Consider the following 57454-nt stretch of genomic DNA (forward strand, 5'->3'; position numbering starts at 1 on the left):
GGCGTTGTCGTCGGCCGTGTCCACGACCGGTGCCGCCCGGCGCGCTGCCGCCCCGGCGCCGCTGTCGTCCACCACGTGACCGGCCTCATCGACCCGCACCACCCGCCCGGAGAAGTCCTCTCCCGCGCCGGGGCCGCACACGGTCACCTCGGGCCGCGTCTCACCGAGCACCAGCGCCACCCGCTCCCGGGGCCACGCCGTGTCCACCGGCACATACGTCCCGCCCGCCCGCCAGACCGCGAGGAGGGACACCACCCAGGCCGGGCCGCGGTCCATGACGACCGCCACTCTGCGTTCCGGTTCTACTCCCAGCGCCGCCAGCACCCCGGCCAGCGCGCCGGCGCGCTCCCACAGTTCCGCGTACGTCAGTTCGGTCTCCTCGCCGCCGACGAAACCGACGACGGCGGGCGCGTCAGGCGTCTCACGGGCCCACGCCTCCACGCGCCGCACCACGGAGCCGCGCCGCGTGCCGGGGTCGCCCGTGCCCCATCCGAGGACCCGCTCGGCCTGCGCGGGCTCTGCGGGCTGCAGCTTGGCCAGGGGCACGCCGGGGTCACGGGCCACGGCCTGGAGGGTGTGGAGCAGGGTGGCGTGGACCGACTGGGCCCAGGCGCGGTCGTACCGGCGCGTGTTCGGCTCCAGCTCCACCGACAGCCCCTGGCTGCCGGGCCGCGCGCCGACGAGCACGCTGAACTCCTCGACCCGCCGCAGCGATACGTCCTTGATGACGGCCGGGCTGTCGCCTAAGCGCAGCACCTCGCCGGACTGGACGATGTTGACGAACGGCCCGAAGTACCAGCGGTCGCCGTGAGGCCAGCCCAGGTCGGTGCGCAGCCGCTCGCCCCGGTAGCGCTGGTGGCGCATCAGACCGTCGACTTCGCGGGCGGCCTGCCGGACGAGGTCGGCGAAGCTCATGTCGCCGGACACCCGCAGCCGCAGCGGCAGCACGTTCGCCATCTGGAAGGGCGTGCGGCGCGCCAGCGAGGTGGTGCGGCTCGCGACGGGCAGGCTGAGCGTCACCTCGGGCGCAGCTGTCAGGTGGGACGTGAGCAGGGCCGCTCCGGCCACGATCAGCCGCGGCCAGCTCACGCCAATATCCCGGGCCAGCTGGAAGAGGGCGGTGACGTTCTCCGGCGGGAGGTGTCCCGCGCTGCGCAGGACCAGCGCGTTCTCACCGGTGGTGGCGGGCTGGCCGGGGGCGGCGACCAGTTCCGGGTGGTCGCCGAAGCGGTTGAGCCAGTACTGCCTGTCGGCCTCGTGGCGGCCCGAGCCGTGGTAGTCGCGCTCCTCGGCGAGCGCCTCGCGGAGGCTGCCGAACGCCTGGCGCGGCGCGGTCCCGCGCAGTGCCGCGGTGTAGTGCTCGGCGGTGCGCCGCGCCATCAGCGTGCAGCCGAAGCCGTCCATGATGAGGTGGTCGTAGCGCTGGTACCAGATCCAGCGCTGGTCCGCGAGGCGGAACAGTGCGAAGGAGAAGAGCGGTTCGTCGTCCCGTGTCCGCTCGCGGTCGAGGTCGGCGCGCATCCAGGCCTCCGCCGCGGCGAACGGTCCGTCCTCGCCGCGCAGGTCGAGCACGGGCAGGTCCCACTCGGCGGGGGCGTGGACCTGCCAGACCTCGTCTCCCGCTTCGACGAACCGGACGTGCAGGGCCTCCGCCTCCGCGACCGTCGCCCGCAGCGCCCGTTCGAAGGCCGCGGGGTCGACCCGGCCGGTGATGTCGAGGTACTGCGCGACCTTGTACTGCCGGCGGGTGCCTTCCACCCGCTGCGCCAGCCAGATGCCGGACTGAGATTCAGACAACGGTAGACGCCAGTTGGCCGTGCTGGTCATCTTTTCCCCCATGGTGGCCGGAAGTAGCGGTGAGGGCTGCTGTCAGCGGTCGGTGCCGTGGCGGGCGACGGGGACGATGCCGCCCTGCCGGGGCAGCCCGTCCGTTGCTCCGCCGGGATCGGGGCGGCGCGGTGTCCCCTCCCCGGCCGGCGGCTCCTGCGGGGCGAACTGCGTGCGGTACAGCTCGGCGTAGAGGCCGTCGTGGGCGAGGAGTTCCTCGTGGGTGCCGCGTTCGCGGACGGTTCCGCCGTCGATGACGAGGATCTGGTCGGCCTCGCGGATGGTGGAGAGCCGGTGCGCGATGACGACGGAGGTACGGCCGGCGAGCGCCGCGCTCAGCGCCTGCTGGATGGCCGCCTCGGACTCCGAGTCGAGGTGTGCGGTCGCCTCGTCGAGCACGACGACCGAGGGCTTCTTCAGCAGGAGCCGCGCGACGGCGAGGCGCTGCTTCTCGCCTCCGGAGAGGCGGAAGCCGCGGTCGCCGACGACGGTGTCGAGGCCGCTGGGGAGGGACTCGATCAGGTCCCAGATCTGGGCGGCCCGGCACGCTTCGATCAGCTCCTCGTCGCTCGCCTCCGGCCGGGCGTAGGTGAGGTTGCCGCGGATGGTGTCGTGGAAGAGGTGGGCGTCCTGGGTGACGACGCCGATGGTGCCGCGCAGCGACTCCAGGGTGACGTCGCGCAGGTCGTGGCCGTCGATGCGGACGCTGCCCGCCGTCGGGTCGTAGAGACGGGTGATGAGGTGGGTGATGGTGGTCTTGCCCGCGCCGGAGGGGCCGACGAGGGCGGTGAGCTTGCCGGCGGAGGCCAGGAAGCTGATGTCGGTGAGGACGTACGGGGGGTCCTGGGTGCGCTCGCCCGCGGCACGCTTGATGGCTTCCAGGGAGGGCAGCGACACGTCGCTCGGCTTCGGGTAGCGGAACGCCACGCCGTCGAACTCGATGGCGGGGGCGGAGCCGTCGGCTCGCGCGGGCAGCGGCACGGCATTGGGCTTTTCCTGGATGAGCGGCTTCAGGTCGAGAATCTCGAAGACGCGGTCGAAGCTGACCAGCGCGGTCAGCGCGTGCCCCTGCACGCTCGCGAGCTGCGTGATCGGGGCGTAGAGGCGGCCGAGCAAGGCAGCGAGAGCAACCAGCGTGCCGATCTGGAAGCTGTCGTCGATGACCATCGTGCCGCCCAGGCCGTAGACGAGAGCCGTGACCAGGGTGGCGAGCAGCGTCATCAGGATGAACAGCAGGCGGTTGTAGACCGCCCACCTGACGCCGATGTCCCGGACCCGGCCGGCGCCTCTGGCGAAGGTCTCGGCCTCCTCCCGCGGGCGGCCGAAGAGCTTGGCGAGGATGGCGCCGCCGACGTTGAAGCGCTCGTTGATGGTGCCGGCCAGTTCGGCGTTGACCTGCATCTGCTGGCGGGAGTAGCGCTGGACCCTGCGGCCGATGACCACGGACGGGATGGCGAGCAGCGGGAGGACCACGAGAGAGAGGGAACTGAGGACCCAGGAGAGATAGAACATCTCGGTCAGCACCAGCACCAGCGTGAAGACGCTGGACAAGGACATCAGCACGGTGCCGAGCGCCTGCTGCGCAGCCATCACGTCGGCGTTGAGCCGGCTGACGAGCGAGCCGGTCTGGGTGCGGGTGAAGAAGGCCAGCGGCTGCTTCTGGACGTGGGCGAACGCCTTCACCCTCAGGTCGTAGGTGAGTTCCTGGCCTATCCGGGCGGAGAAGTAGGCCTGCCCGAGCTGGGTGAGGCCATCGACCAAGGCCAGTCCCGCGACGAGGAGGGCCATCGAGACGACGAGCCCTTTGTCTCCCCGCATCACGCCGTCATCAATGATCTCCCTGAGAATGAGTGGTATGGCGACGACGACGAACGACCCGATGACGGTGGTGAAAAGGAGAAAGATAAGCAGGCGCCGGTGAGGCCGTGCGTAACGCAGCACCCGGCCGATCGTTCCCGGCGTGAGGCGCTGCTTTGTCAGGGAATTCTCGGGGGCCCCGATGACGCTCACCATGGGACCTGAGCCTTGCAAGCTCATGTCGCAGAAACCTCCCTGCTAGGGATTTCCCAGAGGTGCCGGCGGGGGCCCGCCACCCCCATTCTCAAGGCAGCACGCGCTCAGCCCACGACGTACGACGATACTCACGGAGCCGCCGTCAAACCAGGCACCCAAGCCGCGCTTCGAGCAAGCTTGACATGGCTTTTTCCTGGGATGCCGGCGGATGAATAGAAGCAAAAATACCCGGAAATGCGGCGGCCGGCCGGCTCTCGGGAGCCGGCCGGCCGCGGGGGCGGAGCCGCTGTCCGGTGCGCGCCGTCAGGGGCGGTCACCGCCCTCCGCGGCCCGCTGCCGCTCGACAGCCTCGTAGAGGGCCTTGATGTTGTTGCTGCCGAAGCTGCGGGCGCCTCTGCGGTCGATCAGCTCGTAGAAGAGGGTGCGGCGGGGGTGCCGGGAGCGCGTGAAGATCTGGAGCATGACGCCCCAGTAGTCGCGGTCGGCCAGGATGTGGAGTTCCCTGAGCGTGTCCAGGGGGACGCTGACCGGGCCGAGACGGCCGGGCAGGGCGTCGTAGTAGCTGGCCGGGGTGGTCAGGAAGCTGACGCCCCGATCGGTGCAGGTGCGCACGGCGGTGGCGATGTCCTCGGTAAGGAAGGCCAGGTGCTGCACGCCGGCGCCGCCGTGGCTGCTGATGAACTCGTCGATCTGGCCCGGGGCCCGGGTGGTGTCCGGCTCGATGATGGTGAGGGTGACGGCGCCCGACGCGCTCTGCACCACCTTGGAGTCCATGGCCTGCTCACCGACGATGATCTGCTCCTCGAAGGTCTCGGCGAAGCCGAAGACCTCCTGGTAGCGGCGGACGGTCTCGGTGAGCTCGCCGGGGGGCACGCACACCGCCAGGTGGTCGATGACGCGGAACAGCCCGGCGGAGCCGGCCGCCGGGGTGGTCTCCTCGATGAGACCGGGCGCGAAGCGGGTGCCGCGGCGCGAGACGAACCGGTTCTCCACGTCGCCGAAGGCCGTCACGGAGGCCATGGTGACGCGGGTGTCGCCGTCCTGCAGCACGCGCGGCGGCGAGACCGGCTCGGCGCCGCGCTCGACGGCCTCGGCGAACGCCGCTTCGGCGTCGTCGACGGTGACACCGATGGCGGCGACGCCGTCGCCGTGCCGCCGCACGTAGTCGGCCGCGCGGTGGCCGCCGGCGGGGGCGGAGGTGACCAGCAGGGTGATGTCGCGCTGCCGCAGCAGGAGGGACGTGGGAGGGGTGGTGCCCGTGGTGTCACCGGCGGCCGTGCCGCGGCCGTGGACCGCGAAGCCGAATGACTCACACAGGTACTTGGACGCTTCTTCCGCGTCCTCTACGTAGAGTTCGACGTGGTCGATGGTGCGGATTTCCATGGCATTACCTTCGCGTGCGCCGTGGTCGTCTCGTCCTGCGCCTCGTGCCGCGGGCTGCCGCCCTCCCCTTTTTCATGATCCGGTGTTTCGGGCGGGCGTTTCCTCGTCCAACCGGTGGAGACCAGCACTTGGACGGGGCGGATGGCCGTGGACCAAGGCCCAAGCGGCATAGGGGTTTTCTGTTCCGATGCTGGCACCAGCGCCGCTCCGGGTCGAGCCCGCCCAGGCGTCTTCCCCGGACAGGCGGGCGCCGGCGCCAGCATCGGCGGCCGCGCTACGCCAGATAGGCCATGTCAGCGGCGCGCAGTTCCGTTCGCGCCGCGAATTCGTTCCAGATTTCTGCGCATTCTCTCGCCAGCTGGGCGACGATACTGCTGCAGTGCGGCGGGACGTTGTCGATGATCTTGTCCCACTCCTCGGCCCGTATGGTCAGGACGTTGAGCAGCCGGAGCAGATGACGTCCGGTCTCGGAGAAGCGGAGCGCCGGATCGGCACGCAGGCGCTCGAGAACAGCCGCACGGTCCTGGGCCGACGCCTGCGCTGGCCCGGGACCGCCGCCTATCTCGGCCGGTCTGCCCGGCTGCGGGTGGTGGTCGGCCGCCTGGCTTCTCTTGCGTCTGCTCGGCAGGGGGTCCTCTCCCCGGCGCAGCCGGTTCCTGACGTCCCGTGCCGTCTCCGGCGAGATGCCGGCGGCCCGGGCGATCTGGCGCAGCGACAGGCTGGGGTCGGACGCGATCAGCTGCGAGGCCAGCAGGCGGCCGCGGGTGCCGTCGACGGGACGTGCCCTGCCGTCCTGGCCGATCCGCACGTTCCCGCTGTCCGATCCCCGGGTCACCCGCTGGCGTATCTCCGCCACCGTCGCCGCCGCGATGCCGGTCACCGAGGCGACCATGCGGTCGGACCACTCCGGGTGCGAGGCGACGATGCGCGCCGCCGCGTGCTTCCGGTCCGCCAGGGACAGCGGAAGTCCGTGCATGATGTTCGATTTGACCGCCAGCACGAAGGCGTTGGCCTCATCCCCGTCGAAGAACCTGACTGCGATCTTGTCCTGCCCCCGGAGCTGGGCGACTCGTAACCGGTGCAGGCCGTCGATCACGCGCATCGTCGCGCGATGCACGATGATGGGCGGAAGCTGGTTCTGCGCCGCGGCGAGTGCCTCCACGTGCTCCGAGTTTTCCCCGGAAATCCGAGGCGAGTCAGCGACCTTGAGCAATCTGACGTCGACCTCGCATACCGGTTCGTGCTCGATATCCCCTCGTCCAGGTTCCACTCCAGCTCCTCACGACTCAGGTATCAACCCATCCACGCTTCTTGGCGAAATCCAGCAGGCTGTGCCGGATCTCCACCAGCTGCCCCCCGGTCAGGCTGGGTACTGCCTCCAGGAGAAGTTCGGTGACCTCGCTCCTGAACTCGCCCTGAGACAAGACGTCACACATCCCCGTCTCCTCTGACGAAGCCGCTGCCGAATCGGCCGTGTCCGGCTCCCGGCGATGCACCGGAACGGGGACTTCCGCCTTGGTGGTTTCCTCGTCGAGCAGGTGCGCAGCGAATGCCTTCCTGCCTCGCCCTCCTGCCATGACCTGGAATTCGACGCGTGCGCCGGGCACCAGGTCACTGGGGTCACCGTCGAAGACCGAGGTGTGCAGGAACACGTCCTCACCGCCGTCATCGGCACCGATGAACCCGAAGCCGCGCATCTCGTCAAACTGCAGGATCCTGCCCGTAGCCAATGCCGCTCAACCTCTCCTTCAAACCGTCCACAGCCCGGCGAAACTAACGAATTGATCCTCGCCAGGCTGACCCATACCTTAGCCGCGACGAACCCCAGCGGGTAGAGGCAATGACACACCGATACGGAAGACAGCCAGGCATTCGGTTTACAATTCCACAAGGGGTGACCACGGCAGAAGTTGGACACCGGACCCGCGTCTTTAATTTCTCAATCACCGGAGGCAACAGCAGTCACACAAGCACCGCTGACACCTCATTAGCAGCTCTTTATTAACACGGAAGAATAATTCCACTCCGACAGGCTGGAATTTTACCTTTCATTGACCGCATTGGCCGCAGAAGTGGGTGCCGGAGAGGGAAGAAAGTATCGTCGCTGCCGCGCCTCAGCCGACTCCGGCTGGTTCCGCCGCCGGCGTCAGGCTGCGCCCCATCACCGGCGACAGGACCGCCGCGGCGCGGGCCACCTCGCGCAGGTCGGCATCGACCAGGGCCTGGTCACCGTCGCACAGCGCGGTCTCGGGGCTTGGGTGCACGTCGATCAGCACGCCGTCCGCGCCCGCCGCGATGGCCGCCCGCGTCAGCGGCAGCACGAGATCCCTGCGGCCGCCCGAGTGCGAGGGATCCACCACCACCGGCAGGTGCGACAGCCGCTGCGCCACCGGCACGGCGCTGATGTCGAGCGTGTTGCGCGTGGCGGTCTCGAACGTCCTGATGCCGCGCTCGCACAGCACGATGTTGAGGTTGCCGCGCTGCGCGATGTACTCGGCGGCCATCAGCCACTCCTCGACCGTGGCGCTGAAGCCGCGCTTGAGCAGCACCGGCCTGCCCGACTCGCCTACCGCCTGGAGCAGCGCGAAGTTCTGCATGTTGCGGGTGCCGACCTGCAGCATGTCGGCATAGGAGGCGACGAGGTCGACGCTGCCCGCGTCGAGCACCTCCGTCACCACCGGCAGCCCGGTCTCCTCGCGTACCTCCGCCAGAATCCGCAGGCCCGCCTCCCCCAGCCCCTGGAAGGCGTACGGCGACGTTCGCGGCTTGTAGGCGCCGCCCCGCAGCAGCGACGCCCCCGCGGACTTCGCCATCCGCGCAGCGGCCAGAGTCTGTTCGGGCGTCTCGACGGCGCACGGCCCGGCGATGACGGTCAGCGTGCCGGGACCGATCGGCACGTCACCGACCCGGATAACGGAGCGCGCCGGATGATGCTCCCGGCTGACCAGCTTGTACGGCACGGAGATCCGCACCACGTCCACGACGCCGCGGCGGCTGCGGAGGTTCAGCGCCCCGAACTCCTCCACGTTGCCGACGAGTCCCACGATCGTGTGGGAGACCCCCCGGCTGACGAACGCTCTGGCGCCGATGGTGCGCGCCAGGCTGACTATGTCCTCCACATCCTCGTCGGTGGCCTCCGGGGCCATCACCACAACCATGGGGTGCTCCTCCCGTGAGGGGGGCCGGGCTGTCCCGGTCCGGTGGATGAACGGCGGCACCGCCAAGCTCACAGGCGGTGACGACGAGAGCCGCGGTGGCCCGTGGGGAAGAGCGCGCGCGGGTACCCGGCGTCCCGTTCGTCCCGCCGTCCCCCCACCAGCCGCCGTGACCCCGCAGTGAACGGGCACCAGACCCAGACCGGCGCCCTTTCCTGATTGAACCCCTGTTGTCACTGGTCTTTCCACGTGAGGGGAAAAGCCAGCTTTGCGCTCTCATCGTAGGAGTGCCCCGAACCGCCGACAACCGCGTCCACCCGCGGCGTCCGCCCCCGTTTCCGCGGCCACGCCGGGGACCGTCCCGGAGCGCCGGGCAACAGCGCCCGGGCGGCCCGTCAAGTCCCGGCCGCCTTCCGCCGATGTGGTGGGACGACTGGACACGTGGAGAAGGACTCCCTCTCCTGCCCGGCAGACCGGAACCGTCTCGGAGGAGCCATGCCACGCTCACGCCCCCGCCCGCCCGCCGGCCCCGTCACCGTCCTCGCGGGCCCCGCATGCTGACCGAGCTGCTCCTGCTGCTCACGGCGGCGCTGCTCACCCTGGCGTGCGCCGTCTTCGTCGCCGCCGAGTTCTCGCTGACGGCCGTGGAGCGCGGGGAGCTCGAACGCGCCGCCGCGGCCGGCGAACCCGGTGCGCCGGCCGCGCTGCGGGCCGCCAGGTCGCTGACCTTCCAGCTCTCCGGTGCCCAGCTCGGCATCACCGTGACGTCCCTGGTGATCGGCATGCTCGCTGAGCCCTCGCTCGCCGCCCTGCTGCGCGGGCCGCTGCGCGCCGCCGGGCTGCCCGCGGGCGCCGCCGCCTCCCTCGCGCTCACCGTGGGCGTCGCCGTCTCGACGGTGATGCTGATGGTCGTCGGCGAACTGGTGCCGAAGAACTGGGCGATCACCCGGCCGCTGCGGGTGGCCCGCGCCATCGCCCGCCCGCACCAGGCGTTCACCGCGCTGTTCGGCCCGTTCATCCGCCACCTCAACGAGACCGCCAACCGGCTGGTGCGCTACCTCGGGTTCGAGCCCACCGAGGAGCTGGCGTCGGCCCGTTCCCCGCAGGAGCTGGTGGCCCTGGCGCGGCACTCGGCCGCCGAGGGCGTGCTGCCCTCCGACTCGGCCGAGCTGTTCGTGCGCACCCTCCACCTCGGCGAGCTGACCGCGCAGAGCATCATGACGCCCCGCGTCGACGTGCGCGCGCTGCCGCTGACCGCCACCGCCGCCGACGCGGCCCGCCTCACCCGCGAGACCGGGCTGTCCCGCTTCCCCGTCTGCGACGGCGGCCTCGACGACATCACCGGCATCGTGCACGTGCGCGACGTGCTGGCGATCGACGAGCCGCACCGCGCCGCCACCCCGATCGGCCGCCTCGCCACCGAACCGCTGCTCGTGCCGGCCACCCTCCCCGTCGACCAGCTGCTGGAACGGCTGCACGGGCGCCGCTCGATGGCGGTCGTCGTCGACGAGTACGGCGGCACCGCCGGGGTGGTCACGCTGGAAGACATCGTCGAGGAGGTCGTCGGCGAGGTCAGCGACGAGCACGACCCGGCCGAGCCGCCGGGCCTGGTCCGCACCGGGCCCGCCACCTGGGAGGCCGACGGGGCGGTGCGGACCGACCAGCTCGCCGGGCTCGGCATGGACGTGCCCGGCGGGCCCTACGAGACGCTGGCCGGTCTGATCGCCACGGTGCTCGCCCGGATCCCCGTTCCGGGCGACAGCGTGGAGATCGCGGGCTGGCGGCTGACCGTCCTGGTCACCGCCCGCCACCGGGCCGCGCGGGTGCGGCTGACGGCGCCGCCGGACGCCGGGCGGTGACGCCGGGTCCCGGCACCAGGGGTGCGCGCCGGGACAGCCGAGTGCCCCGGACGGGCGGCGGGTACCCGGGGCTCGTCCCCGACCAGCCGAAGGGAAGACGAGATCATGGGAAAGCCCAGCCCGATCGAGGTCCAGAAGGCGCTCAAGGGCGAGACATACCCGGCTGACCGCGAGTCCCTGACGAGGACCGCGAAGCGGAACGGCGCCAGCGACGAGATGGTGGACAAGATCAGCCATCTGAAGCAGAAGCGGTTCGACGGACCCAACGAGGTCGAGAAGGCGATATTCGACTAGGGCATTCGACTAGGGCATTCGACTAGGCGAGTCCGGCCAGGCGAGCAGCCAGCACGCCCGTACCCCCGGCCGGGCAGCACGAGGCCGCCCCGCCGCGCGCAGCGGCGGGGCGGCCTCGTGGTGCCGCGGGCAGGAGCCGGGGTCAGGCCGCGGCGACCGGCTCCGGCTCAGCCGGACGCGGGGCGGGCACGGCAGCCGCGGGCACGGCCACCGTGTCCGCGGCCGCACGGCTCATGCGGCGCGTACGGCGGGCCGCCACCAGGGCGCCGCCGCCGGCCGCGGCCACGATCAGCACGCCGCCGATCACCAGCGCGGCCCGGGCGCCGGCCACCTCCATCAGCGCGCCGATCACCGGCGGGCCGACGAGGCCCCAGCCGGTGCTCAGGCTCCGCCACACGCCCAGCACCCGGCCACGCATCCGCGGCGGCGGGTCCGTCTGCAGCACCGTCGTGCCGGCGGTGTCGGAGACCGACTCGACCACGGCCATCGGCACGACCAGCAGGACCAGCAGGACCAGCGACGGCGTCAGCCCCGCCAGGATCTGGAGCAGCGCGCCCGCGGCGGCCATGCCCGCGACCAGCCGGACGGACGGGCGCTGGAGCAGGCCCGCCAGGAGCGCGCCGGCGATGCCGCCGGCGGCCAGGGCCGTGGAGACCGTGCTGAACGCACCGGCGCCCGCGGCCAGCGGCCCGGTGACGAGCACGGCCAGCGTCAGGGCGTAGTTGCGGCCGAAGACCGCGCTGACCGCGGTGATGCCGGCCAGCGCCACCAGGGTGGGGCGGCCCAGGAAGAAGCGCAGCCCCTCGGCGGGCGAGGCGGCGCGCCGCTTCCCGGCGGTGTGCCCGCTGTCCCCGGCGGCACCGCCGCCGGCCTCGCTGGTCTCCCCGGTCGCGCCGGCCTCGTCAGAGCGGTCGATCAGCCGCAGGAACGGGATGACGGCCGCCACGAAGGCGAACGACAGGCCGTTGGCGAGGAACGCGGAGGCGGTGCCGAACAGCGCGACCGCGCCGCCGGCCAGCGCCGTGCCCGCCAGGCGGCCGATGCTGTGCACGGCCGAGCCCAGGGCGATCGCCGAGGGCACGTCCCTGGTCGGGACCAGGTCGTTGCCGAGCAGGGCGCAGGCGGGCGCGTCGACGGTGGCGATGGTGCCGGTGACGGCCGCGATGGCCAGCAGCGCCGGGACGCTGAGCAGGTCACAGGCGACCAGGACGGCCGTGGCGAAGGCGACCAGGCCCAGCGCCGCCTGGCTGAGCGCGGCGGTGGTCTTGCGCGGCCAGGAGTCGACGGCGGCGCCGCCGAGCAGACCGAGCAGCAGCCCGGGGCCCGCCTGGACCGCCAGCGACACGCCGGTCATGGCGGCCGAGCCGGTGACCTGGAGCACCAGGAGGTTCTGCACGGTCAGCTGCATCCAGGTGCCGGCGTTGGAGACCAGATTGGCCAGTGACCACCAGCGCATGCTGGGGTACCGCAGGGACCGCCAGGGCGAACGGCTGGCGCGGGCCGGGTCGCCGCCGGACGCCGGGGCGGGGCGGCGCGGGGTGAGAAGACTGAGCACAGACATGCCAGGGCGTGGGGGGTGGGGGGTGGGGTGAGTCGGCGCGCCGGTGCGCCGGACCAGCGCGGACCACCCTGGCATCCGCCTGCGCCGGGCGGGAAGACCAAGATCACCCAGCCCTGCCCCCGGCGGGCCCCTCACCGCGCTGCATCCCTTGTGCCGCCTGGCCTCCGGGCCTTCGGGTGCGGTTGCTCACACCCGCAGGCGCCGGCCCGCTCACGGGCACAGGACGATCTTGCCCGCGTCCTTGTGCTGGAACATCTCGTACGCCTGGGGTGCCTGGTCAAGCGGCAGGTGGTGGGTGGCGAAGTCAGCCGTGCCCAGCGGGTCGTCCTCGGTCAGCAGCGGCAGCAGCTCGGGGATCCAGCGCCGCACGTTGGCCTGGCCCATCCGCAGCTGGATCTGCTTGTCGAACAGCGTGAGCATCGGCAGCGGGTCGGCCATGCCGCCGTAGACGCCGCTGAGCGAGAGGGTGCCGCCGCGGCGGACGGCTTCGATGGCCAGGTACAGCGCGCTGAGGCGGTCGACCCCCGCCTTGCCGGCGATGCGCTGCGCGGCCTTGCGGGGCAGCATGCCGCCGAGATTCTGCGCGAGCTTGCCCGCGGTGCTGCCGTGGGCCTCCATGCCGACGGCGTCGATCACGGCGTCGGCGCCCCGCCCGTCGGTCCGGTCCCGGATCGCCTCGACGATGCCGTCGGGGCCGTCGTGCGCGACGAGGTCCAGCGCCGTCACGCCGCGCCCCCGGGCGCGCGCCAGCCGCTCGGGCACCAGGTCCACGCCGATGACCTGTCCGGCGCCCTGGTGGAGCGCGAGGCGGCAGGCCATGTCGCCGATGGGGCCAAGCCCCAGCACGGCGAGCGTGCCGCCCTTGGGCACGTCCGCGTAAGCGAGGGCCTGGTAGGCCGTGGGCAGCACGTCGGAGAGATACAGGTACCGGTCGTCCGGCACCTCGGGCGGGACCGGGACCGGGCCGTAGTGCGCCTGCGGCACACGCAGGTACTCGGCCTGCCCGCCGGGGACCGCGCCGTACAGGCGGGTGTAGCCGAAGAGGGCGGCACCCATGCCCTCGGACCTGACCTGCGTGGTCTCGCACTGGGTCTGCAGCCCCCGCTCGCACATGTAGCAGTGGCCGCAGGCGATCTGGAACGGCACGACCACCCGGTCCCCCGGCGCCAGGCCGGTGACCTCGCTGCCGGTCTCCTCGACGACGCCCATGGGCTCGTGGCCGAGGATGTCACCGGGCGTCATGAACGGTGACAGCACCTCGTACAGGTGCAGGTCGGAGCCGCACAGCCCGGTGGAGGTGACGCGGATGACCGCGTCCGTCGGCTCCTTGATCACCGGGTCCGGGACCCGCTCGACGCGGACGTCGCGCTTGCCATGCCACACCACAGCCTTCATCGGACGCTCCTTACCGCTGGCCGTCACGTTCGTGTCACGCCGTGTCACCCGTCGTGGTCACCACGGCGTGCCGCCGGGCGGGTACCCGCCGGGCCGCATTCGGCACGTGGCGGCCGCCGGCGGGCTCAGCCCTTGACGACGCCGAGCGGGACGAGCCGGGCGACCGTGCGGCACAGGCCCGCGCCCTGGCTGGCGGCCACGACCTCGTCGATGTCCTTGTAGGCGGCGGGCGCCTCCTCGGCGAGGCCCCGGCCGGTCCCGGCGCGGACGACGACCCCCGCCCTGGCCAGCTCACGGCGCAGGCGGCCGCCGTCGGTCTCACGCGCCGCCTGGTGGCGGCTGCGGACGCGGCCCGCGCCGTGGCAGGTGGAGTGCCAGGCGCCGCCGTCCGGGGTGCCGGTCAGCACGTAGGAGGCGGTGCCCATGGTGCCGGGGATGAGGACGGGCTGGCCGGTGTCCGCCAGGTCAGGCGGCAGGCCGGGGGCGCCCGGAGGCAGGGCGCGGGTGGCGCCCTTGCGGTGGACGCACAGGCGCCGGGGGACGCCGTCCACCTGGTGGGTCTCCATCGTCGCGAGGTTGTGGGAGACGTCGTAGACCAGGTCCAGGGCGGTGCCGGCGGTCGTCTCGAAGGCGCGCCGGGCGGCCTCGGCGAGCAGCTGGCGGTTGGCCCGGGCGTAGTTCGCGGCGGCGGCCATGGCAGCGGCGTAGTCGCGGCCCTCGGGCGAGTCGGCGGGGACGCTGGCGAGCTGCCGGTCGGGGACCGTGATGCCGTAGCGGCGCATGGCGGCGTCCATGGTGCGGACGTGGTCGGTGCAGATCTGGTGGCCCAGGCCGCGCGAGCCGCAGTGGAGCATGACGCAGACCTGGCGTTCCCGCAGCCCCATGGCGCGGGCGGCGGCGTCGTCGTAGACGGCGTCCACGGCCTGGACCTCCAGGAAGTGGTTGCCGGAGCCGAGGCTGCCGAGCTGGCCGAGGCCGCGTGCGCGGGCCCGGTCGCTCAGCTGCCCGGCGCCGGCGCCGGGCAGCATGCCCTCGTCCTCGCAGCGGGTGAGGTCGCGCGGCACGCCGTGGCCGCGTTCGACGGCGTAGCGGGCGCCGCCGGTGAGGACGTCGCCGAGCTGGGAGCGGCTCAGGTGCCAGACGGCGCCGCGCCCGGCGCCGCGCGGGATGGCGCGGCCCAGGGCGTCCATGAGGGGTTCCAGGTGCGGGGCGAGGTCGTCGCGGTCGCAGCGGGCCGCCAGCAGGCGCACCCCGCAGGAGATGTCGAAGCCGACGCCGCCGGGCGAGATCACGCCCCCGGTGTCCACGTCGGTGGCCGCGACGCCGCCGATGGGGAAGCCGTAGCCCCAGTGCACGTCCGGCATGGCGTACGAGGCGCCGGTGATGCCGGGGAGCTCGGCGACCGCGGCGACCTGGGCGAGCGCCTGGTCGCCGGCGGCTTCGGGCAGCAGCGACGGGCTGGCGAACACGATGCCGGGCACGCGCATCGCGCCGCGGCGCGGGATCCGGTAGCGGCAGGGCCCGTCCGGGATGATCTCTGCGGCGGTCTGGGTCACGGTGTGCCTCCGCTGTCGTGGCGGGTGTGCCGTCACACGTCGAGCGTCACCGCGCACGTCCAGCGCGCGCCGTCACAGCGCAGCGACAGGCCGTGCAGCGTCACCGCTTTGGGGACGGCGCCGGTCAGCGGCAGCCGGTCCGCCTCGGCCATGAAGAGGCGGGCGTGCACGCCGCCGGGGGCGGCGTCGATCCGGACGTCCACGGGGATCTCGCCGTCGGTGTCGAGCCGGTAGACGATCTCGTCCATGAGGGCGGCCAGCAGGTCGTCGTCGCTGCCGGCGGTCACGGTGGCCTGGCGGGTGCGGACCGGGCGGGCGGCCGAGGTGTCGGCGAACGACGCCACGACGCCGTGCACCGCCCGCGCCAGGCACTCCTCGCGGGTGGGTGCCCAGGCCTCGACCCGCAGGTCGGCGGTGTGCGGGACGGCGCGGTAGCCGCTCGCGGTCTGGGAGCCGCCGGTGTCGCTTGCCATCTCTTCCATGCTCGCGCGGGCCGGCGCGGCCCGCAGCCGCGCGGCGGGCGGCGCGGGCGGAGAATCGGGGCATGAGACTGTTCGCCGCGGTCGTCCCCCCGGCCGGTGCGCGCGGTGAGCTGGCGCGCGCCCTCGCACCGGTGCGGGCGCTGCCCGGCGCCGGCCGGCTGCGGTGGGCGGACCCGGCGGGGTGGCACGTGGCGCTGGCGTTCTACGGGGAGGTCGGCGAGGCCGTGGTGCCCGCACTGCGGGAGCGGCTGGCGCGCGCGGCGCGCCGCTGCCCGCCGCACCGGCTGCGGCTGGCGGGCGGCGGGCGGTTCGGGCAGCGCGTGCTGTGGGCCGGGGTGGAGGGCGAGACCGGGACGCTGGCACGCCTGGCGGGCGCGGCGGAGGCGGCCGGGCGCCGGTCGGGGGCCGGGGGCGGGGAGCGCCGCGGGTACCAGCCGCACCTGACGCTGGCGCGGGCCCGGCGGGACGGGGCGGACCTGGCGCCGTTCGCCACGGCGCTGTCCGGCTTCGCGGGCGGGGCGTGGACGGTGGCGGAGTTCCGCCTGCTGCACAGCGTCCCGCCGCCGGCGGACGCTCCCCCGGGGACGCGCCCCCGGTACGAGACGGCCGGGGTCTGGCCGCTGACGGGCTGAACGGACCCGCGGCTGTCTGGTCATCTTCTGGACGGACCCGGGCATCATCGGGCGCGCTGTCCTGCCGTGACGGGGCGCTGAGCACCGCCTTGCCTCACCCACGTGACGACGGCGCACCCCCGCGGTCACCGTTGCCTGGCGGCGCGGTCTTGCCGCCTCTCCGCCCGCGCTGCTTAGGTGGCGTGCACTGAAACGCCGCACAACGCTGCGATGCCGGCTTCCCGAGAGGACACCGATGTCTGCTGGGCCAGTGACCGGCCGGGCGCTGTCCCGGCGCGCGCTGCTGCGCCGCGCGGGCCTCGGCGGCGCGGCGGCCCTGACCGCCGCGGGCCTGCCCGGCTGCACCCTGGTGGCGCGTCAGGTCGGCGAGCGCTCCGGCGGCAGCCGCCGCGGCGGCAGGCTGCTGCTCGCCCAGGCCGAGGACGTGAACTTCGCGACGTTCCGTCAGCAGAACACCGTCAACGCCCTCTGGCAGCGGCTGGTGTTCAACACGCTGACGGTCTACGACCACGCCACGCTGCGCCCCCGCCCGTCCCTCGCCACCGGCTGGGAGGTGCGCGACGGCGGCCGGACCGTCGTCTTCCGGCTCCGTGACGACGTCCGCTTCCACTCCGGGCGCCCGTTCGGGCCCGAGGATGTGGTGGCGAACATCCGCTGGCAGGCCAGCGAGGAGGGCGCGCCCGGACAGCTGCGGTCCACGGCCGCCGCCGTCACCGACGCCGAAGCCACCGGGCCGCACGAGGTGACGCTGCGCCTGGCGCACGGCGTGAGCAATTTCTTCGACCTGTGCGAGATCATGTTCATCGCCGACCATGAGACGCTGGCCGAGCTGGAGACCGGCAGCGTCCTCAACGGCACCGGCCCGTTCGTCTTCACGGACTACAGCCCCGGCGTGTCGATGTCCTTCCGCCGCAACCCCCGCTACTGGAAGCCGGGCCGCCCCTACCTGGACGAGGCCGAGCTGCGGGTGGTCGGCGAGCAGCAGGCCATCGTGGCGGCGCTCCAGAGCGGCCAGACGCACCTGGGCTTCCAGCTCAACGGCAGCCACCTGCACAACGTGCGGGCCGACGAGCGCCTGACCGTGCACGAGCTGGACACCAGCGACTACGGCCACTACCTCGGCTGCAACCTGGCGGTCGAGCCACTGGACGACCGGCGGGTCCGCCAGGCCATCGCCTACGCCGTGGACCGCGACAAGATCCTGCGCATGGTCGTCGACGGCGTCGGCCGCACCGCCTCCAGCCCGTGGACGCCGTCCAACCCCGCCTACGACGAGGACGCCGCCCGCCACTACCGGCACGACCCCGCCCGTGCCCGCGCCCTGCTCCGCGAGGCCGGCGTCACCGGCGCCCGGCTGGAGCTGGCGGTCCGCTCCAGCGAACCGGGCGGCGACCGCTCCACCGCCGAGATCGTGCAGGACGGGCTGCGCGCGATCGGCCTTGACGTGGAGATCACGGTGTTCCAGCCCGCTGACTTCCAGAACCGGCTGAGCACCGCGAACCTGCCGGGCCTGTGGGTCGCCGGCCACGGCTTCGGCCAGCTCAACCCCGCCACGCTGCTGAACGGCGCGTTCCCCTTCAACGCCCATGCCAATGCCTCGAACTTCGTCAGCGAGCGGTACCGGCGCCTGGCGGACGAGGCGTGGAAAGCCACCGGCGAGGCCGAGGCCGCGCGGGCCTACCGCGAGGTGACGCAGCTGCTGCTGCGGGAGCAGTTCGTCATCGACCTGGTGAGCAGCGCCCAGTCGTTCGTCTTCTCGGACGCGCTGCGCGGCATCGGCTACACGATGTTCAACAACCTGGACCTGGACGACGCCTACCTGGCCGAGGAGTGAGGCGATGCTCCGGTACCTGCTGCGCAAGCTGCCCACCAGCCTCCTCGTGCTGCTGCTCGCGACGGTGCCGGTCTTCCTGGTGCTGCGGCTGGCCCCCGGCGATCCGGCCGCCACGCTGGCCGGACCCGACGCCTCGCCGGAGGCGGTGGCGGCGGCCCGCCACGAGCTGGGGCTGGACCGGCCGCTGGCCGAGCAGTACGGCGACTGGCTGGGCGGGGTGCTGCGCGGCGACCTGTCGACGTCGTTCGTCAACGGCGCGGAGGTCTCCGAGATCGTCGGCCGCGGCATCGGCAACACCGGCGTGCTGGCGGCGAGCGCCGTGGTGCTCGCGCTGCTGCTGGCGTTCCCGCTCGGCGTGGCGGCGGCCGTGGTGCGCGCCGGCTGGCTGCGCACGCTGCTGGCGGGAATCAACGTGCTGATGCTGGCGGTGCCGACGTATGTGACGGGCGTGGTGTTCGTGCTCGTCTTCGCGGTGGGGCTGCGGCTGCTGCCGTCCGGCGGGTACGTGTCGTTCTTCGACGACCCGGCCGCCAGCGTCCAGTTCCTGCTGCTGCCCAGCCTGTGCCTGGCGCTGCCCGCGGCGGCCGTGCTGGCGCGGTTCCTGACGGCCTCGTTGCAGCGCGCGATGGCCGAGGAGTACTACTTCGCGGCGCGGATGCGCGGGCTGCGCGGCGCCCGGCTGCTGGTGCGGCACGGCCTGCCCAACGCGGTCGGGCCGGTGGTGACGGTGCTCGGCATCCAGATCGGGAACCTGCTCGGCGGGGCGGTGATCGTCGAAGGCGTCTTCGCCTGGCCGGGGCTCGGCCAGGCCATGGTGCGGGCGGCGGAGGCCCGCGACTACCCGGTGGTGCAGGCGCTGCTGCTGCTGGCCGTGGCCGTGTTCATCACGCTCCAGCTGCTGAGCGACGTCGTCTGCGCCGCCATCGACCCGCGGGTGCGGGAGCAGACGTGACCAGCGGACCGGGCGCGGCGGGCGCACCCGCCCGGTGCGCCCCGGACAGGACCACCGACAGGAGGGGAGGGCAGCCATGACTCAGCCGCCACCCGGCGTCGCGGGAGGCGCCGCCGCCCAGCCGCCGGCCGTGCCGGGCGGCCGGGGCCGCGCCGCCTCGGCCGCCGCGCTGCTGCGGCGGCCCGCGATCGGCGTGAGCCTGGGCGTGCTGGTGCTGATCGCGCTGGCCGCGCTCGCCGTTCCGCCGCTGCTGCCCTACGGGCCGAACGAGCTGGCGTCCGACGAGGCGCTGGCCGCTCCCTCGGCGGCGCACCCGCTGGGCACCGACGAGCTCGGGCGCGATCTGCTGGCCCGGCTGCTGGCGGGGGTGCGGGTGAGCCTGCTCGTCATCGTCGCCTCGGTGCCGCTGTCGCTGCTGGCGGGCGGGCTGCTGGGGCTGTTCTCGACGGCGGGGCGCTGGACGGACACGCCGGTGCAGCGGTTCTTCGACGTGGTGCTGGCGTTCCCGGCGCTGATCCTGGGGCTGGCCGTCGCCGCCGTCATGGGCGTGGGGACCGGGGCCGTCATCGTGACGGCGGCGGTGGCGACGACGCCGGTGTTCGGCAGGGTGGTGCGCGGCGCCGTCCGCGCGCAGAGCGCGCGCGACTACGTGCTGTCCGAGCGGGTGCTGGGCGTGGGCACCGCGCGGCTGTACCTGCGGCACATCCTGCCCAACTGCTTCGACGTGCTGCTGGTGCAGACGGCGCTGGCCTGCTCGACCGCCGTGTTCCTCGAGGGCGGCCTGAGCTTCCTGGGGCTCGGCGTGCCGCCGCCGGACGCCTCGCTGGGCAGCCTGCTCAACGCCAGCCTGACGTTCCTGACGTCCTCGCCGTTCTACGCGGTGGGGCCGCTGGTCGTCATCAGCGCGCTGGTGCTGTGCTTCACGCTGCTCGCCGACGCCCTCAACCGGGAGCTTGCCGGACGATGAACGCGAGGAGACAGCCCGTGGCGGAAGGTGAGACGCTCATCGAGGTCCGTGACCTGCACGTCGGTTTCCGCACGGACGCCGGCCACGTCCGCGCGGTGCGCGGCGTGGACCTGGACGTGCGGGCCGGCGAGACCGTGGGGGTGGTGGGCGAGTCGGGCTCGGGCAAGACCGTCACCGCCCTGTCGCTGCTCGGCGAGGTCCGGCCGCCGGGCCGCGTCGAGGCGGGCACGGTCCAATACCGGGGCCGGGACCTGTTCGCGATGCCCGAGGCGGAACGGTCCGCGCTGCGCGGCTCGGTCATCTCGATGGTCTTCCAGGACCCGATGAATTCGCTGGACCCGGTGATGAAGACCGGCCGCCAGCTCGAGGAGGCGATACGGCTGCACCACCGGGGGTGGAGCCGCGGCAAGGTCCGCGCCCGCGCCCTGGAGCTGCTGCGCCTGGTCGGCATCCCCGACCCGGAACGCCGGTTCCACGACTACCCGTTCGCGTTCTCCGGCGGCATGCGGCAGCGCATCATGATCGCGCTGGCCATGAGCGGCGATCCCGAGGTGCTGGTGGCGGACGAGCCGACGACGGCGCTGGACGTGACGGTGCAGGCGCAGGTGCTGGACGTCTTCGCCCGGCTCAACCGCGAGCTGGGCACCGCCATCGTGCTGGTGACGCACAACTTCGGCGTGGTGGCGCGGCTGTGCGACCGCGTGGTCGTGATGTACGGCGGGCGCGTCGTCGAACGGGCCGCCGTGCCCGCGGTGTTCACGTCCGCGCGCCACCCCTACACCCGGGGTCTGATCGCGTGCGTGCCGCGCATGGGCACCCCGCGCGACCGGCGGCTGCCCGTCATCGGCGCGGCCCCCGGGGAGCCGGCGGAGCCGGACGGCGCGGAGGCGGGCGGTGCCCCGCCCGTGGGCCCGCCGCGCGCGCCGCGCCCCGCCGCCCGCGGCGGCCCCCAGCGGCCCGCGGTGCTGCGGGGCGTCGGCCTGAGGCGCCACCACCGGGTGCGCGGCGGCGTGCTGAGCCGCCGGTCCGGGCTGGTGCGCGCCGTCGACGGCGTGGACGTGGAGGTGCGGCCCGGTGAAACGCTCGGCATCGTCGGCGAGTCGGGCTGCGGCAAGTCGTCGCTGGCGCGGCTGCTGGTGCGGGCCGACGAGCCGACGGCGGGCCGGATCGAGGCGGACGGCACCGACGTGACCGGGCTGCGGGGCCGGCGGCTCGCCGCGTTCCGCCGCCGGGTGCAGATGATCTTCCAGGACCCGCTGGCCTCGCTCAACCCGCGGCTGACGGTCGGCGCGCTGCTCGCTGAGCCGCTGCTCGTCCACGGCCTGGCGCCGGACCGGGCGGCGCGGCGGGCGCGCTGCGAGGAGCTGCTGCGGGCGGTCGGTCTGCCGCCGGAGGTGCTGGACCGGCGGCCGGGGCAGTTCTCCGGCGGCCAGCTCCAGCGGATCGCCATCGCCCGTGCCCTGGCGGTCGGTCCGCAGGTGCTGGTCTGCGACGAGCCGGTGTCCTCACTCGACGTCTCGCTCCAGGCCCAGGTCATCAACCTGCTGGACGAGCTCCAGGCGGAGCGCGGCCTGTCGTACGTGTTCATCTCCCACGACGTGTCCCTGGTGCGGTACTTCACGGACCGGACGGGCGTGATGTACCTGGGCACGATGGTGGAGACCGGGCCGACGCTGCCGGTCATCGACACCCCGCTGCACCCGTACACGCGCAGCCTCATCGCGGCGGTGCCCGAGCCCAGCGCCGCCGCGGCCGGGCGGCGCGCGCAGGCCGCCCCGCCGCTGGCGGGCGAGCTGCCGAGTCCGCTGGCCCCGCCGCCCGGCTGCCGCTTCCACCCCCGCTGCCCCATCGGCCCTGCCTACCGTGACGGCCGTGACCGGTGCGCCACCGAGGCCCCGGCGCTGCGCGAGATCCGCCCGGGGCACCGCAGCGCCTGCCACTTCGCCGAGGAGCTGCTGGCCGACGGCTGACGTGCCCGGCCAGCGGGGCGTGCCGGGGCAGCGGCGGTTACCGCTCCCCTTCTGCTGAGTCCCCGGCGTCCCCGGCGTCCCCGGCTTGCTGGTGCGCCGCCCGCACGATCCGCTCGGCGAAGGGCTCGCGCTCCAGGGCCCGGATGGCGGCGGTGACCACCTCGTCCAGCGGGCATGGCAGTTCGGCGTCCAGCCGCGCCTGCGCCGCCGCCACCGCCTCCCACTCGGCCGCCAGCGCGGGCAGCAGGGCGCGGGCACCGCCGGTGAGGCTGACGAGCCGCTGCCGCGCGTCGCTGCCCGGCCGCAGCTCCACCAGGCCCCGCGCCCGCATCTGGGCCACGGTCTGCGAGGCCGCCGAGTGCGTCACGCCCAGGGCGCCGGCCAGGTCGCGGATCGGCAGCGGCCCCAGCGCGTGCAGGGCCCGGATGACGGGCGAGAACCGCGGCCGCGTCCCGGCGGGCAGCCCGAACTCCTCACCCGCGGCCGCGACGCCGCCCTCCAGCAGCTCCAGCAGGTGCCGCAGCCGGGTGCCGAGCCCGGAGAAACCGGCGGAATCGCCTGTCATGGCCGCCTAATATAACAGCGCTTATACATCTGCGCGGGCGGCGCCCGCCCTGCTGAGAGGACACACCCGATGAGCGGCCTGTACCCCGAGACCGAGCCGTACGCGACCGGCACGCTCGACGTGGGCGACGGCCACCGCCTGTACTGGGAGACGTGCGGTGCCCCGGACGGCAAACCCGTCGTGGTGCTGCACGGCGGCCCCGGCTCCGGCTGCACCTCCGGGATGCGGCGCTTCTTCGACCCCGCCGCCTACCGGATCGTCCTGTTCGACCAGCGCGGCTGCGGCCGCTCCACCCCGCACGCCAGCGAGCGAGCCGCCGACCTGTCCGCCAACACCACCGCCCACCTGCTCGCGGACCTCGAGCGGCTCAGGGAGCACCTGGGCATCGAGCGGTGGCAGGTCTTCGGCGGCTCGTGGGGCTGCGCCCTCGGCCTGCTCTATGCCGAGCGCCACCCGGACCGGGTGACCGAGCTGGTCCTGACGGGCGTGGCCACCGGGCGCCGCGCCGAGACCGACCTGCTGACCCGGGGCCTCGGCGCCTACTTCCCCGCCGCCTGGCGGCGCTTCCGCGACGGCGCCCCCGCCGACGGGCGCGACGGCGACCTCGCCGCGGCCTACGCGCGGCTGCTGGCCGACCCCGATCCGGCCGTTCACGAGCGCGCGGCCCGCGACTGGTGCGACTGGGAGGAGGCGATCGACGTGACCCGCGAAGGGCCAAGCCCTCGTTTCGCCTCCCCCCGGTTCCGGCTCGCCTTCGCCCGGCTGGTCACCCACTACTGGAGCCATGGCTCGTGGCTGGAGGAGGGGCAGGTGCTGCGCGAGGCGCCCGCGCTGGCGGGCATCCCTGGTGTGATGGTGCAGGGCAGCCTGGACCCGGGCAACCTGCTCGGCACCCCCTGGGAGCTGGCCCGGGCCTGGCCCGACGGCGAGCTGTGCCTCATCGACGAGGCCGGGCACAGCATCGGCGACGCGGGCATGGCCGAGGCGCTCGTCGCGGCCACCGACCGGTTCGCGCGGCGCGGCCGCTGAGCTGACGGCGCGTGGAACCGCGGCGCCTGAAGGGGACGTTGTGTCTGGTGACAGCGAAGGTCCTCATGAGAAGGAGAACGCCGGAATGGTGTTCAAGAAGCTGCTCGCCTCGCTCGGGGTGGGCGGCCCCTCGGTCGACACGGTGCTCGACGGCGGCTCCGTGCTCCCCGGCTCGGCGGTGAGCGGGCAGGTCATGATCCGCGGCGGCAACCAGGACGTCGAGATCCAGCACGTCACCCTCCACCTGGTCGCCCGGGTGGAGATCGAGACGGACGACGCGGAGTACAACGGCGAGGCGTCGTTCGGCCGTTTCGGCGTGAGCGGTGGGTTCGCGCTGGCCGCCGAGCAGCAGCTGGCCCTGCCGTTCACGCTGTCCCTGCCGTGGGAGACGCCGGTGACGGAGCTTTACGGCCGCCCGCTGGGCATCGCGCTCGGCGTGCGGACGGAGCTGGCGGTCGCCGGAGCGGTGGACAAGGGCGACCTTGACCCGCTGGCGATCCGTCCGCTGCCGGTGCAGCAGTCGGTGCTCGAGGCGCTGGGGCAGCTCGGCTTCACCTTCCGCTCGGCCGACCTGGAGCAGGGGCACATCCGCGGCACCGGCCAGACCCTGCCGTTCTACCAGGAGATCGAGCTGTCGCCCGGGCCGCAGTTCGCGCACGCCCTCAACCAGCTGGAGGTCACCTTCCTGACCTCCGAGTCGGGCGTGGAGGTCGTCCTCGAGGGTGACAAGCGGCGCGGGCTGCTGGGCAGCACCGACGTGCTGACCAAGTTCACCCTGGGGCACCACGAGGCCGGCCGCTCCGACATGACCGACCTGGTCGGGTCGTGGGTCAACCAGCTGGCCAGCCGCCGCTGACAGGAGAACGCCCTGGCACGGCGCGGCCGGCGGTGGCGGGTGCCGCCTGAGCGGCCCCGTCACCCCGGCCCCGTCCCCGGGTGCCGCGGCGGCATCAGACTGCGCCTGGCGGCGCCAGGCGTGTCAGGCAGTCAGCCGCGTCAGTCGAGGTAGCCCCAGATCCGGCACATCTCGCGGAGCTCCTCCGCGATCTCCTCGGGCTTGGGCAGGGCCCGGCCCGGCTGGATGGTGCCGGTCCTGATCTTCTCTTTCCAGTCGCCGATGCCCTTGACGAAGTCGCCGTGGTTCTTCTGCCCGTAGCTGATCATCCCGGGGTCCCACGGGATGCCGAGGAACTCGCAGATCCGGCGGGTCTGGACCTCCGGCTCGCTGGTCATGTCCTCGTAGCGCACGGTGAGACCGGGGAGGTTCTGGCGGGCCTCCTCCAGCGCCACCATGTACTTGAGGGTGTGCGGCACGGCCTTCTCCATGGGCCGCTTCTCGGGATCGCCCTCGTGCCAGGAGCGGGCGATGGACATCGGGTGGCGCATCAGGAAGATGAACCGGGCGTCCGGCCAGCAGGTGGCCAGCCGCTTCCACACGAAGACGTTGCTGGGCGTCTTCTCGACGACGGTCTCCTTGCCGCTGCGCACGAGTTCGCGGTGGAGGATCCGGTCCCACAGCATGTGCTCGATATCGGCGGTGTTATGGCCGAATCCCTCCATCGCGGCGACGACGGGGCGCGTCGTGAGGTTGACGGTCAGGCGCCGCACGTGCGTCTCGTGGGGCGCGTGCAGCTTGGGGTGGCTGTTGAGCACAACGCGCAGCAGCGTGGAACCCGAGCGGGGCGGCGAGAGGACGATCACCGGGGCCTTGAGCAGGCGGTCGGTCTCGGGGTCGGCCGGCGGGCGCGCGGACGCCGCGACCTTCCCGTAGCTGCTGTCCTTCGGCTTCGGCGCCGCCGGCGCCTCGGCGGTGGGGGAGGAAGCGGAGGCGGCCGGCTCCTTCGGCCCGGCTGGTCCCGTTTCACCGCCCGGAGCGCGGGAAACCCGCTTGCCGGTGGCTCGTTGAAGGGCGGCATTGGCTTTGCGCTTCCACTGCATGGCGCTGAGGCTAGCAAGCCCTCCCCCAACCGGCCCTGTGCGGTCACGAGTCCGGGGACGAGTATTAACCGAACTTTCCCCATACGATCTCCGCCGTTCCTCAGCCTCGTCACCACACGCTACGCTGTGTAGTGACGCCGGAACGGTGTATTGCTGGCGTGTGAACGGTTCTGATTCGACGTGCGTTGTTCTTCTTCCCCGATGGTGTTTAGCCTCAGAGGCCATGACTCTGCTACGTAAACTCAATGCTGCCCTCGGCTCCGTCACGGGGTTCGAGGTACGCCGGGCCCGCCCCAAGGGCTCCGCCGCTGCCCCCGCGGCCAAGAAGGCGCTGCCCAAGGCCAAGCGCACTGCCAAGCCCAAGTCGCAGCCGCTCTTCTACCGCGAGCCGGTCGACCCCGAGCGGGACCGGCTGCTGCGTCAGCCCGTCTTCATCATTGCCCCGGTCCGCTCCGGCTCAACCCTGCTGCGCCTGCTGCTCAACGCCCACTCCCAGCTGCACGCGCCGCATGAGCTGCACTTCCGCCGCCTGGAAGTGAAAGCCAGCACCTCGCTGGCCGTGCGCTCGATGGAGGCGCTGGATCTCAAGCAAAGCGACCTGGAACACCTCCTGTGGGACCGGGTGCTCCACCGCGAGCTGGAGAAATCGGGCAAGCGGTTCATCGTGGAAAAGACCCCGAGCAACGCCTTCGTCTACAAGCGCATCGCCGCCTGCTGGCCCGACGCCCGTTTCATCTTCCTGCTGCGACACCCCGTTTCCATCGCCACCTCCTGGCACGAGGCCGACCCCAAGAAGCGGAACGCCGAGGAGGCGGCGCTGGACGCCCTGCGCTACATGAACGCAGTTGAACGCGCCAGGAAGAACCTGCCCGGGCACCTGGTGCGGTATGAGGAGGTCACCAGCGACCCGACCAGCGCACTGAAGGGCATCTGCTCCTTCCTCGGCCTGGAGTTCGAACCGGAAATGCTGGACTACGGCAGCAAGGCCAACGGCGACTTCACCAAGGGCCTTGGCGACTGGAAAGACAAGATCAAGTCCGGGACCATCCAGCCAGGCCGCGAACTGCCCTCCAGCCCCGAGGACATCCCCGAGCCGCTGCGTGAGATCAGCGCCGCCTGGGGCTACATGGACGCCGCCAAGCTGACCGCCGACGGACGGGTGCCGTGAGCGGACACGCCGAGATCGCACAGGTCTGGCCGCGCGACGGGAGGATCCGGCTCGTCGGCGCCCTCCACGGGGAGCGGCCCGCCCCCGGCCCGGCCAAGGACTGGCGGCTGCTTGTGGTGCTGCGGGACGGGGACGCCACGGAACGGGAGTACCCGGCCCCGCTCGACGGCACGGACGGCGGGTTCGACGTGTCCTTCCCGGTGGCCGATCTCATCGCCGGCGGACTGCCGGTGCCCGCGGTGTGGGATCTGTACCTGGCGGGCGAGTCGGACTCCGGCCCCGCGCGGCTCCGTGCCGGACGCCAGCTGGACGACATCAAGAGAAAGAAGAACATCATGGTGTTCCCGGCCCAGCCGGTCGCCGCCTCGGGCACGAAGGCCCGAGTGAAGCCGTACTACACGATCAAGGACAACCTGTCCGTCGAATGCCTCCCCGACAAGGCGTGAGGTGCGGCTGCGCTGATGAAGATCCGCTACCTGATCATGCACGCCTACGGGACGGGCGGCACGATCCGCACCGTCTTCACCCAGGCCAGCACCATGGCTGCGGCCGGACACGACGTCGAGGTCGTCAGCGTGCTGCGCCGCTCGGACGAGCCCCGGTTCCCGCTCGACCCCCGGGTGAGGCTGTGGGCGCTCACCGACCAGCGCCCTCATGCGCCCGCCGAGGAGCTGCCCCGCGGGCCGCTCGCGCGCCGGCGCGCGCAGCACGCGGCCGCGCAGGCGGGCAAGCCGCCGCACCACATTCCTGAGGGAGAGTTCGGGCACAGCCACTTCGACAGGCGCATAGAGCTTGCCACGATCGACTACCTGCGGCAGCTCACGGACGGGATCCTGGTCACCACCCGCCCCGCGCTGAACATACTGGCCGCCCTGTTCGCCACCTCGGGCGTGGTCAAAGTGGCGCAGGAGCACATGAACCTCTCCACGCACCGTCCCGACGTGCGGGAGGCCATCGCCCGGCTGTACCCGGCGTTCGACGCCGTCGCCGTCCTCACGCACCGGGACCGCCAGGACTACGAGCAGTGGGCGCCGGGCACCCGCGTCGTCCGCGTGCCGAACGCGGTGCACTCGCTGAAGCAGAAGCCGTCGACCTGCTCCAGCAAGATCGCCGTGGCCGCGGGGAGGTTCCGCACGCAGAAGGGGTTCGACATGCTGATCCCCGCCTTCGCGCAGGCGGTGGAGGAGTTCCCCGACTGGCAGCTGCGTATCTTCGGCTCCGGCGAGAAGCAGGGCCAGCTGCGTCGCCTCATCGAGAAGCACCACATGTACAACCACATCTTCTTGATGGGGATGACCGACAAGCTGGACGACGAGCTGGCCAAGGCCTCGATGTATGTGCTGAGTTCGCGCTTCGAGGGACTGCCCATGGTCATGCTCGAGGCCATGTCCCACGCGCTTCCCGTGGTCAGCTTCGACTGCCCGACGGGCCCCGCCGACGTCATCACCGACGGCAAGGAGGGCCTGCTGGTGCCGCCGCGGGACGTGGACGGGCTGGCCCGGGCGATGAAGATCCTGATGGCGGACGAGGGGCTGCGGGCGGAGATGGGAGACGCCGCCCTGATGACCGTGCAGGACTACTCCCCCGAGTCCGTCCACGCCCAGTGGACTGAGCTGTTCGAGGAGCTGCTGGCGGAGAAGCGGCGCTGAGCCATGCCGGCGGCCGGGCGGGCCCCCGGCCGCCGGCCGTATCGGTCGCGGGTCCGTCACGGCTCCGCCACGGGACCCCCGTCCCGGCGTGCGCCGGCGCGTGCCGGGTGACTGTGAGGTGACTCTCGTAAAGCCTTCCCCAATTCATTTACCTGCGGTAAGCAAATTGTCTTAGGGTCACCTCATCGGTTGGTGTATGAGGGGAGACCAGTGACGCCGCGGACAACAACAGCACAGACGGCACAGACGGCCGGAGTCCCCGGCGCTACCTCCGGCCCGATGACGCATCCGCAGATCATGCGGGCGCTGTCCGGTCTGCTGCTGGGCATGTTCGCCGCGATCCTCTCCTCCACGATCGTCACCAACGCGCTGCCGCACATCGTGGGCGACCTCGGCGGCGGGCAGACCGCCTACACATGGGTCATCACGGCCACCCTGCTCGCCATGACCTCGTCCATGCCGCTGTGGGGAAAGCTCGCCGACCTGTTCAGCAAGAAGCTGCTGATCCAGCTGGCACTGCTCATCTACGTGGCCGGATCGCTGGTGGCCGGGCTGTCGCAGAACCCCGGCATGCTGATCGCCGTCCGGGTGGTGCAGGGCATCGGGGTCGGCGGCCTGGTCGGCCTGTCGCAGGTGATCATGGCCGCAATGATCGCTCCGCGCGAACGCGGCCGGTACAGCGGCTACCTGGGCGCGACGTTCGCGCTCGCCACCGTCTCCGGCCCGCTCATCGGCGGCGTGATCACCGACACCCCGGGGCTGGGCTGGCGCTGGTGCTTCTACATCGGCGTGCCGATCGCGCTCGCCGCGCTCGTCGTTCTCCAGCGCACGCTGCGGCTGCCGCTGGTGCGGCGCGAGGTCCGCATCGACTGGGCGGGCGCGCTGCTGATCAGCTCGTCGGCGAGCCTGCTGCTGGTCTGGGTGAGCCTGGCCGGCCAGCAGTACGACTGGGTGTCGTGGCAGACCGCGGCGCTGGTCGGCGGCGGAGCGGTGCTCGGCGTGGCGTTCGTGTTCGCCGAGCGGCGCGCCAGCGACCCGATCATCCCGCTGCGGCTGTTCCGCGACGCGACGATCGCGCTGACGACGGCGGCCTCGCTGTTCGTCGGCATCGCGATGTTCAGCGGGACGGTCTTCTTCAGCCAGTACTTCCAGCTCGCCCGCGGCCAGAGCGCGACCATGTCGGGCGTCATGACGATCCCGCTCATCGCCGGGCTGACCTTCTCCTCCACGCTCTCCGGCCAGCTGATCTCGCGCACCGGCCGCTGGAAGCGCTGGCTGGTGGCCGGCGGGGTGCTGGTCACCGCGGGCATGAGCCTGCTGGGCACCGCGCGGTACGACACCCCGTACTGGCGGGTGGCGGTCTTCATGGCGGTGATGGGCCTGGGCGTCGGCATGCTGCTGCAGAACCTGGTGCTGGCCGCCCAGAACCAGGTCGGACCGCGCGACCTGGGCGCCGCCAGCTCCCTGGTGGCGTTCTCGCGTTCGTTCGGCGGCGCCATCGGGGTCTCGGCGCTGGGCGCGGTGCTCGCCCAGCGGGTCAGCCACTACGCCGAGGACGGCATCGCGCGCCTGGGCGGCGGGCAGGCGGCTGAGGGGGCCTCCGCGCTGGAGGGCGGCAACATTCCCGACCTGGACCAGCTGCCGGGGCCGCTGCGCACGGTGGTCGAGAGCGCCTACGGGCACGGGATCGGGGACATCTTCCTGTACGCCGCGCCGAGCGCCTTGCTGACGCTGCTGATCAGCCTGTTCATCCGGGAATCGGTGCTGAAGACGAAGGCCCAGGCGGGCTGACCGCGGCGGCGCCGCCCGCCCCCCTGAGACGAGCGGGACAAAGCGGAGAAGCCCCCGAGAAGCAGCCGGCAAGCAGCTGTGAAGAACGAGAAGAAGCGGAGAAAAAAATTCCGCCGACGGACACGGTGCGTGATGGCCGTCGGCGGCATCGGAATCGGTGGCTGACGGGGACGGGACGTCCAGCGACGGGGCCGGTCAGGCGATGAGGAAGTCCGCCTCGCCCCGCTTGGCGCCGCGTATGAACGTCTCGATCTCCCGGTGGGTGTAGATCAGCGCGGGACCGTCCGGATCGGTGGACTGGCGCAGCGCCACCCGCCCGTCGGCCAGCTTCATCGCCTCGACGCAGTTGCCGCCGTTGGTGCCGCTCCAGGGCTTCTGCCAGCCCTCGGTGCCCAGGTCCTTGGCAGGCATGCCGTTGTAGACACGGCCGGTCTTGCCGCGTTCGTCGTGGCCCATGAGGTTCAGAGCTCCTTGCGAATCTCACCGAGGATGGCCCCGGTGTCCTGTACTCGTGCGGCCTGCGCGCTCATACGGTCGAGGACCTCGCGGTAGGCCGCCGTGTCCCGGGCGTCGTCCAGGTACACCGCGCCGGTGAGGCTCTCCGTGTAGACGATGTCCGGCAGTTCCGGGATCTCGAAACGGAAGAGCTGGAACGGCCCGAACATGCCCGGATGCGGGCCGGCCCGGAACGGCATGACCTGGAGGGTGACGTTCGGCAGCGCCGACGCCTCGACCAGGCGGTCGATCTGATCCCGCATCACCTGGGGATCGCCGACCCTGCGGCGCAGCACGTGCTCCTCGACCACCGCCCACAGCAGGGGTGCGCGGGGCCGGGTGAGCAGCTCCTGCCGCTGCATACGCAGCGCGACGCGGCGGTCGATCTCCTCCTCGGAGGCTCCGGGGAAGCCCGTCCGCAGCAGCACGCGCGCGTAATCCTCGGTCTGCAGCAGACCGGGGACGCAGTGGGGTTCGTAGGCCCGGATGACGCTCGCTTCGCTCTCCAGGCTGACGTAGAGACTGAACCAGTCGGGAAGAACGTCACGGAACCGGTGCCACCAGCCGGGGCGGTTGGCCTCCTCGACCAGGGCGAGGAAGCTCTCGATCTCCTCGTCCGGGACGCCGTACCGCTCCAGGAGCGCCTTGACGTACAGCGGCTTGAGGCCGACCTCCGCCTTCTCCATGCGGCGCACGGTGGTGGTGTTCACGCTCAGTGCCCTGGCCGCGTCCGCGAAGGAGCAGCCCGCGCGCTCGCGCAGGTCCCGCAGCCGCATGCCGAGGACGATCTGACCGACCGTCGGCCCCGAGCGTGCTTCGGCCACGGCGTTTCTCCCTCCTCGTCACCCCTGGCTGCTGGACGGCCCGCGCGTCCTCCCGCCGAACCTGGGCGTAAGTGTGCCACACACGTAGTGGCAGAGACAGAGATCCGGTCGCCTTCTGCGAATTGCAGAACTCCCCTTGCGCTATGCGCACGTGCGTGCGCATAGTAAGCACGTGACCCGGCTCACGATCGCTTCGGCACAGGGAAGGCGGATTCGCGCGTGTCTCCTCTCCACGGTCTGACGCCGCTGCCGCTGCCCAGGTCGCGGCCGCTCGGCGCCGACGCGGATCCGCCTGGCGAGCGCTTCATCCTCCCGCCCCGGTCCGAATCGGCCACGGCCGCCCGGCTGCTCGTCACCCACTGGCTCGGCCGCTGGGGCATGCCGGAGCAGGTCAGGGAGACGGCCCGGCTGCTGGTCTCCGAGCTGGTCGCCAATGCCGTGCTGCACACGGACAGCCGGCAGATCATCTGCCGCATCGAGGCCAGCGGCCCGTGCCTGCGGCTCGAGGTCGTCGACGAGGGGTCCGGGATCCCCGAGGCACCCTCCGACCCGGGCGCCGACGCCGAGTGCGGCCGCGGTCTGATGCTGCTGGACGCACTGGCCCACTCCTGGGGGGTGCTCCGCCCCGACCAGGGCGGGGGCTGCACCGTCTGGGCCGAGATCCGCCCCTAGCCCGGCGCCTCGCGGCGCAGCAGCAGCACGGCCACATCGTCCTCGGTGGGACCGTCGACGCCGCTGGTGTCGCACACCAGGTCCGCCAGCGACTCCAGATCCGCGGGGCCCGCTTGCATCGCCTGGGTGACGCGGGCGATGCCCTCGTCCATGTCGCCGCCGTGCCGCTCGACCAGTCCGTCGGTGCACATCAGCAGCGTCTCGCCAGGGCGGAGCACCGTGTCGGTCACCGGGTACTCCGCCGGCACCCCCATGACAGGCATGCCGAGGGGCAGGTCGCCGGGGACGGGCAGCGGCGCCGCGCCGCCGTCCGCGCGCAGCAGCAGCGGCTCCAGGTGCCCGGCCCGGACCAGCAGCAGGCGCCCGGTGGCCGGATCGAATTCGGCGTACAGGCAGGTGGCGAAACGCTCCGTCTCCAGATCGCCGAGGAAGCCTGCGGCCTGGGCCAGCACCCGGGTGGCCGGGTGCCCCTCGGAGGCATAGGCACGCACAACGGTCCGCAGCTGTCCCATGACGGCCGTCGCGTGCGGGTCGTGGCCCTGGACGTCACCGACGGCGGCGGCGAGCCGCCCGTCAGGCAGCGGGATCACGTCGTACCAGTCGCCGCCGATCTGCCGCCCCATCCCCGCCGAGCGGTAGCGGACGGCGATCCGCACGCCCGGCGCTTCGGGGATGCGGCGGGGCAGCATGGCGTGCTGGAGGTTCTCGGCGAGGTCGTGCTCCTGCTCCAGCAGCAGGGCGCGCTGGAGGCTCTGGGCCACGACGCCGCCGAGCGCGACGAAGAGGTTGCGTTCGGCGGGGGGGAAGGGACGGTCGTCGGGGAACATGATGCCGAGCCCGCCCAGCGGCCGGGCCTGGGCGACCAGCGGAAGGTAGACGCTGGCGCCGATCCGCAGCGAGCCGACGTAGGGCAGCAGGTCCGGGTAGCGGGTGACGAGCTCGTCGCGTGAGGACACGAAGACGGGCGTCTGAAGGCGCACGGCCTCAGACAGCGGCAGGTTGTCCTCGATCCTGGCGTGCTGCAGCGGTCTGATGTCGAGACCGCCCGGCGTCGCGGGCACGACGCGCAGGCGGCTGCCCTGGGCGACGCCGAGCAGCACGGTCACCGCCCGGAGGCGGCCCAGGCCCCGCGGGCTCGCCAGCACGTCGGTGACCTCACGCACGGTGCGCGCGGCCGCGAGGGCGCCGACCGCCTCCTCGACGACGCTCGCCCGGTGCTCCGGGGTGGTGCCGGGCGGCGGCTGGGCGGTGGTGCGGCCGAGTTCGGCGGAGGCGTCGCGGACGATGCCGATGATCCGGCGGGCGCGGCCCTCGCCGTCGCGGAGGATGCGGCCCTGGGTGTGGGTCCAGCGCAGCTCCCCGCCCTCGCTCTGGATGCGGAAGTAGGCGCCGTAGCCCTGCTCGCCCTGCCGGATGGCCCGGGTCACCAGTGCGTTGAGCCGGGCCCACTCGGCGTCGGGGATCCGCCGGCGGAGACTGTCCGGCCGTCCCTCGAAGTCCTCGGGGGCCATCCGGTAGAGGTCCAGGCCCGTGCGGTCCATGTGGAGCCGGTCGCGGTCGAGGTCCCAGTCGAAGCAGCCCATGCGGTTCATGGCCAGGCTGACCGAGGCCCCTACCGGCCAGTCGTCCGGCACCGGGGCGGCAGGCGGGGCCGCGGCCGCCTTACGTCTACGCATGTCCCATCCGCACAGCGAGGAGGCTGATGCCCTTTTTATGATGGTAAGACCTTATTCATCCACACCTTCACTCGTGCATTCACCCGAGCGAGGGGGTGACCCGACAGTGCCCACCCTGTGACCTTCTTTTGACGCATGCACCCAGCTCGGCCGGGTAGGCGCGGCCCTATCTGCCCTGAGAGCCCGCCCTGGCCCGGCGGCCTGGCGCGGGTGATGGGGGACACTCGGGAAGCGAAAAACAGAGAGAGATATGGATAGATGAAGAGCGTGTCGGGTGATAAAGACTCCCTCGCAGCGAGTAGCCCCACAGGCCCGCTGCTGGGGAAGCCAGTGACCGATCCGGTCGTCTTCGGCGTCGCCGCCGCGGTGACCCTGTTCTTCGTGCTGTGGGGCACGCTGGCCACGGACAACCTCGCCGAGGTCTCCAGCGATGTGCTGGGTGAGGTGATTCACAGCGGCGGCTGGGGCTTCGTGCTCGCGGCCTCCGGGTTCGTGCTCTTCGCCCTGTGGCTCGCGGCCAGCCGGTACGGCAGGATCACGCTCGGCCGGGAGGGCGAGGAGCCCGAGTTCCGCACCGTCTCGTGGGTCGCGATGATGTTCAGCGCCGGCATGGGCATCGGGCTGATGTTCTTCGGGGTGTACGAGCCGCTGAACCACTACACGTCCCCGCCGCCCGGCACCTCCCCCGAGGACTCGGGGGACAGCATGGCCACCTCGATGGCGACGACGCTCTTCCACTGGACCCTCCACCCCTGGGCCATCTACGCCGTCGTCGGCATGGCCATCGCCTACAGCGCCTTCCGGCGCGGCAGGCGGCAGACGATCAGCGCGGTCTTCACCCCGCTGATCGGCGAGCGGCAGGCCAACGGCACCCTCGGCCGCGTCATCGACATCCTCGCGATCGTCGCGACGCTCTTCGGCTCCGCGGCCTCCCTGGGCCTGGGCGCGCTGCAGATCGGCAGCGGCATCGAGGAGCTCGGCTGGATGGCGGACGTCGGCACCGGGATACTGGTGGTGGTCATCATCGTCCTGACGGCCGCGTTCGTGCTCTCGGCGGTGTCCGGCGTGGCCAAGGGCATCCAGTGGCTGTCCAACATCAACATGGTGCTGGCGGTCCTTCTGGTGGCCTTCGTCTTCGTGGTCGGGCCCACCGTCCTGATCCTGGACCTGCTGCCGACGTCCGTGGGCGCCTTCATCGGAGACCTGCCGGAGATGGCCGCGCGCACCGAGGCCAGCGCCGGTGAGGGCGTCGCCGAGTGGCTGAGCGGCTGGACCGTCTTCTACTGGGCCTGGTGGATCTCCTGGACGCCGTTCGTCGGCATGTTCATCGCGCGCATCAGCCGGGGGCGCACCATCCGGGAGTTCGTCGGAGGCGTGATCCTGGTGCCGAGCGCCGTCAGCCTGGTGTGGTTCGCGATCCTCGGCGGCAGCGCCATGCGCGAGGAGGAACAGGGGGCCAACCTGACGGCGGACTCCACGCAGGAGGGCCAGCTCTTCGGCCTGCTGCGGGAGTACCCGGTCTTCGGCCTGACCGCCGTCGTGGTCATGATCCTCGTCGGCATCTTCTTCGTCTCCGGCGCGGACGCGGCCTCGGTCGTGATGGGCACTCTGTCCCAGAAGGGCACGCTGGAGCCGTCGCGGCTCGTCGTCATCTTCTGGGGCGCGCTCACCGGCGCGGTCGCCGCGGTCCTGCTGCTCGTCGGCGACGGCGGCAGCACGGCGCTCGACGGCCTGCAGAACATGACGATCCTCGCGGCGCTGCCGTTCACCCTGGTGATGATCGGCTTGTGCGCGGCGCTGATGCGCGACCTGCGGCGCGACCCGCTGATCCTGCGCGGCGAGCAGGGCGAGGAGGCCGTGGAGCTGGCCGTGATCGCCGGACAGGAGAAGTACGGCGGCGACTTCGAGATCCGCATCGGCCCGGCCAAGAACAACGGGTCACCGGAGCCCGTGGGCAACGGCCGCGGCCCCCAGCGGGGTTCCGGCAGCTGACCCGCTGCGCTGACCCGTGCCTGGACGGCCCCGCCCCCGGATTCCCGGGCGCGGGGCCGCCGCATCCCGCCGCGCGGCCGGCGGGCCCGGTCCGGCGGCCGGTCACAGCGCCCGGGCGGCGGCGCGGCCCGCGGTGCGGCCAGTGAACAGGCAGCCGCCCAAAAACGTGCCCTCCAGGGACCGGTAGCCGTGCATGCCGCCGCCTCCGAATCCGGACGCCTCCCCGGCGGCGTACAGCCCCGGCACCGGGCGGCCGTCGGCGCCGAGCACCCGGCCCGTCAGGTCGGTCTCAATGCCGCCGAGCGTCTTGCGGGTAAGCACGCTCAGGCGCACGGCGATGAGCGGCCCGGCCGCCGGGTCGAGCAGGCGGTGCGGTGCGGCCACCCTGACCAGGCGGTCACCCGCGTAGCGGCGGGCCTGGCGGATCGCGGCGACCTGGAGGTCCTTGGTGAAGGGGTTGCGGATCTCCCGGTCCCTGGCCTCGATCTCGCGGCGCAGCACCCGTTCGTCGATGAGGCGCTCGCCGGTCAGCTCGTTCATGCCGCGCACGAGCGCCGCCAGGTCCCGCTCGACGACGAAGTCGGCGCCGTGCCGGAGGAAGGCGCGCACGGGCGCGGGCGCGCCGGAGCGCACCCGGGACAGGACCTGCCACACGTCCTTGCCGGTGAGGTCAGGGTTCTGCTCGGAGCCGGAGAGGGCGAACTCCTTCTCCACGATGCGGCGGGTGAGCACGAACCACGAGTGGTCGTGCCCGGTGCGGCGCAGGTGCGCGAGCGTGCCCAGGGTGTCGAAGCCGGGGAAGAGCGGCACCGGCAGCCGGCGGCCGGTGGCGTCGAGCCACAGCGAGGAGGGGCCGGGCAGGATGCGGATGCCGTGTCCGCTCCAGACCGGGTTCCAGTTGGCGATGCCCTCGGTGTAGTGCCACATCCGGTCGCGGTTGATCAGGCGGGCGCCCGCGCGCTCGGCGACGCCGAGCATCAGGCCGTCGACGTGCGCGGGGACGCCGGTGAGCAGGCGCGCCGGCGGTTCGCCCAGCCGTTCGGGCCAGCAGGCGCGCACCAGGTCGTGGTTGCCGCCGATGCCGCCGGAGGCGATGAGCACGGCCTGGGCGCGGAGTTCGAACGCGCCGATGACCTGCCGGTTGCTGGCGGCGCCGCGGCGCGCGGAGCTGGGGGCCAGGACCTCGCCGGTGACGGTGTCGACCGCTCCCCCGCTGCTCGCCAGTCCCGTGACGCGGTGGCGGTAGCGCGTCTCGGCCAGGCCGCGCTCCACCGCCTCGCGCAGCCGGCGGACGAACGGCGCGACGACGCCCGGGCCGGTGCCCCAGACGATGTGGAAGCGGGGCACGGAGTTGCCGTGGCCGGTGGCGTGGTAGCCGCCGCGCTCGGCCCAGCCGACGACGGGGAAGAAACGCACGCCCAGGCCACGCAGCCAGGCGCGCTTCTCCCCCGCGGCGAAGTCGACGTACGCCTCGGCCCAGCGGCGCGGCCAGTGGTCCTCGGGCCGGTCGAAGCCGGCGGAGCCCAGCCAGTCCTGCCAGGCGAGGTCGCGGCTGTCGCGCACGCCCAGCCGCCGCTGCTCGGGCGATCCGACGAGGAACAGGCCGCCGAACGACCAGTGCGCCTGCCCGCCGAGCGAGGCCGCGGGCTCCTGGTCCAGCAGGATGACGCGCCGTCCGGCGGCGGTCAGCTCGGCGGTGGCGGTCAGGCCGGCGAGCCCCGCGCCGATGACGATGACGTCCGCGTCGTATGCCATGGCGGTGATCCTGGGTGCAGGTGCCCTCCCGCGTCAACGCCCCGGACCGGCGGCCTTCGCACCGGGTAACTAGGCTGGTCGTCATGATCCGGAAGGCGCTGGCGGCCGTGCGGCTGTGGTTCTCCCCGCAGCTGGTGCGTGCGGAGGGGACCACGCCGGACTACCGGTTCTCGCTCGCGAACGAGCGGACGTTTCTCGCGTGGCTGCGGACCGCGCTGGCGCTGGTAGCCGGCGGCATCGCCGTGGACCAGTTCCTGACGGACCTGACGTGGGGCGTACGGACGGCGATCGCGCTGGTCCTGCTGGTGGCGGGAGGGCTGTGCGCGGTGCGGGCCGTGAACCACTGGGTGCACTCGGAGCGGGCGATGCGGCGCGGCGAGGACCTGCCGCTCAGCCGTTTTCCGGCGCTGCTGGCGCTGAGCACGGTGGCGGCGTCCCTGATAGTCATCGGCGCGGTGCTCTTCGACAGGACCGGCTGATGAGCGCGGCCCGTGACCACCGGGATCCCGGGGCGCAGCCCGAACGCACGCGGCTGGCGTGGCGGCGCACCACGCTGACGTTCACGCTGGTGATGGTGCTGGCGGTGCGCGCGCTGGTCGAGACCGGCGGCGCAGCGGGAGCGGCGGCCGTGGTGGCGGCGGCGCTGGGCGCGCTGCTGTGGGTGGCGTTCCTGGTGCTGGCGCACCGCAGGATCCGCGCGCTGACGGCCGCGCGGCCGGCGGTGGCGGGACGGGGCACGGTACTGGGATCGGCGGCGGCGGTGATGGGCACCGCCGCGCTGGCCGCGGTGATGCTGGCGGCCATGGCGTAGCAGGCCATGGCGCGAAGCCGCCCCGCACCGCGTTGGGCTGACGGTCCGGTCACCGCTGGTCGCCGAGGCGTTCGGCACGGCCCTCGCGCACGGCTGCCCGGACGCTGGCGCTGCTGCGCCGCTGGTGTTCTTCGCCGCTGCGGGCCAAGGGCGTGCGGAGGACCCTCAGCTACGGGGGAACGCGTCAGTTTCCCCGCGCCGCTGCCGCCCTCCGGCCCGCGGGTGCGGGCGGTGGCCGTGCCCGGGGAGGCGGCCGACGTGCCCGTTGGGGTGCCAGCTGGCGGCCGGAGTCACGGTCGAACGGGAGGGCGGCGCCACGCCGGTGTGCGCCGCTCAGAGGCTGACCCGCTCCTGCCTGTGGGGCCGCACGGCTGGGGCCGGCGGTCCCGGCCGTACGCGGCGGCGGGCGCCTGGCCAGGCGCGGCGGGCCGGGGCGGACGGACGACGGCGGCGTAGAGCTGGGGGTCGTTCATGGCCGCTCACGGTGTTACTTAACGTGTTCACATGCAAGCGGAGCGTATCTGAACGTGTGAACCGGCTCCCCGGAAGAGGGACGGGTGCCCACGATCGTGTGATGGCGAAGCAGACATCAGGCCGCGGCGGCGGGATCATGCCTCTGTGCGCCCTGCCATCGCGCCGGGTGCCGTGAGAACAAGGGACACATGACTCATCGGCGCGACCCGAACACCCGGCTGCGGTCCCTGCTCGCGGAGGCGGGCTGGACCCAGGAGGCACTGGCGCGCGAGGTGAATGCCCTCGGAGCCGAGATCGGGGCCGAACTGCGCTACGACCGCACGGCCGTGGCCCACTGGCTCAGCGGTACCCAGCCCCGGCCGCCCGTGCCGCGGCTGGCGGCCGAGGCGCTCACCCGGCGCCTGGGCCGGGAGATCACCCCGGGCGCAGCCGGCTTCGGCCCGGCGGACGGCGGGGACAGCGGCGGGGACAGCGGCGGGGACAGGGAGGGAGAGGGAGACGGCGGTACCGCGCCCGGGGAGCGCGACCAGCCGCACACCGACCCGGTGGCGGGGCTCGCCGCGCTGTGCCGCCGCGACGCGGACGACGCCCGGCGGCAGCGGCTGCACCAGCGCCCCTACCGCGTCGCCGACTCGGTCGTGCCGCCCCCGCCACGCGGGCATCTGCCGCCGCCCCGGCTGACGGGACGGGTGCCCGAGACGGCAGCGCTGCACGATGCGGTCTCGTTCTTCGCTGCCTCCATCGACGCCCACGGCGGCAGGCACGCCCGCAGCGCGCTGGCCGCGTACCTCGCCGACGACGTGGTGCCGCTGCTGCGGGCCCGTCACCCGGACCCGGTGCACCGGGAGATCCTCGTCGCCGCCTCCCGGCTGTCGTTCCTGCTGGCGCGGATGCACGAGGACGGGCAGCGGCACGGCGCGGCCCAGCGGTACTACGCCGCCGCTCACCGCCTGGCGGCGGAGGCGGGCGACCGGGTCTTGTGGTGCGTGGTGCTGCGGGCGATGAGCGCGCAGGCGCAGCGCCTGGGGCACCTGTCCGCCGCGCTTCAGCTGGCCGCTGCCTCGGCGCAGGGCTCGCGGGGCGCGCCCGCGCCGCACCAGGCGTACGTCCACGCCCAGCTGGCCGTGGTGCTCGGCCTCAGCGGCGACCGGCAGGGCACGCTCGCGGCGCTGGCCAAGGCCGAGAAGAAAGCGGGCCAGGAGGCGCCCGCGCCGGACCGCGGGGCGGCGCCGTTCGACCGGTATCCGCCGGCCGCCCTGCACTTCCAGACCTCGGCGGCCCTGGAGGCGCTGGGCGACCTGATGGGGGCGCTGGGCGCGCTGCGGCGGGCGTTAGGGGAACGCTCCCCGCAGGACGTGCGGGGCGGCGCGCTGACCCGGGCGCGGCTGGGACACCTGCTGCTGCGCGCCGGGAGGCTGGACGAGGCGTGCGCCGCCTGGGACGGCTTCCTGGCCGCCCAGCACCAGCTGCGGTCGGGGGAGGCGGAACGGGCCCTGCGCGACATGCGGCGGGCGCTGGCGCCGCACCGCCGCCGCCCGGGCGCGGCGGAGCTGCTGGCCCGCTCGGCCGCCAGGACCGGCGGCGGCTGACCTTGGCACAGACAGACCGCACCGGCGGGCTCGCGAGCCCGCCGGTGCGGTCAAAGGTGCGGGAAAGCCGCGGGTAAGAGGGGCCGTGTGCCGGGCGGGAGGGCGTCAGCCGTGGCTACCGAACAGCGTCCGCCGCAGCCTGCGCAGCGGCGCGAACAGCTGCACCCGCGCGCCGCGGTTACTCGTGGCGCGCCGCTCGTCCCGCGCGGTCAGCTCCCGCATCAGCGTGGTGGCTTCCTCGGCCTCGCCGGCTGGCACGGCAGGGCCGGAGAGCACGCCCAAGTGGCGGTCAAGGCGCGCACTGCTGGCGCCGCTCCCGCAGTCGATGGCAGGCACCCGTGGCGGCCTGCTGCGCACTGTTATCTGCTTCATGACTCTCCCACCCGTACGAGGGCACCCGGTCCGGGCAGGGTAACCCTAACGCCCCGCTCGCACTCATGGGTATCCGGTCCCACCTTTCACCTTTCCCGGCAACGCCGTTGACGAACACCCGCGCCCGGCCGTTCGCCACGGTCAGCCCCCGGCGCGCCGGGAGAACCCGGGCTTTCCGCGTGCCCGGTGCGCTAACCGCCCATCCACTCACAAGGAGGAATTCCGGCGCCAGCGGCCTCACGCCCCCCGCTGCCCGGCTCCGCGCACCGCGTGCAGACGTTTACATCAGCCTTCGACGGCTTTCACCTGCGACTCTTTCGTCCATCGCGCCTCAGCCGCACCAATATGACAAATCATCAAGATCTTTTTATGTAAACGATTGCATCACCGGCCCGTCAGCAGTACGTTCGCCGCACCGCCATGATGTGGGAGGGACCGGGGACATGGCTGTCAGCATCATCGACGTGGCACGGCTCGCGCAGGTATCCACCGCCACCGTCTCGCGGGCGCTGCGGGGGCTGCCGAACGTGTCGGAAGCCACACGCGAGCGTGTCCTGCGCGCGGCCGAGGAGCTGTCGTACCGGGTGTCACCGCAGGCGTCGAGCCTGGCCTCGGGACGCACCGGGACCGTCGGCGTGGTGCTGCCGTTCGTCAACCGCTGGTTCTACAGCCAGGTCGTGGCCGGCATCGACTCGGTGCTGCGCGCCAACGACCTGGACCTGCTGCTGTACAACCTCGGCGACGCCCGCGTGCACGAGCGGTTCTTCGACCGCATGCCGCTGCGCCGCCGCGTCGACGCGCTGATCGTGCTGAACCTCCCCCTCTCCCAGCGGGAAGCCGAGGCCCTGGTGTCCATGGAGGTGCCGATCGCCGTGCTCGGCACGCGGATCCACGGCTGCTGGCAGGTGTCCATCGACAACGCCGAGGGAGCCAGCACCGCCGTGCGGCATCTCATCAACCTCGGGCACCGCCGGATCGGTATGATCACCGGCGCCCTGGGGGATCCCCGGGGGTTCACCACGCCGATCGTCCGCCAGCACGCTTACCGCACGGTGCTCGCCCAGGCGGATATCCCCTACGACCCGGAGCTGGAGGCACCGGGTCACCTGACGATCGAGGGAGGTGCCGCCGCCATGGCCAGGCTGCGCAGCCTCTCCGATCCCCCGACGGCGGTCTTCGCGGAGTCCGACCAGATGGCGTTCGGTGCGCTGCGCACGCTGACCCGCATGGGGCTGCGCGCGCCCGACGACGTCTCGGTGATCGGCTTCGACGACCACGAGACCGCGGAACTGCTCGACCTGACGACCATTGCCCAGCCCGTGACCTACCAAGGAGAGCTGCTCGCCCGTCAGATCCTCGACGCCCTGTCGGGAGACGAGGCCGAGCCCACACGCGTGGTGGTGCCGACCCAGCTCGTGGTCCGGGGAACCACCGGCAGGGTCCGTGCGGCCGGGACCGCACGGCAGAGGTCTCCGGAGCAGCTGGCGTCCCAGCCCTCGCGTCCGGATCAGTAAGCCCGTATCCAGCGCGGTGAGCCGCTCGACCGCGCCCTGGTCGGGTCAACTCGCTTCAGGAATGGAAGACACGTGCCCCGCACCCGCACTGATCAGCACACGGCCGTGCCCTGGTGGCGCACCGCCGTCATCTACCAGGTCTACATCCGCAGCTTCGCCGACGGCGACGGCGACGGCATCGGCGACATCGCCGGGCTCCGCGCCCGCCTGCCCTACCTGAAGGAACTGGGCATCGACGCCGTCTGGATCAACCCGTGGTACCCCTCCCCCATGGCGGACGGCGGCTACGACGTGGCCGACTACCGCGGCATCGACCCCGCCTTCGGCACGCTCGCCCAGGCGGAGGAGATGATCGCCGAGGCACACGCCCTGGGGCTGCGGGTGCTGCTGGACATCGTGCCCAACCACACCTCCAACCAGCACGCGTGGTTCACCGAGGCGCTGGCCTCGCCGCCCGGTTCGCCGGAGCGGGAGCGGTACGTCTTCCGCGACGGCCGCGGCCCGGGCGGGATGCTGCCGCCCAACGACTGGCGCAGCCGCTTCGGCGGCCGGGCCTGGACCCGCATCACCGAGCCGGACGGCTCGCCGGGCCAGTGGTACCTGCACCTGTTCGCACCCGAGCAGCCCGACCTGAACTGGGCCAGCCGGGAGGTGCGGGCGGAGTTCGAGTCGATCCTGCGCTTCTGGTTCGACCGGGGCGTCGACGGCTTCCGCATCGACGTCGCGCACGGACTGGCGAAGCACCCGGACCTGCCTGACCTCGGCCTGCCCGAGGACGCGCTGTTCGACCACCACTCCGACAAGGAGGACCACCCCCACTGGGACCGCGACGGGGTGCACGAGATCTACCAGACCTGGCGGAAGATCGCCGACTCCTACGCGGGCGACCGGGTGTTCGTCGCCGAGGCGCACGTGCGGCCGGAGCGGCTCGCCGGGTACCTGCGCCCCGACGAGCTGCACACCGCCTTCAACTTCGCCTTCCTGCGTTCCGCGTGGGACCCGGTGATGCTGCGGGAGGCGATCGACGACAGCGTGGCCGCGCTGGAGCCGGTCGGCGCCCCGGCGACGTGGGTGCTGTCCAACCACGACGTGCCGCGGCACGTGACCCGGTACGGGCGCCGCGAGACGGGGGTGCGTGACTTCGACACCGACGCCGGGCCCAGCGACGTGGAACTCGGCACCCGCCGGGCCAGGGCCGCGGCGCTGCTGATGCTGGCGCTGCCTGGCAGCGCCTACCTGTACCAGGGGGAGGAACTGGGCCTGTGGGACGTCGAGGACATCCCGCAGGAGCTGCTGCGCGACCCGGTGTGGGAGCGGTCCAACCACACGCTCCGGGGCCGGGACGGCTGCCGCGTGCCGCTGCCGTGGTCGGGGGCGGACAGCCCCTTCGGGTTCGGGCCCCGGGGCAGCAAGCCGTGGCTGCCGCAGCCCGCGGAGTGGCGCGAGCTGACGGCGCAGAACCAGTCCGGTTCGCCGGGCTCGATGCTGGAGCTCTACCGCGCGGCGCTCCGGCTGCGGCGCGAGCAGCCGGCGTTCGCGGGGGGAACGCTGCGCTGGCTCGACGCGCCCGACGGCGTGCTGCTCTTCGAGCGCGGCCCCGACCTGCGGTGCGCGGTGAACATGTCGGACGAACCGTACCCGCTGCCGCGCAACTGGGGCGTGCTGCTGGCGAGCGACCGCATCACCGGCGGCAAGCTGCCGGTGGACACCACGGTGTGGCTGTGGGGCGGCGGCTCCCGCAGGTAGCGGCCGGGTCAGCCGGAGTACGCCGCGCGCAGCGCGTCCCGCACGGCCGCCAGCGCGGCGTCGTGGCCGAGGCCGAGGCGGCGGGCGCGCGCGGCGTACTCCTGCGCCGCCCTGGCCGCCTCGCGCACCGAGGCGTCCCCGGCCGCCGCGACGAACGTGCCGTGGCGGCCCCGGGTCTCGATCACGCCGTCGGCCTCCAGGGTGCGGTAGGCCTTGGCCACGGTGTTGGCGGCGAGCCCCAGGTCGGCCGCCAGTGCCCGCACCGTGGGCAGGCGGTAGCCCGCGGGCAGTGCGCCGTTCCGTGCCTGGTCGGCGATCTGCGCGCGGAGCTGCTCGTAGGGCGGGCTCGCCGCGCCGGGGTCGATGGTGACGTGCAGGGGGGCGGTCATGGGGCGATTGTCCCGCATCGCGCGCCGGGGCCGCCCCGGCGGCCGCGGTGACGTGCTGGCCGGGCCGGCTCAGCCGAACGTCTGGAAGGCGGTGCGGCGCGGGATGGGGAAGTGGTCACGGCCGGTGACGGCATTGAGGATCAGCGCGCTGCGGTAGGCGCCGATGCCCAGGTCGGGCGCTGCCGCGCCGTGGGTGTGCAGCTCGGCGTTCTGCACGTACAGCCCGGCCGTGACCTCCGGGACGGTGCGGATGCGGTGTCCCTCGGTGATGTCGTACCGGCCCTTGTCGTCCCAGGCGATGAGCTTCTCAACGGGCTCCAGGCAGGCGGGACGCCGGCGGCCGTAGCCGGTAGCGGCGATGACGGCGTCGGTCCTGCGCTCCGTCTCACGGCCGGTGTCGGCGTGGGAGGTGACGAGCGTGATCCCGCCGTCGTCCGCCAGCCGCGCCCCGGCGACCGCGGTGGCCGGCAGCAGCGTGACGGGGGGACGGTCGCCGTCGAGCATGTGGTCGTACAGCTCGCCGTGGATGAGGTCGATCGTCTCCGTGTCGATGCCCTTGTACAGCTGCCACTGGGAGGCGATGAGACGGTCGCGCACGTCCGGGTCGAGGCCGTGGAAGTACCGCATGTAGGCGGGAGTGGTGTACTCCAGTACGAGCTTGGAGTAGTCCAGCGGCGCGAACCCCCAGGAGCGGGTGAGCCAGGTGAGAGCCCAGCCCGCCTCGCGCTGGCGGCGGATCAGGTCCAGGAAGACCTCGGCGCCGGACTGGCCGGAGCCGACGATGGTGACGTCGCGCACGCCCTCAGCGCGGAGCGCGTCCACGCGGTTCAGGTGCTCGCCGGAGTGGAAGACGCGGCCGGGGCGCGCGGCGGCGGCCTCGCGCAGCGGGGCGGGGAGCGACGGCTCGCTGCCGACGCCGAGCGCGACGTTGCGCGCGGCGACCGTGCGGCGTTCGCCGCTGCCGGTGTCACGCAGGGTCAGCTCCCAGCGGTCGCGGGCCTCGTCCCAGCGGATCTCCTCGACGTCCGTGCCGAAGTGGCAGGACGGCAGGCGGGACGCGGCCCAGGCGCAGTAGTCGGCGTACTCGCGGCGGGGCAGGTGGAAGCGCTCGGCGATGTAGAAGGGGTACATCCGGTCGTGCTCGACCAGGTAGTTGAGGAACGACCAGCGGCTGGTGGGGCGGATCAGGGAGACCAGGTCCGCGAGGAAGCCGACCTGCACGGTCGCCCAGTCGAACATCAGGCCGGGGTGCCAGTCGTAGGCGGGCCGCCGGTCGTAGGCGGCGAAGGCGAGGCCGGGCACCTCGTCGGCGAGCGCGGCCAGGGAGAGGTTGAACGGGCCGATGCCGACGGCGGCCAGGTCCAGCACGGCCGGGCGCGGGTCGTCGTTCCTGGGGTCACTCACGAGGCAGCCTCCACAGCCTGTCCCGCCGCGGCGATGGCGGCGAGCAGCTCGTCGATGTCAGTAGTCGTGGCCTGGGGGTTGAGCAGGGTCAGCTTGAGCCGGACGGTGCCGGTGCCGTCGTCGTGCGCGCCGGCGAGGTCGGTGCGGCCGATGAGCGCGGTGCCGCCGCGGAGCAGGCGGCGCCGCAGGGCGGCGTTGACCGCGTCGGTGGTCTCGGCGGCGCGGCCGGGTGCCGCGGGGAGATAGCGGAAGACGACGGTGGTGAGCACCGGTTCCGCGGTGAGTTCGAGCCGGGGGTGGGCGGCGATCGCACCGGCCGCGTACCCGGCCAGGTCGTGGCAGGCGTCGAGCATGGCGCCGATGCCCTCGCGCCCGAGGGCGAGGAAGGCGGCGGCGACCTTCAGGGCATCGGCCCGGCGGGTGGTCTGGAGCGAGTGGCCGAGCAGGCCGTCGTAGCCGGCGGCGCCGTCGTCGTCGGGGTTGAGGTAGGCGACGCGCAGCCCGGTCGGGGCGGCGAGGTCGGCGGCGTCGCGGGCGAGGAGCACGCTGGCGGCGGCGGGCTGCCAGGCGGTCTTGTGCAGGTCGAGGGTGATGGTGTCGGCTCGCTCCAGGCCTGCGAGCAGGGGGCGCAGCCGGTCAGAGAACAGGGCGCCCCCGCCGTAGGCGGCGTCGACGTGGAGCCGCACGCCGTGGCGGCAGCAGACGCCGGCGATCTCGGGCAGCGGGTCGATGGAGCCGTAGTCGGTGGTGCCCGCGGTGGCCACAACGGCGACCGGGAGCTCGTCGGGAGCGCGGTCGCGCAGCGCCCGGTCGAGGTCGCCGGGCCGCATGCGGTGCCGGTCGTCGGCGGGCACGGGGCGCACGGCGTCCTCGCCGAGGCCGAGGACGGCGCAGGCGCGGGCGACGGAGAAGTGCGCCAGCTGTGAGCAGTAGACGACCGGCCGCTGGGACAGCCCGGCCAGGCCCTCGGCGCGGACGTCGCGGCGGGCGCGCAGGGCGGCGTCCCGGGCCATCAGCAGGGCCTGGAGGTTGGAGGCGGTGCCGCCGGGGGTCAGCACGCCGTCGGCGCCGGGGCCGTAGCCGGCCAGCCGGGCCAGGGCCCGGACGACGCGGCGTTCGATCTCCACGGCGACGGGGCCGCTGTCCCAGGTGTCGACGGAGGCGTTGAAGACGGAGGCGAGGACGTCGGCCGCGGCCGCGATGGTCAGGGCGGGCGGCTGGAGGTGGGCCGCGGCCCGGGGGTCGGCCAGGTCGACGGTGCCCGCCGCGTAGGCGCGCGCCAGGCCGAGCACGGCGCGCCTGCCGCCGCCGGTGCGGGGCAGCGGGCCGTCGGGCAGCTGCTCGTCCACCAGCGCCGACAGCTCGTGCGGGCTGCTGGCCGGGAGCGGGCCGGTGCGGCGGCGGAGGGCGCTGGTGGCCTCCCGCATCAGTTCGGTGACGAGCCGTCCGACGTCCGCGAGCCCGGCCGGTGCCGCGGCGAGCAGGCCGGGCTCGAGGAGGGCGGGCGGCTCGGTGACGGGCGGGGGGGCAAGTGGTGCATGTCCGGGCATGCTCATGGGTGCGGTTGGTGTCCCTTGTTCAGGCAGCGGGCGTGGCGGTCTCCTCCGCCCGCCACAATTTAGGTTAGGCATACCTAACTTTGTCAACCGCGTCTCGCGCGCACCCGGCGTAGGCCCGCCATGGGTCCGGCATGGCGCAGGCAGGGACGGCCGGAAACGCACCGCCGGAAAGACGGGCGCTGCTGACCAGGGAGTTGGCCGGGGAGTTGGCCGGGGAGCTGACGGGAGAGCCGGCAGGGACGAGCGCCCCGGCGGCGGGGCTGGTGGCGGTCACCTCCGAGGAAGAGCTGCGGGAGGTCGTCGGCCAGCCGGCGCCCCACGCGCGCGAGAAGGTCCGGACCCGCTGCGCGCGCTGGACCGGGAGTGGCTGGCGCACTCGCCGCTCTGTCTGATCGCCACCGCTGGGGCGGACGGCGAGGCGTACAGCGGGCGGCGGTACGACGGGCTGACCGCCCTTCCGCCGGGAGCGGGCGTCAGGCGGCGTCCAGCTGCCCCGCCGGGCCCGCCGCGCCGCGGCCGAAGCGGCGGCGCGCCCGGTCGGCCGCGGCCTCGGCGCGGCGGCGGCGGTCCTCCGCCGGGTCGAGCGACAGCTGGCGGGGGACGCTCCCGGCGTCGGTCAGGTCCTCGGCGCGCAGGCTGAGGGCCCGGACGCGGGCGCGTTGCAGGGCCAGCGCGTCGTGCAGGGCGTAAGCCAGGCGCACCAGCGCCGGGGTGTGCGCGGTGGGCTCGGGCAGGGCGCGGGTGCGGGTGGTGGCGGAACGGTCGGCGTAACGGACTGTCAGGGTCAGGGCGCGGGCCGCCTGGCCCTCGCCGCGCAGCCGGTACCCGAGGTCGTCGGCGAGGGTGAGCAGGGCCCGCCGCCGGGTGTCCGGGTCGAGCTCGTCGTGGCCGAACCGGTGCTCGGCCGAGACGGAGCGCGGCGGGGCACCGGGGACAACGGGGGTCGGGTCGATACCGCGCGCCAGGTCACGGACGCGGCGCCCCTGGGCCGCGCCGAGCGCGCGCTGGAGCGTGGCGGGGGGCGCGGCGGCGATCCGCCCGGCGGTGCCGAGCCCGAACGAGCGGAGGGTGCGGGCAGTCGCGGGGCCGACGCCGTGGAGGGCCTCGGCGGGTTTGTCCGCCAGGAAGGCGGCGATGGCGGCTGGCGTTCCCGGCACGGCCGTCACGCCGGGGCGGCCGTGCCGGTGCGCGGCTGCCATCCTGGCGAGCAGGGGGTTGGCGGCGACGCCGATGGCGCAGTCGGTGCCGTGCAGGGCCAGCGCCCTGACCCTGATCAGCCGGGCGAGGCGCACGGCGTCGAGGCCGAAGTACCGCCGCGCGCCCCGGACATCGGCGAGCGCGCCGTCGGGGGGCAGCGGCTGGACGACGGGGGTGACGTCGTGCAGCAGCCGGAGCAGCGCGGGGTAGTGCTCCGGCTCCGCGCCGCGGGACTGCCCGGAAAACTGTCCGGGAAACGGCCCGGAAGAGAGGAAGCGGACGCAGAGCACATCCGTGGCGGTGCCGCTCATCCCGCGCTCCCCGGGCTCGCGTGCCACAGCTTGCGCCCGCCCGCCGCCTGGTCGCCCGCGGGCCGCAGGTCGGCCCAGGGGTGCAGGGTGTAGCCGGTGGGCAGTTCGATGGCGCGGCCCGCGCCGCCGTCCCGTTCCCCGTCGTTTCCGCCGGGGGCGTCGGGCCGCTCGGCGAGGCGGGCGGCGACCGCGTCGAGGCCGCCGGTGCCGCGCAGCTCGGCCAGCTCGGCCAGGTTCCACGCGGCCTGTCCGACGACGCTGAGGGTGCGCGGCCCGCGCCGCTGGACCGTGCCGCGCACCAGCAGCAGCCAGGAGTGGAAGACGGTGTGGGCGCAGGCGGCGTGACTGTCGTCGAAGAAGGCCAGGTCCACCAGGCCCGTGGTGTCGTCGAGGGTGACGAAGATGACGCGCCTGCCCGACCTGATCGGCGGGGTCTGCGTGGCGGCCTTGGCTCCGGCGACCAGGACGGTCTGGCCGTGCTCGGCCTCGCGCAGGCGGCGGGCGGAGACAACGCCGAGTTCGGCGAGGAAGTCCTGGTGACCGGCCATCAGGTGACGGGTGGTCTCCATGCCGAGCACGCCGAGTTCGGCACCGAGCCGCTCGTCCGCGTCGAGGTCGGGCAGCCCGGCGGGCGGCACCTGCGCGGCCGGGACGGCGGAGCCCGCAAAGCCCCCGGAGTCCTCGGAGCTCTCAGCGCTCCCCGAGCCGGTGGCGCTGAGCGGCAGCTGGCGGCCGCCCGGTCCGCTGCCGCGCCGCTGCCGGTACAGCTCGGCCAGGTGCAGCAGCAGGTCGCGGCGGTTGTCCCCGAAGGCGTCGAGCGCGCCGACGCGCGCCAGCCGCTCGGCGACGGGACGGGAGGGCGCGGCCCGGTCCAGCAGGTCGGGCAGCGAGCGGTAGGGCCGCCCGGCGGCGATCCGTTCGGCCTCCGCCTCGGTGATGCCCTGCACCTCGCCGAGCGCCAGGCGGATGCCCAGCTTCCCTGATTCGGACTCCAGTTCGATTCGATAGGCAGCGTCTGAGGCGTTCACATCCAGCGGGAGCACCGGCACCCCCCGCCGCCTGGCGTCGGCGAGCAGCAGGCGCTTGGGGTACATCCCCGGGTCGTGCGTGAGCAGCCCGGCGTAGAAGGCGGCGGGGTGGTGGGCCTTCAGCCAGGCCGACTGGTACGTCGGCACGGCGAAGGCGACCGCGTGCGCCTTGCAGAAGCCGTAGGAGCCGAACGCCTCGACGATCTCCCAGGTGCGGTCGATGGTCCCGGTGTCGTAGCCGCGCGCCGCCGCCTCCGCGGCGAACCAGGCGCGCACCCGGGGGATCCGCTCGCTGTCCGAGAGCGCCCGTCTGGCCTCGTCGGCCAGTGCGCGGTCGCAGCCGGTCATCACGGACAGCACCTGGATGATCTGCTCGTGGAAGACCACCACGCCGTAGGTCTCGCGCAGCGCCGGCTCCAGGTCACGGTGCGGGTAACGCGGCGGGCGCCTGCCGTGGCGGGCCTCGATGAAGGGCCGCACCATGTCGGCGGCGACGGGCCCGGGGCGGAAGAGCGAGATGTCCACGACGAGGTCGTGGAACGTGCTCGGCTGGAGCCGCCCGAGCAGATCGCGCTGGCCGGGCGACTCGATCTGGAAGCAGCCGAGCGTCTCGGCGGACCGGATCAGCCGGTAGGTGGCGGGGTCGGCGGGCGGCACCGCGTCCAGGTCGATCCGCTCGCCGGTGGCGCGCTCCACCTCGGCGACGGCGTGCGCCATGGCCGACTGCATCCGCACGCCCAGCACGTCGAGTTTGAGCAGGCCGAGGTCCTCCACGTCGTCCTTGTCGAACTGCGACATGGCAAAGCCCTCGCCGCTGGTGGGGACGACCGGGGTGCGGCGCCGCAGGGAGCCGTCGGAGAGCAGCACGCCGCAGGGGTGCATGGCGACGCCGCGCGGCAGCCCGTCGAGCGCCTCTACCAGGTCCCACATCCGTGCCCCGTAGGCGTCCGCGTCCACGCCGCGCAGCTCGGGCAGCTCGGCGAGGGCCGCGCGGGCGTCGCGCGCCCGGATGTGGGGGAACGCCGTGGCCAGGCGGCCGGTCTCCTCCGGGGAGAGGCCGAGCGCCAGGCCGACGTCGCGGACCGCATGGCGCACGCGGTAGGTCTCGGGCATGGCGAGGGTGGCCACGCGCGCGGCGCCGAAGCGGTCGAAGATGGCGCGGTAGGCCTCCAGGCGGCGGGCGGACTCCACGTCCACGTCGATGTCGGGCAGGACGGCGCGGCGCGGGGAGAGGAAGCGTTCCATCAGCAGGCCGTGCTCAACGGGGTCGGCGTGCGCGATGCCGAGCAGGTGGTTGACGAACGAGCCGGCGCCCGAGCCGCGCGCGGTCACGCGGATGCCCAGCTCCCTGATGTCCGCGACGACCTGGCTGACGGTCAGGAAGTAGGAGGCGTAGCCGAGCCGTTCGATCAGGCGCAGCTCCTCGTCCAGGCGGCGCCAGCGCGTCTCGTCGCGGTCGTAGCGGCGCACGATCATGGCGGCGGCGCAGCGGGACCGCAGCTCCCGCTCGGCGGTGCGCCCGGCGGCGCCCGCCAGGCGGGGCTCGGGGAAGTGGACGCTGCCGATGCCCAGGTCGGCCTCTGGCGAGACCTGGCAGGCGGCGGCCGTCTCCTCGGTCAGGGCGAGCAGCCGCCGGGCGGCCGGGGCGCCGTACCCGGCTGCCTCGGCGATGCGCAGCGCCTGCGCGGCCATGGCGTCGGGGGGTTTCAGCCAGCGCTCCCCGTTGTCGAGCCCCCGCCGGGGGTCGATCGGCACCAGGAGGCGGGCGGAGTCGAGCACGTCGGCGACCGGCCCCTGGTCCGGGTCGGCGTAGCGCACGGCGTTGGCGAGCACGGGCGTAATGCCCTGCTCGGCGGCGAGGCCGAGGGTGCGCGCGGCGGTGCGGAGCGGGCCGCTCGCGCTGACCTCCAGGCGCAGCGCGTCGCCGTAGACCTCGCGCCAGAGGGCGAGCAGCCGGGCCGCCAGGTCGGGCCGCCCGGCGGCCAGGGCCCTGCCCGGCTCGGAGTCCGGCCCGAGCAGCACGGTCACGCCCTCGCCGCCGGCCTGGTCCCAGGGCAGCTCGGGACGGTCCGCCCGCCCGGCGTGGGCGGCGGTGACCAGGCGGCACAGCTCGGCCCAGCCGGCGGCGCCGTCCCGGGCGAGGAAGGTCACCCGGGGTGCGGATTCATCGACAAAGGCACCGCCGCGCACCGGCGTCCGGCGCCGGGGCGCGGCCGTGCCGCCGCCGGACGCCGTGGCGCGGGGAGAGGCGACGGCCAGCTCCACCCCGTACAGCGGGCGCACTCCGGCCGCCGCGCAGGCCCGCGTGAACCGCACCGCGCCCGCGAGCGTGTCGCGGTCGGTCAGCGCCAGGGCGGCCATGCCGCGCTCGGCGGCCCGCTCGGCGAGCCGCTCGGGATGGGAGGCGCCGTAGCGGGCGGAGAAGCCGGAGGCCACGCGGAGATGCGTGAACCCGGCCCCGGGCGACCGTGCCATCCGCACCTCCCATCGCGCTCGCCCCCCTGTCACTCATCGGCCGGAATCCACCATAAACCAGCCATCGAACGCACGTGCGAATCGATCATTGCCGCAGGTCAGCACAGAACGGGCCCCGCCGGGGGTGGCCGGAAAACGTCCCTTGCCCGGCTGGGGCGCCGCGCAGCCCGCCAGGCCCGGCGCATGGCGCCCCCGCGCGGCTCCACCGGGGGGCTTCCGGAGCGCCCACAGCCGCGGGTTAGGCTGCCGGGGTGGCTGCCTCTCTCGATCTGGTGATCTTCGACTGTGACGGCGTGCTCGTGGACAGCGAGCCGCTCGCGCTCCGGGTGTGCGTCGAGCTCGGTGCCGAGCTGGGCTGGCCGCTCACCGAGAAGGAGATCATCGACCGCTTCCTGGGCCGCTCCGAGCGCGCGGTCCGCGCCCAGATCGAGGAGCGCCTCGGCCCGGAGGCCGCCGACCGCTGGGAGACGCTGTACCGGGAGCGGCTCAACGCCGCCATCGACACCGAGCTGACCGAGGTGGACGGGATCAGCGAGGCGCTGGACGCCCTCACCCTCCCCTCCTGCATCGCCTCCAGCGGCTCCCACGCCAAGATGCGGCGCACCCTCACCCGCACCGGCCTGTACGAGCGCTTCGCCGGGCGGATCTTCAGCGCCTCCGAGGTCGAGCGCGGCAAGCCGGCGCCCGACCTGTTCCTGCACGCAGCCTCGCGCCTCGGCGTGGCACCGGAGCGCTGCGCCGTGGTGGAGGACAGCCAGTACGGCGTCCGCGCCGCCCGCGCCGCCGGGATGCGCTGCTTCGGCTACGCCGGCGGCCTGACCCCGGCGGAGTGGCTGGAGGGGCCGGACACCGTCGTCTTCACTGACATGCGGAAGCTGCCGGTCCTGCTGTCCGCCTGATCCCGGCTACGGCCAGTCCGGCAGCCGGGCGGCGGCCTCGTCCAGCAGGCGCCGCAGGGCCAGGGCGTCGGGCGCGAGCGCGGTGACCAGGACGGCCGGGCCGGCCAGCGGGGTGAGAACGGCGGTCTCGCCGAGCACAGCGGGCGCGGGCGGCCGGTCCTCCCAGGCGGGCTCCACCACGAGCAGCTGCCCCACCGCCCGGTGGCCGCCGAGGACCGCCCCGCCGTCCCAGCCGGGGACCCCGGGGCCGAAGGCCAGCTCCTGGTCGAGCAGCGGCCAGCCCTCGCGCCACACCGTCAGCCGCGCGGTCAGCCGGCCGGTCTCCTCCCCGGCGCGGCCCAGCACCTGCTCCTCGCGGTAGCGCAGGCGGGCGCTGGCCGCCAGGTCGACGCGGGTGGTCATCGCCAGCTCGCTGCCGCGCGCGCAGACCAGCGGCTCCGGCAGCCACGCCAGCCGGGCCCGCTCCCCCGCCGCCAGCCGCACGTCGTACGCGGCGGGCACCGGCGCGGGCCCCGGCAGGGCGACGGTCGCCGCCGCCGAGGTGACGCGCAGCGCGGCGCCGGGCGCGGCGGTGGCGGACAGCCGGAGCCGGTCGCCGTTGAGCGGGGCGGTCATGGCGCCGACGAGCGTGACGTGCGCGGTGCCGGGCTCCCCGCTCCCGGTGCGGCGCGGGGCGAACGGCCCGCCGCCGCGCAGTTCCGGCAGCGTGCCCCCGGGGCCGGCGGTGATCCGGGCCTCGGCCGTGACCGCGCCGCGCGCCGGGCGCGTCACGCCCCGCCCCGCCAGGCGGCGAGCCGGGCGGTCACCCAGTCGGCGACGGGGCGCACGCCGTCCTGCGCGGTCAGCGAGGTCAGCACCACCGGCAGGCCGCCGCGCCGCGCCACCGCGTCGCGCTCCATGACGGCCAGGTCGGCGCCGACGTAGGGCGCCAGGTCCGTCTTGTTGATGACCAGCAGGTCGGCCGTGGTGATGCCGGGCCCGCCCTTGCGCGGGATGTCGTCGCCCGCCGCCACGTCGATGACGAAGATCTGGGCGTCGACCAGACCGCTGGAGAACGTGGCGGTGAGGTTGTCGCCGCCGGACTCCACCAGCACCAGGTCGAGCGGCCCGGTCCGCTCCTGGAGCTCCTCGACGGCGTCGAGGTTGGCGGAGATGTCGTCCCGGATGGCGGTGTGCGGGCAGGCGCCGGTCTCGACGGCCGTGACGCGCTCGGGGGGCAGCACCGCGTGGCGCAGCAGGAAGTCGGCGTCCTCGCGCGTGTAGATGTCGTTGGTGACCACGCCCAGCGACAGGGTGTCGCGCAGCTCCCGGCACAGCGCGGCCACGGTGGCGGTCTTGCCCGAGCCGACCGGGCCGCCCAGGCCGATGCGCAGCGCCCGGGAGCCGGGCGCCGCGGGCGCGGCGGCGTGGGTGTGGCGCTCGGGATAGGTGCGCGGGTGGTCCAGGTGCATGGGACGGTCTCCTTCCGGAGTCGTGTCGGCGCTCAGGAGGCGTGGCGGAGCCTCAGGACGAGAAGAGGCGGACGGGCAGCGCCGCGTGCCGCTCGGCGGCGACGTCGAGCAGCGGCGCCGAGGCGGCGGGCAGGGCGGCCGTGCCGTGGCGCGCGGCCCCGGCCGCCGCCCGCGCCGCGCGCGCCGCGGTGGCGTCGACCGCGGGCGCCAGGCGGGCGGTCACGGCCGTGGCGGCGGCCGGGTCCAGGCTCAGCAGCCGGACGGCCGCCGAAGCGGGTCCGCTGACGGACTCGTAGGCGGCGGCCAGGGCGGCCTCCCGCGGGCCGAGCCCGGCGGCGCGGGCCACCAGCCCCAGCACCACGGGCTGGTGGAGGCCGGGCCTGCGCCCCGCCAGGTCGTCGAGGACGGGCGAGGGCCAGGTGGCGCGGGCGGCGCGCGCGAGCTGGCGGCCGAGCCGGCGGGCGGTCGTCCGCAGCGCGGGCGAGGGCGTGCGGGCGTCGGCCGCGGCGTCGAGTTCGCCGGGGTCCAGGCCGTCGCAGGCCGCGGCGGCGAGCGCGGCGGCGACCAGCCCGGCGGTGCGCAGGCGCCCGGCGCAGAACGCCTCCAGCGAGGCCGGATCCGTCACCCGCCCCGCGTGCACGGCGGCCTCCGCGCCGCCCGAGTGAGCGTGCGCGCCCGCGGGGAAACGGCCGTCCGCGAGCAGCAGCAGGGCGGCCGGCGGGGTGCCGTGCGCGCGGGGCGTGCCGTCGGTGCTCATGCCGCGCGGACTCTCAGAACAGGAAGTAGCGCTGCGCCATGGGCAGCTCGGCGGCCGGTTCCGGGGTGACGGGCTCGCCGTCGATGGTGACGGTGAAGCTGTCGGGGTCGACCGCGACGTGGGGGCGCGCGTCGTTCAGCCGCATGTCGGCCTTGCCCCGGCCGCGGGTGCTGGCGGCGGCGACCAGCCGCTTGCCCAGCTCCAGGCGGTCCGCCAGGCCGTCGTCGAGGGCGAGCTGGGTGACGAAGTTCACCGAGTTCGCCGCCGGTGCCCGGCCCCGCGCGCCGTACATCGGGCGCGGCAGCACGGGCTGCGGCGTAGGGATCGAGGCGTTGGCGTCCCCCATCTGCGCGTAGGCGATCTGGCCGCCCTTGAGGACGAGCCGGGGCCGGACGCCGAAGAAGGCCGGGTCCCACAGCACCAGGTCGGCGAGCTTGCCGGGTTCGACCGAGCCGACCTCGTGGTCGATCCCCTGGACGATGGCCGGGTTGATCGTGTACTTCGCGACGTAGCGGCGGGCGCGGAGGTTGTCGGCCGCGCCGTCGCCCGGCAGCGGGCCCCGCCGCCGCTTCATCGCGTGCGCCGTCTGCCACGTCCGCGTCACCGTCTCCCCGATCCGGCCCATGGCCTGCGAGTCGGAGGAGATGACGGAGATCGCGCCCAGGTCGTGCAGCACGTCCTCGGCGGCGATCGTGGTGGGCCGGATCCGGGACTCGGCGAAGGCGAGGTCCTCGGGCACCGCCGGGTTGAGGTGGTGGCACACCATGAGCATGTCGAGATGCTCGTCGACGGTGTTCACGGTGTGCGGGCGGGTCGGGTTGGTGGAGCTGGGCAGGACGTTCGGCTCGGAGACGACGGTGATGATGTCGGGGGCGTGGCCGCCGCCCGCGCCCTCCGTGTGATACGTGTGCACCGCCCGTCCCCCGATCGCCGCCAGCGTGTCGCCCACGAAACCCGCCTCGTTCAGGGTGTCGGTGTGGAGGGCCAGCTGCGCGCCGGTCTCTTCGCAGACGCGCAGGCAGGCGTCGATGACGGCCGGGGTGGCACCCCAGTCCTCGTGGATCTTGAACGCGAGCGCGCCGCCGCGCAGCTGGCTGAGCAGCGCCTCGCGGGAGACCGTGCTGCCCTTGCCGAGCAGGCCGACGTTGACCGGGCAGCCGTCCATGGCCTGGAGCATCCGGGCGGTGTGCCACGGGCCCGGGGTGACGGTGGTGGCCTTGGAGCCCTCGGCCGGGCCGGTGCCGCCGCCGATGAGCGTGGTCACACCCGCCGCGAGCGCCTCGTCGGTGAGCTGCGGGCAGATGAAGTGGACGTGGGCGTCGATGGCACCCGCGGTCAGGATCTGCCCGTTGCCCGCGATGACCTCCGTCTCCGGGCCGACGACAAGCCGGGGGTGCACCCCGTCCATCGTGTCGGGGTTGCCCGCCTTGCCCAGCGCGGTGATCCGGCCGTCCCGGATGCCGACGTCGGCCTTCACGATGCCGGTGTGGTCCAGGACCACGGCTCCGGTGATCACGGTGTCGGGCGCGCCCTCGGCGCGGGAGGCGCGCGCCATGCCCATCGACTCCCGCAGCACCTTGCCGCCGCCGAAGACCGCCTCGTCCCCGGCGCGTCCGGGGCCGCCCGCGAGGTCCTGTTCGATCTCGATCAGCAGGTCGGTGTCGGCCAGCCGCACCCGGTCGCCCGCCGTGGGGCCGAAGAGCCCGGCGTACGCGGCCCGGCTCAGCCCGCTCACGCCGCGCCTCCCGTCCCGGTGCCCGTGCCGCCGCCGAGCGGGCCGCCGGTCTCGCCGCGCAGCCCGGGCACGGTCCGGCGGCCGGCCAGCGGCACCAGGGCCACCTCCACGGGGATGCCCGGCTCGAAGCGGACGGCCGTGCCCGCGGCGATGGCCAGGCGCTGGCCCCGGGCGGCGGCGCGGTCGAACTCCAGGCCGGGGTTGGCCTCGGCGAAGTGGTAGTGGGAGCCGACCTGGACGGGGCGGTCGGCGGTGTTGCGGACGGTGAGGCGGGTGACGGGGGCGCCCTCGTTGAGCGGCACCGGCTCC

The 57454-nt window shown here is 73.7% G+C and carries 47 protein-coding genes and 1 pseudogene (1 of these 48 cut by a window edge); 21 read left to right on the forward strand and 27 right to left on the reverse strand.

Annotated features, from left to right (window positions below; genetic code table 11):
* The 6 genes from JK356_RS19425 to aroF all read right to left on the reverse strand — a co-directional run.
* Window positions 1-1797 (reverse strand): condensation domain-containing protein (locus tag JK356_RS19425; RefSeq protein WP_201869959.1); only part of this gene is annotated, 1797 nt, incomplete at its 3' end.
* 72 nt (window positions 1798-1869) lie between these two features.
* Window positions 1870-3840, reverse strand: a complete 1971-nt coding sequence (locus tag JK356_RS19430; protein WP_374100683.1) for an ABC transporter ATP-binding protein — start codon at window positions 3838-3840, stop codon at window positions 1870-1872.
* A 303-nt stretch (window positions 3841-4143) separates the two neighbouring features.
* A complete protein-coding gene (gene hppD / locus JK356_RS19435) occupies window positions 4144-5223 on the reverse strand; it encodes a 4-hydroxyphenylpyruvate dioxygenase (protein ID WP_201869961.1) in 1080 nt (359 codons plus the stop codon).
* Window positions 5224-5497: 274 nt separating this feature from the next.
* A complete protein-coding gene (locus JK356_RS19440) occupies window positions 5498-6385 on the reverse strand; it encodes a ParB N-terminal domain-containing protein (protein ID WP_307815764.1) in 888 nt (295 codons plus the stop codon).
* A gap of 124 nt (window positions 6386-6509) precedes the next feature.
* The gene (locus JK356_RS19445) at window positions 6510-6953 is read right to left on the reverse strand and encodes a cold-shock protein (RefSeq protein WP_236671614.1); all 444 of its coding nucleotides are present in this window, start codon (window positions 6951-6953) and stop codon (window positions 6510-6512) included.
* A 384-nt stretch (window positions 6954-7337) separates the two neighbouring features.
* Entirely contained in the window at window positions 7338-8381 is a 1044-nt protein-coding gene (aroF, locus tag JK356_RS19450; protein WP_201869963.1) for a 3-deoxy-7-phosphoheptulonate synthase, read from the reverse strand.
* A gap of 554 nt (window positions 8382-8935) precedes the next feature.
* On the opposite strand from aroF, the gene JK356_RS19455 reads away from it, so the two are divergent.
* A complete protein-coding gene (locus JK356_RS19455; RefSeq protein WP_201870034.1) occupies window positions 8936-10237 on the forward strand; it encodes a hemolysin family protein in 1302 nt (433 codons plus the stop codon).
* Window positions 10238-10342: 105 nt separating this feature from the next.
* Entirely contained in the window at window positions 10343-10531 is a 189-nt protein-coding gene (locus JK356_RS19460; protein WP_201869964.1) for a DUF2795 domain-containing protein, read from the forward strand.
* A 142-nt stretch (window positions 10532-10673) separates the two neighbouring features.
* On the opposite strand, the gene JK356_RS19465 is transcribed toward JK356_RS19460, so the two are convergent.
* The 4 genes from JK356_RS19465 to JK356_RS19480 form a co-directional block, all read right to left on the reverse strand.
* Window positions 10674-11987 (reverse strand): MFS transporter, encoded by a 1314-nt coding sequence (locus tag JK356_RS19465; RefSeq protein WP_374100686.1) that lies wholly within the window; start codon window positions 11985-11987, stop codon window positions 10674-10676.
* A 315-nt stretch (window positions 11988-12302) separates the two neighbouring features.
* Window positions 12303-13487: a zinc-dependent alcohol dehydrogenase gene (locus tag JK356_RS19470; protein WP_201869966.1), complete on the reverse strand. Its 1185-nt coding sequence runs from the start codon at window positions 13485-13487 to the stop codon at window positions 12303-12305.
* 125 nt (window positions 13488-13612) lie between these two features.
* The gene (locus JK356_RS19475) at window positions 13613-15043 is read right to left on the reverse strand and encodes an RtcB family protein (RefSeq protein WP_307815765.1); all 1431 of its coding nucleotides are present in this window, start codon (window positions 15041-15043) and stop codon (window positions 13613-13615) included.
* Window positions 15044-15075: 32 nt separating this feature from the next.
* Window positions 15076-15516, reverse strand: coding sequence for an archease (locus JK356_RS19480; RefSeq protein ID WP_201869967.1), 441 nt, complete (start codon window positions 15514-15516; stop codon window positions 15076-15078).
* Between the two features lie 71 nt (window positions 15517-15587).
* Between JK356_RS19480 and thpR the strand changes: the two genes are divergently transcribed.
* From thpR to JK356_RS19505, 5 genes are all read left to right on the forward strand, one after another.
* The gene (thpR, locus tag JK356_RS19485; RefSeq protein WP_201869968.1) at window positions 15588-16157 is read left to right on the forward strand and encodes an RNA 2',3'-cyclic phosphodiesterase; all 570 of its coding nucleotides are present in this window, start codon (window positions 15588-15590) and stop codon (window positions 16155-16157) included.
* Between the two features lie 235 nt (window positions 16158-16392).
* Complete coding sequence (locus JK356_RS19490) at window positions 16393-17991, forward strand: ABC transporter substrate-binding protein (RefSeq protein WP_201869969.1); 1599 nt, start codon at window positions 16393-16395, stop codon at window positions 17989-17991.
* A gap of 4 nt (window positions 17992-17995) precedes the next feature.
* The gene (locus tag JK356_RS19495) at window positions 17996-18943 is read left to right on the forward strand and encodes an ABC transporter permease (RefSeq protein ID WP_201869970.1); all 948 of its coding nucleotides are present in this window, start codon (window positions 17996-17998) and stop codon (window positions 18941-18943) included.
* 76 nt (window positions 18944-19019) lie between these two features.
* Window positions 19020-19910, forward strand: coding sequence for an ABC transporter permease (locus JK356_RS19500; RefSeq protein ID WP_201869971.1), 891 nt, complete (start codon window positions 19020-19022; stop codon window positions 19908-19910).
* The gene (locus tag JK356_RS19505; RefSeq protein ID WP_201869972.1) at window positions 19907-21880 is read left to right on the forward strand and encodes an ABC transporter ATP-binding protein; all 1974 of its coding nucleotides are present in this window, start codon (window positions 19907-19909) and stop codon (window positions 21878-21880) included. Before JK356_RS19500 ends, JK356_RS19505 begins: the two co-directional genes overlap by 4 nt.
* Window positions 21881-21917: 37 nt before the next feature.
* Here JK356_RS19505 and JK356_RS19510 read toward each other — a convergent pair whose 3' ends face one another.
* The gene (locus tag JK356_RS19510; protein WP_201869973.1) at window positions 21918-22445 is read right to left on the reverse strand and encodes a MarR family winged helix-turn-helix transcriptional regulator; all 528 of its coding nucleotides are present in this window, start codon (window positions 22443-22445) and stop codon (window positions 21918-21920) included.
* 69 nt (window positions 22446-22514) lie between these two features.
* Here JK356_RS19510 and pip point away from each other — a divergent pair, with 69 nt between their 5' ends.
* Together pip and JK356_RS19520 are read left to right on the forward strand one after the other, a co-directional pair.
* Window positions 22515-23474 (forward strand): prolyl aminopeptidase, encoded by a 960-nt coding sequence (gene pip / locus JK356_RS19515; protein ID WP_201869974.1) that lies wholly within the window; start codon window positions 22515-22517, stop codon window positions 23472-23474.
* 85 nt (window positions 23475-23559) lie between these two features.
* Window positions 23560-24327, forward strand: a pseudogene (locus JK356_RS19520) (sporulation protein); the annotation flags it as partial.
* Between the two features lie 143 nt (window positions 24328-24470).
* On the opposite strand, the gene JK356_RS19525 reads toward JK356_RS19520, so the two are convergent.
* Entirely contained in the window at window positions 24471-25412 is a 942-nt protein-coding gene (locus tag JK356_RS19525; protein ID WP_201869976.1) for a sulfotransferase, read from the reverse strand.
* A gap of 223 nt (window positions 25413-25635) precedes the next feature.
* On the opposite strand from JK356_RS19525, the gene JK356_RS19530 reads away from it, so the two are divergent.
* The 4 genes from JK356_RS19530 (at window position 25636) to JK356_RS19545 (ending at window position 30020) form a co-directional block, all read left to right on the forward strand.
* Window positions 25636-26580, forward strand: coding sequence for a sulfotransferase (locus JK356_RS19530; RefSeq protein WP_201869977.1), 945 nt, complete (start codon window positions 25636-25638; stop codon window positions 26578-26580).
* A complete protein-coding gene (locus JK356_RS19535) occupies window positions 26577-27026 on the forward strand; it encodes a hypothetical protein (protein ID WP_201869978.1) in 450 nt (149 codons plus the stop codon). The genes JK356_RS19530 and JK356_RS19535 overlap by 4 nt, the downstream gene beginning before the upstream one ends.
* A gap of 15 nt (window positions 27027-27041) precedes the next feature.
* Window positions 27042-28229 (forward strand): glycosyltransferase family 4 protein, encoded by a 1188-nt coding sequence (locus JK356_RS19540; protein WP_201869979.1) that lies wholly within the window; start codon window positions 27042-27044, stop codon window positions 28227-28229.
* A gap of 279 nt (window positions 28230-28508) precedes the next feature.
* Complete coding sequence (locus JK356_RS19545; protein WP_201869980.1) at window positions 28509-30020, forward strand: MDR family MFS transporter; 1512 nt, start codon at window positions 28509-28511, stop codon at window positions 30018-30020.
* A 195-nt stretch (window positions 30021-30215) separates the two neighbouring features.
* Here JK356_RS19545 and JK356_RS19550 read toward each other — a convergent pair whose 3' ends face one another.
* Both JK356_RS19550 and JK356_RS19555 read right to left on the reverse strand, forming a co-directional pair.
* A complete protein-coding gene (locus JK356_RS19550) occupies window positions 30216-30476 on the reverse strand; it encodes a DUF397 domain-containing protein (protein ID WP_201869981.1) in 261 nt (86 codons plus the stop codon).
* 5 nt (window positions 30477-30481) lie between these two features.
* Window positions 30482-31339, reverse strand: a complete 858-nt coding sequence (locus JK356_RS19555; RefSeq protein ID WP_201869982.1) for a helix-turn-helix transcriptional regulator — start codon at window positions 31337-31339, stop codon at window positions 30482-30484.
* 219 nt (window positions 31340-31558) lie between these two features.
* Here JK356_RS19555 and JK356_RS19560 point away from each other — a divergent pair, with 219 nt between their 5' ends.
* Entirely contained in the window at window positions 31559-32011 is a 453-nt protein-coding gene (locus JK356_RS19560; RefSeq protein WP_307815766.1) for an ATP-binding protein, read from the forward strand.
* On the opposite strand, the gene JK356_RS19565 is transcribed toward JK356_RS19560, so the two are convergent.
* On the reverse strand, window positions 32008-33687 hold the full coding sequence (locus JK356_RS19565) for a SpoIIE family protein phosphatase (RefSeq protein WP_201869983.1): 1680 nt from the start codon (window positions 33685-33687) through the stop codon (window positions 32008-32010). The two genes, JK356_RS19560 and JK356_RS19565, sit on opposite strands and share 4 nt — an antisense overlap.
* Window positions 33688-33945: 258 nt before the next feature.
* Between JK356_RS19565 and JK356_RS19570 the strand changes: the two genes are divergently transcribed.
* Entirely contained in the window at window positions 33946-35679 is a 1734-nt protein-coding gene (locus JK356_RS19570; protein ID WP_201869984.1) for a BCCT family transporter, read from the forward strand.
* A gap of 102 nt (window positions 35680-35781) precedes the next feature.
* Here the strand turns inward: JK356_RS19570 and JK356_RS19575 are convergent, their stop codons facing one another.
* Window positions 35782-37434, reverse strand: coding sequence for an FAD-binding dehydrogenase (locus JK356_RS19575; protein WP_201869985.1), 1653 nt, complete (start codon window positions 37432-37434; stop codon window positions 35782-35784).
* Window positions 37435-37517: 83 nt separating this feature from the next.
* Between JK356_RS19575 and JK356_RS19580 the strand changes: the two genes are divergently transcribed.
* The 3 genes from JK356_RS19580 to JK356_RS19590 all read left to right on the forward strand — a co-directional run bounded on the left by JK356_RS19580 (window position 37518) and on the right by JK356_RS19590 (window position 40308).
* The gene (locus JK356_RS19580) at window positions 37518-37913 is read left to right on the forward strand and encodes a YidH family protein (protein ID WP_201869986.1); all 396 of its coding nucleotides are present in this window, start codon (window positions 37518-37520) and stop codon (window positions 37911-37913) included.
* Window positions 37913-38245, forward strand: a complete 333-nt coding sequence (locus tag JK356_RS19585; protein WP_201869987.1) for a DUF202 domain-containing protein — start codon at window positions 37913-37915, stop codon at window positions 38243-38245. The genes JK356_RS19580 and JK356_RS19585 overlap by 1 nt, the downstream gene beginning before the upstream one ends.
* A 662-nt stretch (window positions 38246-38907) precedes the next feature.
* Window positions 38908-40308, forward strand: coding sequence for a hypothetical protein (locus JK356_RS19590; RefSeq protein WP_201869988.1), 1401 nt, complete (start codon window positions 38908-38910; stop codon window positions 40306-40308).
* A gap of 105 nt (window positions 40309-40413) precedes the next feature.
* Here the strand turns inward: JK356_RS19590 and JK356_RS19595 are convergent, their stop codons facing one another.
* Window positions 40414-40680, reverse strand: coding sequence for a hypothetical protein (locus JK356_RS19595; protein ID WP_201869989.1), 267 nt, complete (start codon window positions 40678-40680; stop codon window positions 40414-40416).
* 443 nt (window positions 40681-41123) lie between these two features.
* Here JK356_RS19595 and JK356_RS19600 point away from each other — a divergent pair, with 443 nt between their 5' ends.
* Window positions 41124-42194, forward strand: a complete 1071-nt coding sequence (locus JK356_RS19600; protein ID WP_201869990.1) for a LacI family DNA-binding transcriptional regulator — start codon at window positions 41124-41126, stop codon at window positions 42192-42194.
* A gap of 72 nt (window positions 42195-42266) precedes the next feature.
* Window positions 42267-43940 (forward strand): glycoside hydrolase family 13 protein, encoded by a 1674-nt coding sequence (locus tag JK356_RS19605; protein ID WP_201869991.1) that lies wholly within the window; start codon window positions 42267-42269, stop codon window positions 43938-43940.
* A gap of 8 nt (window positions 43941-43948) precedes the next feature.
* Here the strand turns inward: JK356_RS19605 and JK356_RS19610 are convergent, their stop codons facing one another.
* The 5 genes from JK356_RS19610 to JK356_RS19630 form a co-directional block, all read right to left on the reverse strand.
* A complete protein-coding gene (locus JK356_RS19610) occupies window positions 43949-44329 on the reverse strand; it encodes a GntR family transcriptional regulator (protein ID WP_201869992.1) in 381 nt (126 codons plus the stop codon).
* 69 nt (window positions 44330-44398) lie between these two features.
* Window positions 44399-45733, reverse strand: coding sequence for a SidA/IucD/PvdA family monooxygenase (locus tag JK356_RS19615; protein WP_307815768.1), 1335 nt, complete (start codon window positions 45731-45733; stop codon window positions 44399-44401).
* Window positions 45730-47289 (reverse strand): pyridoxal-dependent decarboxylase, encoded by a 1560-nt coding sequence (locus JK356_RS19620; protein WP_201869993.1) that lies wholly within the window; start codon window positions 47287-47289, stop codon window positions 45730-45732. The genes JK356_RS19615 and JK356_RS19620 overlap by 4 nt, the downstream gene beginning before the upstream one ends.
* 476 nt (window positions 47290-47765) lie before the next feature.
* The gene (locus JK356_RS19625; RefSeq protein ID WP_201869994.1) at window positions 47766-48800 is read right to left on the reverse strand and encodes a hypothetical protein; all 1035 of its coding nucleotides are present in this window, start codon (window positions 48798-48800) and stop codon (window positions 47766-47768) included.
* Complete coding sequence (locus JK356_RS19630; RefSeq protein WP_201869995.1) at window positions 48797-52303, reverse strand: DNA polymerase III subunit alpha; 3507 nt, start codon at window positions 52301-52303, stop codon at window positions 48797-48799. The genes JK356_RS19625 and JK356_RS19630 overlap by 4 nt, the downstream gene beginning before the upstream one ends.
* Window positions 52304-52554: 251 nt before the next feature.
* On the opposite strand from JK356_RS19630, the gene JK356_RS19635 reads away from it, so the two are divergent.
* Entirely contained in the window at window positions 52555-53202 is a 648-nt protein-coding gene (locus JK356_RS19635; RefSeq protein WP_201869996.1) for an HAD family phosphatase, read from the forward strand.
* A 6-nt stretch (window positions 53203-53208) separates the two neighbouring features.
* Here JK356_RS19635 and JK356_RS19640 read toward each other — a convergent pair whose 3' ends face one another.
* The 5 genes in view from JK356_RS19640 to JK356_RS19660 are tightly spaced (at most 52 nt apart) and all read right to left on the reverse strand, a layout consistent with a single transcriptional unit that may run on beyond the window.
* Window positions 53209-53973: an urease accessory protein UreD gene (locus JK356_RS19640; RefSeq protein ID WP_201869997.1), complete on the reverse strand. Its 765-nt coding sequence runs from the start codon at window positions 53971-53973 to the stop codon at window positions 53209-53211.
* Window positions 53970-54653 (reverse strand): urease accessory protein UreG, encoded by a 684-nt coding sequence (ureG, locus tag JK356_RS19645; protein WP_201869998.1) that lies wholly within the window; start codon window positions 54651-54653, stop codon window positions 53970-53972. The genes JK356_RS19640 and ureG overlap by 4 nt, the downstream gene beginning before the upstream one ends.
* A 52-nt stretch (window positions 54654-54705) precedes the next feature.
* Window positions 54706-55410, reverse strand: a complete 705-nt coding sequence (locus tag JK356_RS19650; protein ID WP_201869999.1) for an urease accessory protein UreF — start codon at window positions 55408-55410, stop codon at window positions 54706-54708.
* Window positions 55411-55423: 13 nt separating this feature from the next.
* Window positions 55424-57145 (reverse strand): urease subunit alpha, encoded by a 1722-nt coding sequence (locus JK356_RS19655; protein ID WP_201870000.1) that lies wholly within the window; start codon window positions 57143-57145, stop codon window positions 55424-55426.
* Window positions 57142-57454: the 3' portion of an urease subunit beta gene (locus JK356_RS19660; RefSeq protein WP_201870001.1), read on the reverse strand. 29 nt of this gene lie beyond the right edge of the window; only the last 313 of its 342 coding nucleotides appear in the window; its start codon lies beyond the right edge, outside the window — the gene reads right to left on this strand; it ends in the stop codon at window positions 57142-57144. The genes JK356_RS19655 and JK356_RS19660 overlap by 4 nt, the downstream gene beginning before the upstream one ends.

Origin of the sequence: Streptomyces sp. 7-21, assembly GCF_016741785.1 — a bacterium.
In the GTDB taxonomy this organism is placed as follows: Bacteria; Actinomycetota; Actinomycetes; order Streptomycetales; family Streptomycetaceae; genus Streptomyces.

Excerpts from the sequence above, each read along its gene's own strand:
- JK356_RS19495 (WP_201869970.1), top strand. The coding sequence starts at position 17,996 with ATGCTCCGGTACCTGCTGCGCAAGCTGCCCACCAGCCTCCTCGTGCTG.
- JK356_RS19610 (WP_201869992.1), bottom strand. The coding sequence starts at position 44,329 with ATGACCGCCCCCCTGCACGTCACCATCGACCCCGGCGCGGCGAGCCCG.
- JK356_RS19590 (WP_201869988.1), top strand. The coding sequence starts at position 38,908 with ATGACTCATCGGCGCGACCCGAACACCCGGCTGCGGTCCCTGCTCGCG.
- JK356_RS19565 (WP_201869983.1), bottom strand. The coding sequence starts at position 33,687 with ATGCGTAGACGTAAGGCGGCCGCGGCCCCGCCTGCCGCCCCGGTGCCG.
- JK356_RS19490 (WP_201869969.1), top strand. The coding sequence starts at position 16,393 with ATGTCTGCTGGGCCAGTGACCGGCCGGGCGCTGTCCCGGCGCGCGCTG.
- ureG (WP_201869998.1), bottom strand. The coding sequence starts at position 54,653 with ATGCACCTGGACCACCCGCGCACCTATCCCGAGCGCCACACCCACGCC.
- JK356_RS19470 (WP_201869966.1), bottom strand. The coding sequence starts at position 13,487 with ATGAAGGCTGTGGTGTGGCATGGCAAGCGCGACGTCCGCGTCGAGCGG.
- JK356_RS19620 (WP_201869993.1), bottom strand. The coding sequence starts at position 47,289 with ATGAGCATGCCCGGACATGCACCACTTGCCCCCCCGCCCGTCACCGAG.
- thpR (WP_201869968.1), top strand. The coding sequence starts at position 15,588 with ATGAGACTGTTCGCCGCGGTCGTCCCCCCGGCCGGTGCGCGCGGTGAG.
- JK356_RS19545 (WP_201869980.1), top strand. The coding sequence starts at position 28,509 with ATGACGCATCCGCAGATCATGCGGGCGCTGTCCGGTCTGCTGCTGGGC.
- JK356_RS19500 (WP_201869971.1), top strand. The coding sequence starts at position 19,020 with ATGACTCAGCCGCCACCCGGCGTCGCGGGAGGCGCCGCCGCCCAGCCG.
- JK356_RS19570 (WP_201869984.1), top strand. The coding sequence starts at position 33,946 with ATGAAGAGCGTGTCGGGTGATAAAGACTCCCTCGCAGCGAGTAGCCCC.
- JK356_RS19480 (WP_201869967.1), bottom strand. The coding sequence starts at position 15,516 with ATGGCAAGCGACACCGGCGGCTCCCAGACCGCGAGCGGCTACCGCGCC.
- JK356_RS19575 (WP_201869985.1), bottom strand. The coding sequence starts at position 37,434 with ATGGCATACGACGCGGACGTCATCGTCATCGGCGCGGGGCTCGCCGGC.
- aroF (WP_201869963.1), bottom strand. The coding sequence starts at position 8,381 with ATGGTTGTGGTGATGGCCCCGGAGGCCACCGACGAGGATGTGGAGGAC.
- JK356_RS19585 (WP_201869987.1), top strand. The coding sequence starts at position 37,913 with ATGAGCGCGGCCCGTGACCACCGGGATCCCGGGGCGCAGCCCGAACGC.
- JK356_RS19595 (WP_201869989.1), bottom strand. The coding sequence starts at position 40,680 with ATGAAGCAGATAACAGTGCGCAGCAGGCCGCCACGGGTGCCTGCCATC.
- pip (WP_201869974.1), top strand. The coding sequence starts at position 22,515 with ATGAGCGGCCTGTACCCCGAGACCGAGCCGTACGCGACCGGCACGCTC.
- JK356_RS19460 (WP_201869964.1), top strand. The coding sequence starts at position 10,343 with ATGGGAAAGCCCAGCCCGATCGAGGTCCAGAAGGCGCTCAAGGGCGAG.
- JK356_RS19505 (WP_201869972.1), top strand. The coding sequence starts at position 19,907 with ATGAACGCGAGGAGACAGCCCGTGGCGGAAGGTGAGACGCTCATCGAG.
- hppD (WP_201869961.1), bottom strand. The coding sequence starts at position 5,223 with ATGGAAATCCGCACCATCGACCACGTCGAACTCTACGTAGAGGACGCG.
- JK356_RS19465 (WP_374100686.1), bottom strand. The coding sequence starts at position 11,987 with ATGCGCTGGTGGTCACTGGCCAATCTGGTCTCCAACGCCGGCACCTGG.
- JK356_RS19600 (WP_201869990.1), top strand. The coding sequence starts at position 41,124 with ATGGCTGTCAGCATCATCGACGTGGCACGGCTCGCGCAGGTATCCACC.
- JK356_RS19430 (WP_374100683.1), bottom strand. The coding sequence starts at position 3,840 with ATGGTGAGCGTCATCGGGGCCCCCGAGAATTCCCTGACAAAGCAGCGC.
- JK356_RS19540 (WP_201869979.1), top strand. The coding sequence starts at position 27,042 with ATGAAGATCCGCTACCTGATCATGCACGCCTACGGGACGGGCGGCACG.
- JK356_RS19510 (WP_201869973.1), bottom strand. The coding sequence starts at position 22,445 with ATGACAGGCGATTCCGCCGGTTTCTCCGGGCTCGGCACCCGGCTGCGG.
- JK356_RS19550 (WP_201869981.1), bottom strand. The coding sequence starts at position 30,476 with ATGGGCCACGACGAACGCGGCAAGACCGGCCGTGTCTACAACGGCATG.
- JK356_RS19580 (WP_201869986.1), top strand. The coding sequence starts at position 37,518 with ATGATCCGGAAGGCGCTGGCGGCCGTGCGGCTGTGGTTCTCCCCGCAG.
- JK356_RS19525 (WP_201869976.1), bottom strand. The coding sequence starts at position 25,412 with ATGCAGTGGAAGCGCAAAGCCAATGCCGCCCTTCAACGAGCCACCGGC.
- JK356_RS19630 (WP_201869995.1), bottom strand. The coding sequence starts at position 52,303 with ATGGCACGGTCGCCCGGGGCCGGGTTCACGCATCTCCGCGTGGCCTCC.
- JK356_RS19650 (WP_201869999.1), bottom strand. The coding sequence starts at position 55,410 with ATGAGCACCGACGGCACGCCCCGCGCGCACGGCACCCCGCCGGCCGCC.
- JK356_RS19530 (WP_201869977.1), top strand. The coding sequence starts at position 25,636 with ATGACTCTGCTACGTAAACTCAATGCTGCCCTCGGCTCCGTCACGGGG.
- JK356_RS19625 (WP_201869994.1), bottom strand. The coding sequence starts at position 48,800 with ATGAGCGGCACCGCCACGGATGTGCTCTGCGTCCGCTTCCTCTCTTCC.